49 protein-coding genes, 1 tRNA gene and 2 pseudogenes (2 of these 52 running past the window's edge) are annotated in these 56,616 nt (G+C 72.3%); 33 read left to right on the top strand and 19 right to left on the bottom strand.

Going from position 1 to position 56,616, the window contains the following annotated elements; all coding sequences use genetic code 11:
• On the top strand, positions 1–1,665 hold the 3' portion of the coding sequence (locus tag IE260_RS15360; RefSeq protein ID WP_189872024.1) for a penicillin acylase family protein. Its footprint begins 1,197 nt before the window's first position; the window shows 1,665 of its 2,862 coding nt (coding positions 1,198–2,862); the start codon falls outside the window, past its left edge; it ends in the stop codon at positions 1,663–1,665.
• A gap of 68 nt (positions 1,666–1,733) precedes the next feature.
• Here the strand turns inward: IE260_RS15360 and IE260_RS15365 are convergent, their stop codons facing one another.
• The gene (locus IE260_RS15365) at positions 1,734–2,309 is read right to left on the bottom strand and encodes a 5-formyltetrahydrofolate cyclo-ligase (protein ID WP_189872151.1); all 576 of its coding nucleotides are present in this window, start codon (positions 2,307–2,309) and stop codon (positions 1,734–1,736) included.
• A gap of 132 nt (positions 2,310–2,441) precedes the next feature.
• On the opposite strand from IE260_RS15365, the gene galU reads away from it, so the two are divergent.
• The 8 genes from galU (at position 2,442) to IE260_RS15405 (ending at position 8,494) form a co-directional block, all read left to right on the top strand.
• Positions 2,442–3,344: a UTP--glucose-1-phosphate uridylyltransferase GalU gene (gene galU / locus IE260_RS15370; protein ID WP_189872026.1), complete on the top strand. Its 903-nt coding sequence runs from the start codon at positions 2,442–2,444 to the stop codon at positions 3,342–3,344.
• 5 nt (positions 3,345–3,349) lie between these two features.
• Positions 3,350–4,687 carry a molybdotransferase-like divisome protein Glp gene (gene glp, locus IE260_RS15375; RefSeq protein ID WP_189872028.1) on the top strand — a complete coding sequence of 446 codons (1,338 nt, stop codon included), beginning with the start codon at positions 3,350–3,352 and terminating at the stop codon, positions 4,685–4,687.
• An 86-nt stretch (positions 4,688–4,773) separates the two neighbouring features.
• Entirely contained in the window at positions 4,774–5,277 is a 504-nt protein-coding gene (gene moaC / locus IE260_RS15380; RefSeq protein WP_188181535.1) for a cyclic pyranopterin monophosphate synthase MoaC, read from the top strand.
• Positions 5,274–5,813 (top strand): MogA/MoaB family molybdenum cofactor biosynthesis protein, encoded by a 540-nt coding sequence (locus IE260_RS15385; protein WP_189872030.1) that lies wholly within the window; start codon positions 5,274–5,276, stop codon positions 5,811–5,813. The genes moaC and IE260_RS15385 overlap by 4 nt, the downstream gene beginning before the upstream one ends.
• 26 nt (positions 5,814–5,839) lie before the next feature.
• Positions 5,840–6,478: a GNAT family N-acetyltransferase gene (locus IE260_RS15390; protein ID WP_189872153.1), complete on the top strand. Its 639-nt coding sequence runs from the start codon at positions 5,840–5,842 to the stop codon at positions 6,476–6,478.
• Between the two features lie 169 nt (positions 6,479–6,647).
• Complete coding sequence (gene sepX, locus IE260_RS15395; protein WP_189872032.1) at positions 6,648–7,820, top strand: divisome protein SepX/GlpR; 1,173 nt, start codon at positions 6,648–6,650, stop codon at positions 7,818–7,820.
• Between the two features lie 74 nt (positions 7,821–7,894).
• Positions 7,895–7,968 (top strand) — tRNA-Ala (locus IE260_RS15400).
• Between the two features lie 163 nt (positions 7,969–8,131).
• Positions 8,132–8,494, top strand: a complete 363-nt coding sequence (locus IE260_RS15405; protein ID WP_189872034.1) for a hypothetical protein — start codon at positions 8,132–8,134, stop codon at positions 8,492–8,494.
• Between the two features lie 118 nt (positions 8,495–8,612).
• On the opposite strand, the gene IE260_RS15410 is transcribed toward IE260_RS15405, so the two are convergent.
• On the bottom strand, positions 8,613–11,033 hold the full coding sequence (locus IE260_RS15410) for an FtsX-like permease family protein (RefSeq protein WP_189872036.1): 2,421 nt from the start codon (positions 11,031–11,033) through the stop codon (positions 8,613–8,615).
• Positions 11,027–11,779 carry an ABC transporter ATP-binding protein gene (locus IE260_RS15415; protein ID WP_189872038.1) on the bottom strand — a complete coding sequence of 251 codons (753 nt, stop codon included), beginning with the start codon at positions 11,777–11,779 and terminating at the stop codon, positions 11,027–11,029. The genes IE260_RS15410 and IE260_RS15415 overlap by 7 nt, the downstream gene beginning before the upstream one ends.
• A gap of 167 nt (positions 11,780–11,946) precedes the next feature.
• Between IE260_RS15415 and IE260_RS15420 the strand changes: the two genes are divergently transcribed.
• Together IE260_RS15420 and IE260_RS15425 are read left to right on the top strand one after the other, a co-directional pair.
• The gene (locus IE260_RS15420) at positions 11,947–13,221 is read left to right on the top strand and encodes a sensor histidine kinase (protein WP_189872040.1); all 1,275 of its coding nucleotides are present in this window, start codon (positions 11,947–11,949) and stop codon (positions 13,219–13,221) included.
• Positions 13,185–13,853 (top strand): response regulator, encoded by a 669-nt coding sequence (locus tag IE260_RS15425; protein ID WP_189872042.1) that lies wholly within the window; start codon positions 13,185–13,187, stop codon positions 13,851–13,853. Before IE260_RS15420 ends, IE260_RS15425 begins: the two co-directional genes overlap by 37 nt.
• Position 13,854: 1 nt before the next feature.
• Here IE260_RS15425 and IE260_RS15430 read toward each other — a convergent pair whose 3' ends face one another.
• Positions 13,855–14,331, bottom strand: coding sequence for a GNAT family N-acetyltransferase (locus tag IE260_RS15430; protein ID WP_189872044.1), 477 nt, complete (start codon positions 14,329–14,331; stop codon positions 13,855–13,857).
• Between the two features lie 66 nt (positions 14,332–14,397).
• Between IE260_RS15430 and IE260_RS15435 the strand changes: the two genes are divergently transcribed.
• Positions 14,398–15,201, top strand: a complete 804-nt coding sequence (locus IE260_RS15435; protein ID WP_189872046.1) for an exodeoxyribonuclease III — start codon at positions 14,398–14,400, stop codon at positions 15,199–15,201.
• On the opposite strand, the gene IE260_RS15440 is transcribed toward IE260_RS15435, so the two are convergent.
• Positions 15,198–15,839, bottom strand: coding sequence for a MerR family transcriptional regulator (locus IE260_RS15440; protein WP_189872155.1), 642 nt, complete (start codon positions 15,837–15,839; stop codon positions 15,198–15,200). The genes IE260_RS15435 and IE260_RS15440 overlap by 4 nt on opposite strands.
• A gap of 188 nt (positions 15,840–16,027) precedes the next feature.
• Here IE260_RS15440 and IE260_RS15445 point away from each other — a divergent pair, with 188 nt between their 5' ends.
• From IE260_RS15445 to IE260_RS15460, 4 genes are all read left to right on the top strand, one after another.
• Positions 16,028–17,569 carry a flavin-containing monooxygenase gene (locus tag IE260_RS15445; protein WP_189872048.1) on the top strand — a complete coding sequence of 514 codons (1,542 nt, stop codon included), beginning with the start codon at positions 16,028–16,030 and terminating at the stop codon, positions 17,567–17,569.
• The gene (locus tag IE260_RS15450) at positions 17,566–18,492 is read left to right on the top strand and encodes an alpha/beta fold hydrolase (protein WP_189872050.1); all 927 of its coding nucleotides are present in this window, start codon (positions 17,566–17,568) and stop codon (positions 18,490–18,492) included. The genes IE260_RS15445 and IE260_RS15450 overlap by 4 nt, the downstream gene beginning before the upstream one ends.
• Positions 18,489–19,373 carry an SDR family oxidoreductase gene (locus IE260_RS15455; protein WP_189872052.1) on the top strand — a complete coding sequence of 295 codons (885 nt, stop codon included), beginning with the start codon at positions 18,489–18,491 and terminating at the stop codon, positions 19,371–19,373. Before IE260_RS15450 ends, IE260_RS15455 begins: the two co-directional genes overlap by 4 nt.
• Before the next feature lie 96 nt (positions 19,374–19,469).
• Positions 19,470–19,646, top strand: coding sequence for a hypothetical protein (locus IE260_RS15460; protein WP_189872054.1), 177 nt, complete (start codon positions 19,470–19,472; stop codon positions 19,644–19,646).
• Between the two features lie 294 nt (positions 19,647–19,940).
• Here the strand turns inward: IE260_RS15460 and IE260_RS15465 are convergent, their stop codons facing one another.
• Complete coding sequence (locus tag IE260_RS15465; RefSeq protein ID WP_189872056.1) at positions 19,941–23,309, bottom strand: S41 family peptidase; 3,369 nt, start codon at positions 23,307–23,309, stop codon at positions 19,941–19,943.
• Between the two features lie 149 nt (positions 23,310–23,458).
• Between IE260_RS15465 and IE260_RS15470 the strand changes: the two genes are divergently transcribed.
• From IE260_RS15470 to IE260_RS15490, 5 genes are all read left to right on the top strand, one after another.
• Entirely contained in the window at positions 23,459–24,058 is a 600-nt protein-coding gene (locus tag IE260_RS15470; RefSeq protein ID WP_189872058.1) for a TetR/AcrR family transcriptional regulator, read from the top strand.
• Between the two features lie 99 nt (positions 24,059–24,157).
• On the top strand, positions 24,158–26,374 hold the full coding sequence (locus IE260_RS15475) for an MMPL family transporter (protein ID WP_189872060.1): 2,217 nt from the start codon (positions 24,158–24,160) through the stop codon (positions 26,372–26,374).
• A 141-nt stretch (positions 26,375–26,515) separates the two neighbouring features.
• Positions 26,516–27,019 (top strand): YbaK/EbsC family protein, encoded by a 504-nt coding sequence (locus tag IE260_RS15480; protein WP_189872062.1) that lies wholly within the window; start codon positions 26,516–26,518, stop codon positions 27,017–27,019.
• Positions 27,016–27,861, top strand: coding sequence for an EamA family transporter (locus tag IE260_RS15485; RefSeq protein WP_189872064.1), 846 nt, complete (start codon positions 27,016–27,018; stop codon positions 27,859–27,861). Before IE260_RS15480 ends, IE260_RS15485 begins: the two co-directional genes overlap by 4 nt.
• A gap of 70 nt (positions 27,862–27,931) precedes the next feature.
• Positions 27,932–28,207 (top strand): DUF1876 domain-containing protein, encoded by a 276-nt coding sequence (locus tag IE260_RS15490; RefSeq protein WP_189872065.1) that lies wholly within the window; start codon positions 27,932–27,934, stop codon positions 28,205–28,207.
• A gap of 237 nt (positions 28,208–28,444) precedes the next feature.
• On the opposite strand, the gene IE260_RS15495 is transcribed toward IE260_RS15490, so the two are convergent.
• The 6 genes from IE260_RS15495 to IE260_RS15520 form a co-directional block, all read right to left on the bottom strand.
• Positions 28,445–29,611, bottom strand: coding sequence for a serine hydrolase domain-containing protein (locus IE260_RS15495; protein WP_189872157.1), 1,167 nt, complete (start codon positions 29,609–29,611; stop codon positions 28,445–28,447).
• Positions 29,612–29,691: 80 nt separating this feature from the next.
• Positions 29,692–30,138 carry an organic hydroperoxide resistance protein gene (locus IE260_RS15500; RefSeq protein WP_189872067.1) on the bottom strand — a complete coding sequence of 149 codons (447 nt, stop codon included), beginning with the start codon at positions 30,136–30,138 and terminating at the stop codon, positions 29,692–29,694.
• Between the two features lie 125 nt (positions 30,139–30,263).
• A complete protein-coding gene (locus tag IE260_RS15505) occupies positions 30,264–30,743 on the bottom strand; it encodes a MarR family winged helix-turn-helix transcriptional regulator (RefSeq protein ID WP_189872069.1) in 480 nt (159 codons plus the stop codon).
• Positions 30,740–31,498, bottom strand: coding sequence for an energy-coupling factor ABC transporter ATP-binding protein (locus IE260_RS15510; protein WP_189872071.1), 759 nt, complete (start codon positions 31,496–31,498; stop codon positions 30,740–30,742). Before IE260_RS15510 ends, IE260_RS15505 begins: the two co-directional genes overlap by 4 nt.
• A complete protein-coding gene (cbiQ, locus tag IE260_RS15515) occupies positions 31,486–32,247 on the bottom strand; it encodes a cobalt ECF transporter T component CbiQ (RefSeq protein ID WP_189872073.1) in 762 nt (253 codons plus the stop codon). Before cbiQ ends, IE260_RS15510 begins: the two co-directional genes overlap by 13 nt.
• 1 nt (position 32,248) lies before the next feature.
• Positions 32,249–33,298 (bottom strand): energy-coupling factor ABC transporter permease, encoded by a 1,050-nt coding sequence (locus tag IE260_RS15520; protein WP_189872084.1) that lies wholly within the window; start codon positions 33,296–33,298, stop codon positions 32,249–32,251.
• 169 nt (positions 33,299–33,467) lie between these two features.
• Between IE260_RS15520 and IE260_RS15525 the strand changes: the two genes are divergently transcribed.
• Complete coding sequence (locus IE260_RS15525; RefSeq protein WP_189872086.1) at positions 33,468–33,836, top strand: SsgA family sporulation/cell division regulator; 369 nt, start codon at positions 33,468–33,470, stop codon at positions 33,834–33,836.
• Between the two features lie 54 nt (positions 33,837–33,890).
• Here IE260_RS15525 and IE260_RS15530 read toward each other — a convergent pair whose 3' ends face one another.
• The 3 genes from IE260_RS15530 to IE260_RS15540 all read right to left on the bottom strand — a co-directional run bounded on the left by IE260_RS15530 (position 33,891) and on the right by IE260_RS15540 (position 38,056).
• Complete coding sequence (locus IE260_RS15530; protein WP_189872088.1) at positions 33,891–35,561, bottom strand: penicillin-binding transpeptidase domain-containing protein; 1,671 nt, start codon at positions 35,559–35,561, stop codon at positions 33,891–33,893.
• A gap of 107 nt (positions 35,562–35,668) precedes the next feature.
• A complete protein-coding gene (locus tag IE260_RS15535; protein WP_189872090.1) occupies positions 35,669–37,303 on the bottom strand; it encodes a penicillin-binding transpeptidase domain-containing protein in 1,635 nt (544 codons plus the stop codon).
• A gap of 231 nt (positions 37,304–37,534) precedes the next feature.
• Positions 37,535–38,056 carry an AfsR/SARP family transcriptional regulator gene (locus IE260_RS15540; RefSeq protein ID WP_229880773.1) on the bottom strand — a complete coding sequence of 174 codons (522 nt, stop codon included), beginning with the start codon at positions 38,054–38,056 and terminating at the stop codon, positions 37,535–37,537.
• Positions 38,057–38,765: 709 nt separating this feature from the next.
• Between IE260_RS15540 and IE260_RS15545 the strand changes: the two genes are divergently transcribed.
• Entirely contained in the window at positions 38,766–39,143 is a 378-nt protein-coding gene (locus IE260_RS15545) for a hypothetical protein (protein WP_189872094.1), read from the top strand.
• A gap of 350 nt (positions 39,144–39,493) precedes the next feature.
• On the opposite strand, the gene IE260_RS15550 is transcribed toward IE260_RS15545, so the two are convergent.
• Together IE260_RS15550 and IE260_RS15555 are read right to left on the bottom strand one after the other, a co-directional pair.
• A complete protein-coding gene (locus IE260_RS15550; protein ID WP_189872096.1) occupies positions 39,494–40,483 on the bottom strand; it encodes a hypothetical protein in 990 nt (329 codons plus the stop codon).
• Positions 40,484–40,599: 116 nt separating this feature from the next.
• A complete protein-coding gene (locus IE260_RS15555) occupies positions 40,600–42,342 on the bottom strand; it encodes a dolichyl-phosphate-mannose--protein mannosyltransferase (protein ID WP_189872098.1) in 1,743 nt (580 codons plus the stop codon).
• Between the two features lie 96 nt (positions 42,343–42,438).
• Here IE260_RS15555 and rsmI point away from each other — a divergent pair, with 96 nt between their 5' ends.
• The 6 genes from rsmI (at position 42,439) to IE260_RS15585 (ending at position 47,965) form a co-directional block, all read left to right on the top strand.
• Entirely contained in the window at positions 42,439–43,287 is an 849-nt protein-coding gene (gene rsmI / locus IE260_RS15560) for a 16S rRNA (cytidine(1402)-2'-O)-methyltransferase (RefSeq protein ID WP_189872100.1), read from the top strand.
• 167 nt (positions 43,288–43,454) lie between these two features.
• Positions 43,455–43,817 (top strand): hypothetical protein, encoded by a 363-nt coding sequence (locus tag IE260_RS15565; RefSeq protein ID WP_189872102.1) that lies wholly within the window; start codon positions 43,455–43,457, stop codon positions 43,815–43,817.
• Between the two features lie 29 nt (positions 43,818–43,846).
• Positions 43,847–44,728: a TatD family hydrolase gene (locus tag IE260_RS15570; protein ID WP_189872104.1), complete on the top strand. Its 882-nt coding sequence runs from the start codon at positions 43,847–43,849 to the stop codon at positions 44,726–44,728.
• Between the two features lie 111 nt (positions 44,729–44,839).
• Positions 44,840–46,180 carry a resuscitation-promoting factor gene (locus tag IE260_RS15575; protein ID WP_308434667.1) on the top strand — a complete coding sequence of 447 codons (1,341 nt, stop codon included), beginning with the start codon at positions 44,840–44,842 and terminating at the stop codon, positions 46,178–46,180.
• Between the two features lie 20 nt (positions 46,181–46,200).
• Positions 46,201–47,061, top strand: coding sequence for a 16S rRNA (adenine(1518)-N(6)/adenine(1519)-N(6))-dimethyltransferase RsmA (rsmA, locus tag IE260_RS15580; RefSeq protein WP_189872105.1), 861 nt, complete (start codon positions 46,201–46,203; stop codon positions 47,059–47,061).
• A gap of 7 nt (positions 47,062–47,068) precedes the next feature.
• The gene (locus IE260_RS15585) at positions 47,069–47,965 is read left to right on the top strand and encodes a 4-(cytidine 5'-diphospho)-2-C-methyl-D-erythritol kinase (RefSeq protein ID WP_189872107.1); all 897 of its coding nucleotides are present in this window, start codon (positions 47,069–47,071) and stop codon (positions 47,963–47,965) included.
• Between the two features lie 9 nt (positions 47,966–47,974).
• On the opposite strand, the pseudogene IE260_RS15590 reads toward IE260_RS15585, so the two are convergent.
• Positions 47,975–48,609, bottom strand: a pseudogene (locus tag IE260_RS15590) (Uma2 family endonuclease).
• 46 nt (positions 48,610–48,655) lie between these two features.
• Positions 48,656–49,857: pseudogene (locus IE260_RS15595) on the bottom strand (RNA-guided endonuclease InsQ/TnpB family protein).
• Positions 49,858–50,023: 166 nt separating this feature from the next.
• Here IE260_RS15595 and IE260_RS15600 point away from each other — a divergent pair.
• The 4 genes from IE260_RS15600 to IE260_RS15615 all read left to right on the top strand — a co-directional run.
• Complete coding sequence (locus IE260_RS15600; protein WP_189872109.1) at positions 50,024–51,835, top strand: ABC-F family ATP-binding cassette domain-containing protein; 1,812 nt, start codon at positions 50,024–50,026, stop codon at positions 51,833–51,835.
• 236 nt (positions 51,836–52,071) lie between these two features.
• Positions 52,072–53,838 carry an outer membrane protein assembly factor BamB family protein gene (locus tag IE260_RS15605; protein ID WP_189872111.1) on the top strand — a complete coding sequence of 589 codons (1,767 nt, stop codon included), beginning with the start codon at positions 52,072–52,074 and terminating at the stop codon, positions 53,836–53,838.
• A 61-nt stretch (positions 53,839–53,899) separates the two neighbouring features.
• Entirely contained in the window at positions 53,900–55,795 is a 1,896-nt protein-coding gene (locus IE260_RS15610; protein ID WP_189872113.1) for an outer membrane protein assembly factor BamB family protein, read from the top strand.
• Between the two features lie 221 nt (positions 55,796–56,016).
• Positions 56,017–56,616, top strand: partial view of a helix-turn-helix transcriptional regulator gene (locus IE260_RS15615; RefSeq protein ID WP_189872115.1) — the 5' portion only. The gene runs 75 nt beyond the window's last position; 600 of the gene's 675 nt are visible here — the first part of the coding sequence; the start codon lies at positions 56,017–56,019; the stop codon falls past the right edge of the window.

Consider the following 56,616-nt stretch of genomic DNA (forward strand, 5'->3'; position numbering starts at 1 on the left):
GGCTACACCTTCGCGGGCATGCCCGGCGTGATAATCGGCCACAACCAGGACATCGCCTGGGGCCTGACCAACTCCGGCGTCGACGTCACCGACCTGTACCTGGAGAAGATCACCGGCGAGGGCTACCAGTACGACGGCAAGGTGGTCCCCTTCCAGACGCGCGAGGAGACCATCAAGGTCGCCGGCGGCGAGTCCAAGAAGATCGTCGTCCGCGAGACCAACAACGGCCCCCTGCTCTCCGACCGCGACGACGAACTCGTGAAGGTCGGCCGGAAGGCCACCGTCGACACCGCGGCCCCCGACCGCGGCGACGGCTACGGCGTCGCCCTGCGCTGGACCGCGCTGGAGGCGGGCACCACGATGGACGCCGTCTTCGCGATCGACCGGGCGAAGGACTGGGAGGACTTCCGCGAGGCCGCCGCGCTGTTCGACGTGCCCTCGCAGAACCTGGTCTACGCCGACACCGACGGCAACATCGGCTACACGCTGCCCGGCAAGATCCCGGTGCGCGCCGAGAAGCACGACGGCTCCATCCCGGCGCCGGGCTGGGACTCCGAGTACCGCTGGACCGGCAAGTACATCGACCCGGACGAGCTGCCCTACGAGTTCGACCCGGACCGCGGCTACATCGTGACCGCCAACCAGGCCGTGGTCGACGAGGAGAAGTACCCGTACACGCTGACCACGGACTGGGGGTACGGCACGCGCAGCCAGCGGATCACCGCCCTGATCGAGCAGAAGATCGAGGACGGCGGCAAGATCTCCACCGACGACATGCGCCAGATGCAGCTGGACAACAGCAGTGAGATCGCCAAGCTGCTCGTGCCCCAGCTGCTGAAGATCGACGTCGAGGACAAGGACGTCCGCGAGGCGCAGAAGCTGCTGGAGGGCTGGGACTACACGCAGGACGCCGACTCGGCGGCGGCCGCCTACTTCAACGCGGTCTGGCGCAACATCCTCAAGCTCGCCTTCGGCAACAAGCTGCCGAAGGAGCTGCGGGTCGAGGGCCAGTGCCTGTGGGTCGACCCGGTCGACACCACCGGGCCCGCGGACGAGACCGACAAGGTCCGCGAGTGCGGTCAGCGGGACGCCGACCAGGCGCAGCCGGACGGCGGCGACCGCTGGTTCGAGGTGGTGCGCACCCTGATGGACGACCCGAAGAGCGACTGGTGGACGACGCCCAAGTCCGGCACCCGTAAGGGCGCCGACAACCGCGACGACCTGTTCAAGCGCGCCATGGTCGACGCCCGCTGGGAGCTGACCGCCAAGCTCGGCAAGGACATCGACACCTGGAACTGGGGCCGGCTGCACCGCCTGTTCCTGAACAACCAGACCCTCGGCACCGAGGGCCCGGGCTTCCTGAAGTACGCCCTCAACCGGGGTCCGTGGAAGCTCAGCGGCGGCGAGGCTGCGGTCAACGCCACCGGCTGGAACGCGGCCGGCGGCTACGAGGTGGTGTGGGTGCCGTCCATGCGGATGGTGGTCAACCTCGGCGAGCTCGACAAGTCGCGGTGGATCAACCTGTCCGGCGCCTCCGGGCACGCCTACAGCGCCCACTACACCGACCAGACGGACAAGTGGGCCGAGGGCGAGCTGCTGCCGTGGTCGTTCTCGAAGAAGGCGGTCGACGACAGCACGACCGACACCTTGGTGCTCAAGCCCTGAGCCCGCGTCCCCGACGCGAACGGCCCCCACGCACGCGTGGGGGCCGTTCCCGTGTCCGGCCGTCCGGGTCAGCGGAACCGCCGCACCCCCGACGGCGTCACCACCGCGTCCACCGGCCGGTCGTGCGGCTCCTCGGGGACGTGCGCGACGACCTCGGAGTCGTACAGCAGCACCAGCAGCGCCGGACGCGCCCCCGCCCGCTCCAGACGGGCCAGGACCCGGTCGTACGAACCGCCGCCCCGCCCCAGCCGCATGCCCCGTTCGTCGACCGCCAGGCCCGGCAGCAGCACGACGTCGGCCTCGGTCACCGCGTCCGGACCCAGGCGCTCGCCGGCCGGCTCGAACAGGGCCATCCGCCCGCCGTGTTGCACGCGCGCGAGGGAGCTTTCCCCGGTGTAGAGGCCCCAGTCCAGGTCGTTGTCGGGCAGCAGCGCGGGCAGCAGGACCCGCACGCCCCGCGCGCGCAGCGCGTCGAGCAGCGCGAGCGTGCCCGGCTCGGCGCCCACGGAGACGTATGCCGCCACCGTGCGCGCCCCTGCCACCTCGGGCAGCCCGAGTGCCCGCTCGGCCAGCGCACCCGCCGCCGCCCGCACGTCATCGGCTGGCAAACTGTTCCTCACCTTGAGGAACTCCCGGCGCAACATCCGCTTGCCAGGCTCGGCCGCACGTCCGATGTGACTCAAAGGTCGCTCCCGTACCGCTCTTATGCGCTCATATGAGCGTCAATCATCCGGAGCCACAGATTCTCCCTAAAGGCACCGGATATGGTGTCGGGCATGACTCAGTCGCACCCCAGGATCAGCAAGGCTGTCATCCCCGCAGCAGGTCTCGGCACCCGGTTCCTGCCGGCCACCAAGGCCACTCCCAAGGAGATGCTGCCGGTCGTGGACAAGCCGGCGATCCAGTACGTGGTCGAGGAGGCCGTGTCCGCGGGTCTCGACGACGTCCTCATGGTGACGGGCCGCAACAAGCGCCCCCTCGAGGACCACTTCGACCGCAACTACGAGCTGGAGTCCGCCCTGGAGAAGAAGGGCGACGCGGAGCGGCTGGCCAAGGTCCAGGAGTCCAGCGACCTCGCGATGATCCACTACGTCCGCCAGGGCGACCCCAAGGGCCTCGGCCACGCCGTCCTGTGCGCCGCTCCGCACGTCGGCGACGAGCCCTTCGCGGTCCTGCTCGGCGACGACCTGATCGACCCGCGCGACCCGCTGCTGCAGCGCATGATCGAGGTGCAGGGGCAGTACGGCGGCAGTGTCATCGCCCTCATGGAGGTCGCGCCGGAGCAGATCCACCTCTACGGATGCGCCGCCGTCGACACCACCGAGGACGGCGACGTCGTCAAGGTCAGCGGCCTGGTGGAGAAGCCCGACCCGGCGGACGCGCCGTCCAACTACGCCGTCATCGGCCGTTACGTCCTCGACCCGCACGTCTTCGACATACTGCGCGACACCCGGCCCGGGCGCGGCGGTGAGATCCAGCTCACCGACGCCCTCCAGCAGCTCGCGTCGGACGAGAAGGTCGGCGGCCCGGTGCACGGCGTCGTCTTCAAGGGCCGCCGCTACGACACCGGTGACCGCAGCGACTATCTGCGTGCCATTGTCAGACTGGCGTGCGAACGTGAAGACCTGGGCCCGGACTTCCGGACCTGGCTTCGCAGTTACGTAGCCGAGGAGATGTAACGACGTTGAGCAGCGCCGCGACCCGCGCCACCGGCCACGACCACTCCGGCCAGGACCACCTGTGGTCGGTGCAGGAGCATCTGGAGGACATCCTCGACACCGTCCGCCCCCTCGAACCCATCGAGCTGAACCTGCTCGACGCCCAGGGCTGTGTCCTGGTCGACGACATCACGGTGCCGGTCTCCCTGCCGCCGTTCGACAACAGCTCCATGGACGGGTACGCGGTGCGGGTCGCCGATGTCGCGGGCGCGAGCGAGGAGTTCCCCGCCGTCCTGGAGGTCGTCGGGGACGTCGCCGCCGGTCAGGCCGACCCGCCCGCCGTGGGCCCCGGCGAGGCCGCCCGCATCATGACCGGCGCCCCGCTGCCGCCCGGCGCCGAGACCGTCGTACCCGTCGAGTGGACCGACGGCGGCCTCGGCGAAGGTCCGGTCGCCGGAATGCGGGCCCGCAGCCTGGCCCCCGAGGGCGCCGAGGGCCAGGTGCACGTGTACCGGCCGGCCGAGGCACGCGCGCACGTGCGCGCGCAGGGCAGCGACGTCAAGGCCGGCGACCCCGCCCTGAAGGCCGGCACGGTCCTCGGCCCGCCGCAGATCGCCCTGCTGGCCGCGATCGGACGCGGCCGGGTCCGCGTGCGCCCGCGCCCGCGCGTGGTCGTGCTGTCCACCGGCAGCGAACTCGTCCAGCCCGACGAGCAGCTGGGTCACGGTCAGATCTACGACTCCAACAGCTTCGCCCTGACCGCGGCCGCCCGCGACGCCGGTGCCATCGCCTACCGCGTGGGCGCCGTCGCCGACGACGCCGAGACCCTGCGGTCCACCATCGAGGACCAGCTCGTCCGCGCCGACCTCATGGTCACCACCGGCGGGGTGAGCGTCGGGGCGTACGACGTGGTCAAGGAGGCGCTGGCGCACGTCGCCGACGAGGACGAGCCCGGCAGCGGTGTGGAGTTCCGCAAGCTGGCCATGCAGCCCGGCAAGCCCCAGGGCTTCGGCTCCGTCGGCCCCGACCACACGCCGCTGCTGGCCCTGCCCGGCAACCCGGTGTCGTCGTACGTCTCCTTCGAGCTGTTCGTCCGTCCCGCGATCCGCACCCTCATGGGCCTGAAGGACGTCCACCGGCCCACGGCCACCGCCACGCTGGCCGCGGACGAGGCGCTGACCTCGCCGAAGGGACGCCGCCAGTTCCTGCGCGGCACCTACGCCGACGGCACGGTCACCCCGGTCGGCGGTGCCGGATCCCACCTGGTGGCGGCCCTGGCGCACGCCGACGCGCTGATCGTCGTCCCCGAGGACGTCGAGTCCGTCGAGCCCGGCACCGAGGTCGAGGTGGTCCTGCTCGGCTGACCCCGCCCGGTTGGCGGTACCGTGTCGCGCACAGCAGGCCCGCGCGCCGCACCGCGCCGGGCCCGGACCGGGAGCGCCACACGAGCATGAGCACGCAGGACCGACCCACCGAGGACACGCAGGACCGACTGACGCACATCGACGAGGCGGGCGCCGCCCGCATGGTCGACGTGTCCGGCAAGGACGTGACCGCGCGCACCGCGCGCGCGAGCGGTCGCGTCCTCGTCGCGCCCCGCGTGATCGAGCTGCTGCGCGGCGAGGGCGTCCCCAAGGGAGACGCCCTGGCCACCGCGCGGATCGCGGGCATCATGGGCGCCAAACGCACCCCCGACCTGATCCCGCTGTGCCACCCGTTGTCGGTCTCCGGTGTGAAACTGGAACTGTCGGTCGCGGACGACGCCGTGGAGATCACCGCCACGGTGAAGACGACGGATCGTACGGGCGTCGAGATGGAGGCCCTCACGGCGGTCTCCGTCGCCGCGCTCACCGTGGTCGACATGGTGAAGGCGGTCGACAAGGGAGCGGTCATCACGGACGTGCGAGTGGAGGAGAAGACGGGCGGCAAGTCGGGCGACTGGAGCCGGGCATGACAGGGGACACGTCGCTCGGGGGCGCCCTCACCGCGCCGTACGCCGCTCTCGTGATCACCGCCTCCAACCGGGCCGCCGCAGGGATCTACGAGGACAAGGGCGGCCCGCTGATCGCCGAGGGCCTGCGCCGCTTCGGCTTCGCCGTCGACGGCCCCCAGGTCGTCCCCGACGGCGAACCCGTCCAGGCCGCCCTCCGCGCCGGCGTGGAGGCCGGGTACGACGTGATCGTCACCACCGGAGGCACCGGCATCTCGCCCACCGACCGCACCCCCGAGGCGACCCGGGCGGTGATCGACCAGGAGGTCCCGGGCATCGCGGAGGCCATCCGGGCGTACGGCCGGGACAAGGTGCCGACCGCGGTGCTCTCCCGGGGCCTGGCCGGAGTGGCGAAGGGCACGCTGATCGTCAACCTGCCGGGTTCCACCGGCGGGGTCAAGGACGGGCTGGCCGTGCTGGAGCCCCTGCTCGTCCACGCCGTCGACCAGACCCGCGGCGGTGACCATCCCAGACCGGGCAGTACTGGGGGTGCGAGCTGAACAGCCCATCCTGGCCCGTCGTGCTGATGGACGACGACATCGTCCTGAGGCCGATAAAGCTGCGCGACCAGCGGGCCTGGCGCGAGGTCAACCGGCGCAACCGCGACTGGCTGCGCCCGTGGGAGGCGACGATTCCACCGCCCGCGCCCGGCGGGCCGCTCGCGCACCGGCCGACCTACCGCCAGATGGTCCGGCACCTCCGGTCCGAGGCGAACGCGGGCCGGATGCTGCCGTTCGTCATCGAGTACCAGGGGCGCCTGGTCGGGCAGTTGACGGTCGCCGGGATCACCTGGGGCTCCATGTGCTCCGGGCACGTCGGCTACTGGGTGGACGAGGCGGTGGCCGGCCGCGGTGTGATGCCGACGGCCGTGGCACTCGTCGTCGACCACTGTTTCCGCACCGTCGGACTGCACCGCGTCGAGGTCTGCATTCGCCCCGAGAACGGGCCGAGCCGGCGGGTCGTGGAGAAACTCGGATTCCGCGAGGAGGGGCTCAGGCCGCGTTATCTTCACATCGACGGAGCCTGGCGCGACCATCTGGTGTTCGCCCTCACCGCCGAAGAGGCCCCCGAGGGGCTGCTGCGGCGCTGGCACCGGTCACGCGCTCGCGGCGCATCGCACGGCACCTCGGAGAATCCGGCCCGCCCCAGCACCGGAATTGAATAAACGTTCGAAATTGATCGGATGATGACCGTCCGAAGGTGGGAAAATTGGTGGCACTGACGGTCGGCTGATCGCATCCGTCGCAAAAAAAGTTCGAAATATCAGCCAGATCGTGCGACACACCGGCCCAATTGGCGGATGGCCTCACGCAAACCCCTCTACCGTGTGAGGCGTGAGCAGCAGCGGCCTCATCTACGCAGTCATCGTCGGGGCCTGGGCCGCCTACTTGGTGCCGATGTGGCTCCGTAGGCAGGACGAGCTGAACGAAGCCCGTCCGACGGAACGCTTCAGCACCGCCATCCGGCTGCTGTCCGGACGGGCGGGGATGGAGCGCCGGTACGCCAAGGACCTGCGGTCGCGCCCCGCCGACGAGGCGGAGCACGACGAGGACGACCCGGATGCCGCCACCGAATCGGTGGACGTCCGGGCCTTCGCCGTGTCCAGAACCCGCCGGCACACCCAGCCCGTCGTGCCCCCGCCCGGCGTGGAGCAGCCCGGTGACGCACCGGCCGGCCGCCGGGTACCGGCAGCGCGCCAGGCACCCGCGTCCCCGGCATCCCCCGCATCACCGGCCGCCGCGGCCCGTGCCCGGCGCACGAAGGTGCTCGCACGGCGCCGCAGGACCACCGTCGTGCTCTTCCTCGCCTTCACCCTCGGCTCGGTCGTCGCGGCCGTCGGGGGGCTGGCGTTCCTGTGGGCCCCCGGCGTGCCCGCGGTGCTGCTCAGCGCGTACATCGCCTATCTGCGTTCCCAGGAGCGCCGCCGGTTCGCCTTCCAGATGGACCGGCGCCGGGCCGAGGTCGCGGCGCAGCGGCTGCGCGAGCGCGACCGCCAGCCGCGTCGGCGTGTGTCCGCCGAGGCGGTCGGCGACCCCGACGCCGAGGAGCCGGAGGAGGGGCCCGAGACCGAGGCCGACCCCGGCCTGTCCGCGCTCGCCGCGGACCGGCGGGCCCTGGTGGAGCAGACCGATCACGCCGAGTGGGTCGACCAGCAGCGCGAACGGCAGCAACGCCCCGGGCAGGGCGAGAGCTGGGACCCCGTCCCGGTGCCCCTGCCCACCTACGTGACCGCGCCCGTCGCGCCCCGCGCCACCGCCGACGTGGACCTCGCGGCACCGGACGCGTGGAGCTCGGCCCGGTCCGGCCCGGTCGTGCCGGACCGGCAGGACGCGGCGGCCGTCGCCGAGCCGGACCGCCCGGCCCCCCGCGCCGAGGACCGGCCGGAGAGCCCCGGCCGCAGCGACGCCCGCCGCGCCGCGTCCGCCCGCCGGGCACGGGAGCGGGGCCGCACGCCGCTGTTCGACCAGTACGAGGACGGCGACCGTCCCCGCGCGGCCAACGAGTAGGCCGCCCCGCGGCCGGGCCCCGGAAGGGATTTTTGAGCAGGCCGATCGGGATGCTAAAGTTTCACTCGTTGCAAGGGCCTGTGGCGCAGTCCGGTAGCGCACCTCGTTCGCATCGAGGGGGCCAGGGGTTCAAATCCCCTCAGGTCCACGCAGCTCAAAGCCCCGGTAGGGAACTCCCGACCGGGGCTTTGACGTGTTGTACGGCAGCGAGGTTCATGCCCTGCAGCATTGGCGTCGGTCAGCGGGTGCCGTATGTTCCGGACCCTGCTGGGATCCCTCGGCGGAACGTTCCTCGCTGGAGAAGTCAGAGTATGGACACGGCCGCGCCGCGTGGCCCCGGCGGATGCTCGTTCCTTGCTGGCGCGGTGGCCGCGGCCGTCCTCACCACCGTGTGGTGGGGGCTCACCGCGTTGCTCTCCGAGAACTTCGGGAACGACTGTCTCTTCTACTTCGGCGTCCACGGATCGCGGGCTGAGCACTGTTACCTGGTCAACGACCGGGCCGAGGCATGGCTCCCCCGGCTGGTGTCCGTGGCGTGGGTCAGTGCGGTGCTGGTTGTCTGCCTGCCGCGCAGGTTTCTACCGGGGCGGCGCGTGGCCGCCGGCGTCACCGTCGCCTGCCTGATCGTCGCCGTGGTGCTCGGAGGCCACGCCCTGGCCGTCTCCAGCCCATGAGAGGCCCGTCAGATCCCGTCCAGTCCAAGCGGCATGGAGCCCTGCCAGGGAAGGCCGGCAGGGGCTCGGGCTTCGCGGCCGCCCAACCGGCGTGGCCCAGAGCCCCCGTGCGGCCCGCTCAGGTGCGCTGCCGCAGCGCCGCCCCGGCCGGGACGGCCGCCGCGACGACGGCGACGACCGCGCACGCACCGGCCGCGGCCCCCATGGCCGGCCACGGCAGGACCAGCCGGGCCGGAGCCGACAGCAGGGACAGGGCGCCCCGCATCCCGAGCAGGTTCACCGCCGCCACCGCGACCCCGAGCAGCGCGCCCACCGCGACCACGGTCAGCGCCTCCGCCGCCACCAGCCGCAGCACCTGGCCACGGGTGGCGCCCGCCAGACGCAGCGCCGCCAACTCCCGGCGCCGGCCGGACGTCGCCATGACCAGGGTTCCCGCGAGGGCGATGCCCGCGTAGAGCAGCGCGATGCCCACGACCACCAGGAAGCCGGCCCGTGTCGTGCCGTCGGCGCGGGGTGCCGTGGCGCTCAGCCACGCCTCCCGGGTGAGCACCCGCCCGCCCGAGGACTCCACCGCCTCCCGCAGCCCCGCCGCCACGGCGCGCCGGTCCGCGCCCTCGGCGACCGTGACCTCCACCCGGTCGACCTTGGCGCCGGGTGCGTTGGCGAACGTGACGTAGGCGCCGTTGTCGCCGGTGCCCACCGGCATCACCGCGGCGATCCGCAGCGACCGGCGGGTGCCGTCGCCGAGCCGGACGGTGACGCGCTGCCCGACCGTGCGCCGCTCCCACTCCTCGTCGACGACGATCGAGCCGTCGTCGAGGTCGGTGATCCGGCCGGCCGTCAACGGCACCCGTGCCGTGGCCGCGAGGGCCCGGGGGTCGACCGCGCGGGCCTCGGACCTGATCAGGGCCACGCCCTCCTCCAGGACGTACACGGCGCTCGGCGCGGTGGGCGAGACCACGGCCTGGGGGACCGCCCGCAGTCGTTCCACCGCCGCCCGGTCCAGGCCGCCGGCCGCGGTCACCACGAAGTCGGCCGCCGTCCGCTGCCGGTCCTCGGCCGCGCGCGCCTCGTCCAGCGTCGCCGTCGCCCCGAGCAGTGAACCGGTCAGCGCCACCGTCACCAGCACCGGCGCCGCCACGGCCGCCGTGCGGCGGACGGACGCGGCCGCGTTCTCCCGCACCAGCATCCCGCCCGCGCCGGGCAGCCGGGACGGCAGCCAGGCCACCAGCCGGGTCAGCGGGCGCACCACGAGCGGGGACAGCAGCGCCACCGCCGTGATCAGCAGCATCGGGCGGCTGACGTACGTCTTGCGGTGCAGCAGGTCCGACGGGTCGGTCAGCAGGGCCACGGCCAGGGTCGCCGCGGCCGTGACCAGCAGCGCCGCCCCGCACAGCAGGCGGCCCCGGGTCAGGGTGCCGGCGTCCACCGACGCCTCGCGCAGCGCCTGTGCGGGGCCGGTCCGTCCGGCCCGCCAGGACGCCGCGACCACCCCGCACAGGGCGATCAGCAGACCCGTCCAGAAGGCCAGGTGGTACGGCCAGACCTGGTCGCCGATCGTGAACCAGTGCGGCGCCAGCCCCTCGCCGACCACCCACGCGGCCAGGTGCGGGGCGGCGTACCCGCCCAGCGCGCAGCCCGCCGCCGAGGCGAGCACGCCGACCAGCAGCGCCTCGGCGCACACCAGCCGGCGGACCTGGCCCGGCGTCGCGCCCGCCGTGCGCAGCAGCCCGAACTCCCGGCGCCGCTGGGCCACCGTGAAGGCGAACGTCGACGCCACCACGAACACCGACACGAACCCGGCCACCCCGCCCGCCGTGCCGAACAGGGCGGTCAGCGCCGTCACCGCCTCCTCGTCCCGGTCCGGGCGGGCGTCCGCGAGCCGCCGTGCCGTACCCGTCAGCACCTGGGCGCGCTCGCCCACCGTCCGCCGTACCTCGGCCGGATCGGCGTCCACCACCAGCTGCCTGCTGACCGGCGCGAGGCGTGCGGCGCGGGCGTCGGTGTAGAAGACGGCGTCCTCGAAGCCCCGGTCGTCCACCGCCCCGACCACGCGGACCGTGCCGTGACCGGTGCGCAGCCGCTCGCCGACGGCCGCCCAGCCGCCGGTGGTCACCACCTCGTCGGCGGCCCTCGGCGCACGGCCCGCGCTCAGCTCGTACGGGGCGAAGGCCGCCGTCGACCACGGGTGGCCCACCAGTCCGCCGGGTCCGCCCTCGGCACGTACCGGGAAGGAGCGGTCCTCGGTGACCGGGCCGAGGGTGCGCAGGGCTGCCACCGTCCGCTCCGGCACCGGGCGGGGATGCGCCAGCTTCTCCGTCTTCACGCCGATCGCGGTGGGCACGCGCAGGGTGTCCTGCCCCCGCACCACCACCGGCGCCGCCGCGAACCGTTCCGGCGCGCGTTCGGGGGCGTTCTGCGCGGAGGCCAGGGCCAGGCCCATCACGGCGAGCAGCCCGGTGCCGAGCGCGAGGGCGACGAAGCTGCCCGCGAAGGTGATCCAGCGGGCGCGCAGGGTGCGCAGCGCGATGCTCAGCACGGCACGGCCTCCGCCCCGCTCGTCTCCAGGCCGGCCGTCCGGGCCGCGATCTCCCCCGCCGAGGCACCCGCCAGTTCCCCGTGCACCCGGCCGTCGACCAGGAACACGACGCGGTCGGCGTACGAGGCGGCCACCGGGTCGTGGGTCACCATGACGACCGTGCGGCCCTCGGCGTCGACCATGCCCCGCAGCAGCGCCAGCACCTCGCGGCCGGTCACCGAGTCGAGGGCGCCGGTCGGCTCGTCGCCGAACAGCACCTCGGGCCGGGTGATCAGGGCCCGGGCCAGCGCGACCCGTTGCTGCTGGCCGCCGGACAGCTCCGAGGGCCGGTGCCCGGCCCGCTCCGCGAGCCCCACCCGCCGCAGCGCCTCCCGCACCTCGGCCCGGCGCGGGCGCCGGCCGGCCAGGCGCAGCGGCAGTGCGACGTTCTGAGCGGCCGTCAGGGACGGCAGCAGGTTGAACGCCTGGAACACGAACCCGATCCTCTTCCGGCGCAGCAGCGTCAGCCGCCGTTCGCTCAGCGCCGTCAGCTCCGTCTCCCCGAGCCGCACCGACCCCGACGTGGGGCGGTCCAGGCCCGCCGCGCACTGCAGCAGCGTGGACTTGCCCGAGCCGGACGGGCCCATGACGGCCGTGAACGTCCCGGCGCCGAAGGCGAGCGAGACCCCCTCCAGCGCGCTCACCGAGCCATCGGCCGTCCCGTACCGCCTGCTCACGGAACGCAGTTCGATCGCGTCGGGTCTCATGTCTGCCTCTGCCTCCACTCGTCCGGTGCCGATGGCTCAACGAAACCCCGGGAGGGCGGTCCGGATCAGTGCGGCAGGGGCGAGAGTCGGGGTAGGGCCAGGCATACCCCCGAAGCTCCGTCTGCGCCGATGGTGACGGTCCGCAGGCCGCCCGTACGGTGATCCCCATGACGGTGTGGCGGGCGCTCGCGGGGCGCGGATACCTGGGATCGGCGTGGCCCTGGCGTGCGGTCGCGTACCTGGCGAGCGGGGCGCTCTTCGGGGCGGTCGTCCTGGTGGTGATCGTCAGCGGGGCCGTGGCCGGGGGCGTCCTCGCCGTCGTCCTCGTCGGGCTGCCGCTGCTGGTGCTGACCGCGCTGGCCGGGATACCGGTGGCCGCCGTGGAGCGCCGCCGGCTGCGGCTGGCGGGGGCCGGCCCGATGCCGCCCGGGCAGCACCGGGTGCCCGACCGGCCGGGCCTCGCGGCGTGGCTGGTGGTGCGCCTCGGGGAGGCGGCCACCTGGCGGGAGTTGGCGTACGCGGTGCTGCTCGGCGTGGTGCTGTGGCCGCTCGACGCGGCGGCCGTCGCCGGCGGCGCGGTCCTTCCGCTGTCCATGGTCGCCGCGCCCGCGCTGGTCGCCGTCGACGGTGAGGCGAAGGTGGCCAAGCTGTGGCTCGTGGACAGTTGGCCGGGCGCCTTCGCGGTCGCCGGGCTCGGGCTGGTGCTGCTGGCCGCCGGGGCCTACGCCCTCGGCGCGGTCGCCGGGGCGCGGGCGGAGCTGGCGCGGGCGCTGCTGGCCGGGAAGGACAGCGACCGGGTCACCGAACTCGTCCGTTCCCGGGTGCGGTTGGTGGACGCCTTCGAGGCGGAGCGGCGGCGCATCGAGCGGGACCTGCACGACGGGGCCCAGCAGCGTGTCGTCGCCCTCACCATGACGCTCGGCCTGGCCCGCCTGGACGCCCCGCCCGGGCGGCTCGCCGACCAGCTCGCCACGGCCCACCGGGAGGCCGAGCGGGCCCTCGCGGAGCTGCGCGAACTCATCCACGGCATCCATCCCAAGGTCCTGACCGACTACGGCCTCGAAGCGGCCGTCGCGGACGCCGCCGACCGCAGCCCCGTTCCGGTGGACGTGGACCTGGAGCTGCCCGAACGGCTGCCGCGGCCCGTGGAGAGCGCCGCGTACTTCGTGGTCTGCGAGGCCCTCGCCAACGTGGCCAGGCACAGCGGGGCGGGCCGCGCCGAGGTGAGCGGCGGGTACGGGGACGGGCGGCTGGTGCTGCGCGTCCGCGACGACGGGCGCGGTGGCGCCGACGCGCGGGGCGGCACCGGTCTGACCGGACTCGCGGACCGGGTGTCGGTGCTCGATGGCAGACTCTCCCTGTCCAGCCCGCCGGGCGGACCGACCCTGCTGCGTGTGGAGATCCCTTGCCGGCCCTCGCCCATGGAAGACCCCTGCGGATAGTCCTCGCCGAGGACAGCGTGCTGCTGCGCGAGGGCCTGATCGGACTGCTCACCCGCTTCGGGCACGAGGTCGTCGCGGCCGTCGGTGACGCCGACGCCCTGCTCGCCGCGGTCGCCGAGCACGGTCCCGACGCCGTGGTCACCGACGTACGGATGCCGCCGGCGCTGCAGGACGAGGGGCTGCGTGCGGCCGTGCGGCTGCGGGCGGAGCGGCCCGGGCTGCCGGTGCTGGTGCTCAGCCAGTACGTGCAGCGGGCCTACGCCGCCGAGCTGCTCGACTCCGGTGACGGCACCGGCGTCGGCTACCTGCTCAAGGACCGCGTCGGCCAGGTCGAGGAGTTCGTCTCCGCGCTCGCCGAGGTCGCGGCCGGAGGCACGGTCGTCGATCCCGAGGTGGTGCGGCAACTGCTGCGCCGGCGCCGGGACCCGCTGGCCCGGCTCACCCCGCGCGAACGGGAGGTGCTGGCGCTGGTGGCGGAGGGGAAGTCGAACGGCGCCATCGCCCGGACCCTGGTGGTGACGGAGGCGGCCGTCGGCAAGCACATCGGCTCTATCCTCACCAAGCTGGACCTGCCCCCGGCCGACGACACCCACCGCCGGGTCCTGGCGGTCCTGGCGTTCCTGCGGGCGTGACCTACAGCGCCTTCGCGTAGCAGAGGCTGTCGTCGTGGAAGCGGTAGTAGCCGAACTTCTCGCACGGCTTGTAGCCGCTGGAGACGTACAGGGCCACGGCCTCCGGCTGCTTGGTGCCGGTCTCCAGGACCATGCGCAGGCGGCCCGCGGCGCGGGCGTCCTCCTCCAGGGCGGCCAGGATGCGACGGGCCAGCCCCCGGCCGCGCATCTGCTCGATGACGAACATCCGCTTCAGCTCGGCGTCCCCGTCCCGGTAGTTCTCGTCGTTCGCCTCCTGGGTCCGCCAGCCGCCCGAGGCGACCGGGACGCCGGCCTCGTCGTAGGCGAGCAGGTAGAGCCCCATCGGCGGCGCGAAGTGCGACGGTTCCAGGTGCGTGGCGTCGCCGCCGTCGCCGTAGCGGACGTGGTACTCGGCCTGCACCTCGTCGTTCAGCTTCACGGCGTCGGGGTGGTCGAAGCGGACCCGGCGAATTTTCATGCTGCCTACCGTATATCAATGCATTCCAACACGAGACATGGTCCAGTGTGCCGGTATCGTGCCCTGATGCTCACCGTGACCTCCGTCAACGTAAACGGCCTGCGCGCCGCCACGAAGAAGGGCTTCGTGGAATGGCTCGCGGGCACCTCCGCCGACGTGCTGTGCCTGCAGGAGGTGCGCGCCGAGCCGCAGCAACTGCCCGAGCACGTCCGCACGCCCGACGGGTGGCACGTGACGCACGCCCCCGCCGTCGCCAAGGGCCGCGCCGGCGTCTCCCTCTACACCCGCCGCGAGCCCGACCGTGTGCGTATCGGCTTCGGTTCGTCCGAGTTCGACACCAGTGGGCGCTACGTCGAGGCCGACCTGCCGGGTGTGACGGTCGCCTCCCTCTACCTCCCCTCCGGCGAGGTCGGCACCGAGCGCCAGGACGAGAAGGTCCGCTTCATGGGCGAGTTCCTGGCCCACCTCAAGGATCTGCGCGAGCGCGCCGCCGCCGAGGGGCGCGAGGTGGTCGTCTGCGGCGACTGGAACATCGCCCACCAGAAGGCCGACCTGAAGAACTGGCGCGGCAACACCAGGAGTTCCGGCTTCCTGCCGGAGGAGCGGGAGTGGCTGAGCCGCGTCTTCGACCCGGCGGAGGGCGGGTACGTCGACGTGGTGCGGGCCCTGCACCCGGACGTGGAGGGGCCGTACTCGTGGTGGTCGTACCGGGGGCGGGCCTTCGACAACGATTCGGGGTGGAGGATCGACCTCCAGGCCGCGACCCCGGGCCTCGCGGCCAGGGCCGTCAAGGGGTTCGTGGAGCGTGCCGCCACGCACGCGGAGCGCTGGTCGGACCATGCGCCGGTGACGGTCGTCTACGACCGTTAGGAAGGGTGCCGGTCCCGCCCGGCGTCCTTGCGGGACCGGCGGTCCATGGCCAGGGACAGTTCCGCCTCGACCACGCTGCGGGCCAGCGGGCGCAGGCGTTGCAGGTCCTGTTCCCGGCCGTGGCGCAGGATCAGGTCGGCGAAGAGTTCGGCGAGCGCGTCGGCGTGTTCGCGGACGCGGGCGCCGGCCCGGAGGACCTCGCCGAGGGGGATGCCTTCGCGGACCAGGGCGGAGGAGACCTCCAGCAGGCGGTGGCTGATGTGCACGATCTCGTCGCCGTCGGTGCCGAGGTAGCCGAGGTCCATCGCGGCGGCGAGGTTCTCGGGGGTGACCTCGCCCTCGAAGCGGGCGGCGAGCTCCTCGGGGGTGAGACGGACCGGGATCTCCTCGGTGGGCTCGCCGAGGCCCAGCAGGTCGCCGACGTCGCGGCCGTGGTCGAAGGCGTCCGCGAGTTCCGCGATGCCGTTCAGGGTGTGGCCGCGTTCCAGCAGCGCCGAGATGGTGCGCAGGCGGGCCAGGTGGTGGTCGTCGTACCAGGCGATGCGGCCCTCGCGGCGGGGCGGGGGGATCAGTTTGCGTTCGCGGTAGAAGCGCAGGGTGCGCACGGTGATGCCGGCCAGCCGGGCCAGTTCCTCCATGCGGTACTCGCGGGGGCCGTCGTCACGTCCAGCGTCCGAAGCGTCTTCTGCCACTCCGGAAGCCTATGTCGTACCGTCGGTAACTTTCCTGGCGCCAACCCCTACCCATCAGTACGGAGCTGCTCTACTCTCCCCATTGCGCCAGTGTTCACTGGCGGAGTTCTAGGCGATGCGTGGAGGCTTCTTCGATGGCCGAGCACGAGCAGGTTCGAGAACACGTGCGGGTGGCGGTGGTCGGGTCCGGGTTCGGCGGGCTGGGAGCCGCCGTGCGGCTGCGCCGCGAGGGGATCACCGACTTCGTCGTCCTGGAACGGGCCGACAGCGTCGGCGGCACCTGGCGGGACAACAGCTACCCCGGCTGCGCCTGCGACGTGCCGTCCCACCTGTACTCGTTCTCCTTCGCGCCCAACCCCGACTGGCCGCGCACCTTCTCCGGGCAGCGGCACATCCGCGCCTACCTGGAGCACGTCGCCGACACCTTCGGGCTGCGCCCCCACATCCGCTTCGACTCGGAGGTGAAGCGGATGGCCTGGGACGCCGAGCGGCTGTGCTGGGACATCGAGACCGCGAGCGGAAACCTTTCCGCCGACGTCGTCGTCTCCGCCACCGGACCGCTGTCCGACCCGAAGGTCCCGGACATCCCGGGCCTCGACAGCTTCCCCGGCAAGGTCTTCCACTCCGCCCGCTGGGACCACGACTACGACCTCGCCGGCAAGCGGGTCGCCATGATCGGCACGGGCGCCTCCGCCATCCAGATCGTGCCGTCCATCCAGCCCCAGGTCTCGCGACTGACGTTGTTCCAGCGCACCCCGGCCTGGGTGATGCCCCGCATGGACCGCGCGATCAGCGGCGTGGAGCGCGCCCTGCACCGGGCCCTGCCGGTCACCACCCAGCTGCGCCGCGGACTGCTCTGGGGCATCCGGGAGCTGCAGGTCCAGGCCTTCACCAAGCACCCCGAGGAACTGGGCTTCGTCGAGCGGATCGCCAAGCGCAACATGGCCCGCGCCATCAAGGACCCGGCCCTGCGCGCCAAGCTGACCCCCGACTACCGCATCGGCTGCAAGCGGATCCTGCTGTCGAGCGAGTACTACCCGGCGCTCGCCCGGCCCAACGTCGACGTCGTCGCGAGCGGGCTCGGCGAGGTGCGCGGCTCGACCCTCGTCGCCGCCGACGGCAGCGAGGCCGAGGTCGACGCGATCATCTTCGGCACGGGCTTCCACGTCACCGACATGCCCATCGCCGAGCGGGTCGTCGGCGCGGACGGCCGCACCCTCGCCGAGAGCTGGAAGGGCGGCATGGAGGCCCTGCGCGGCGCCTCCGCGGCCGGCTTCCCCAACTGGATGACCATCATCGGGCCCAACACCGGCCTCGGGAACTCGTCCATGATCCTCATGATCGAGTCCCAGCTGAACTACATGGCCGACTACCTCCGCCAGCTGAACGTCCTCGGCGGCCGGGTCGCCCTCGACGCCCGCCCCGCCGCCGTCCAGGGCTGGAACCACCGGGTGCAGGAGCGCATGAAGCGCACGGTGTGGAACACCGGCGGCTGCACCAGCTGGTACCTGGACGCCAGCGGCCGCAACACCACCATCTGGCCCGGTACGACGGCGGAGTTCCGGCGCGCCACGCGGAACGTGAACCTGGCCGAGTACGAGGTGCTGCGGGCACCGGCCGACCGGAAGACCGTCGCCGGGGGCGCCGCCGGAGAGAACGCGGAGGCGGTCGCGTGAGCCGCCTCACGTCCGTCGCCTCCGGGCCGTACGCCCCGCCCGTGCCCGCCCGCGAACTCACCGCCGTCTCCGCCGACGGAGCCCGGCTGCACGTCGAGGTGCACGGCCCCGAGAACGCGCCCGCGGTCGTCCTCGCGCACGGCTGGGCCTGCTCGACCGCCTTCTGGGCGGCGCAGATCCGCGCGCTGGCCGCCGACCACCGGGTCATCGCCTACGACCAGCGCGGCCACGGCCGCAGTCCGGCGAGCCCGGCATGCAGCACCGAGGCCCTCGCCGACGACCTCGAAGCCGTACTGGAGGCCACTCTCGCCCCCGGTGAACAGGCCGTGATCGCCGGGCACTCCATGGGCGGCATGACGGTGATGGCCGCCGCCTCCCGGCCCGCGCTGCGCGCACACGCGGCGGCCGTCCTGCTGTGCAGCACGGGCAGTTCGCGGCTGGTGGCGTCCGCGACCGTGGTGCCGATCGGGGAGGGCCGGGCGCGGACCTGGCTGACCCGGCGGATCCTCGGCTCCCGTGCGCCGCTCGGGCCGGTCACACCCCTCGCGCTCAGGATCCTCAAGTACGGGACCATGGGCGCCGGTTCGGCCCCGCACATGGTCGAGGCGTGCGCCCGCATCGTGCACGCCTGCCCGCGCAGGGTGCGCCACGCCTGGTCGCAGGTGCTGGACCTGCTCGACCTGGACCACGGGGTACGGGAGTTGACGATGCCGGTGGAGGTGGTCGTCGGCACGGCCGACCGGCTGACCCCGCCCGTGCACGCCCGGACGCTGGCCGGCGCGCTGCCGCACTGCGTGGGCCTGACGGAGCTGCCCGGCCTCGGCCACATGACGCCGGTGGAGGCGCCGGAGACGGTCACCGGGAAGATACGCACACTCGCGAGCACCTACATACCCGCCGTACACGCCGAGGAGAGCGCATGAGCAGGGTGAGCCTGGAGGGACGGGTCGCCGTCGTCACCGGAGCGGCGCGCGGCGTCGGGGAGTTGCTGGCCCGCAAGCTCTCCGCACGAGGCGTGAAGGTGGCGCTGGTCGGCCTGGAGCCGGACGCGCTCAAGCAGGTCTCCGCACGGCTGCACAGCGAGAGCGAGCACTGGCACGCCGACGTCACCGACCACGAGGCCATGGCCCGGGTCGCGCAGGAGGTCGAGGAGCGGTTCGGCAAGATCGACATCGTCGTCGCCAACGCGGGCGTCGCCACCGGCGGGCCCTTCGTCGACTCCGACCCGGAGTCCTGGCGCCGGGTCATCGAGGTCAACCTCGTCGGGTCGGCGGTGACGGCCCGCGCCTTCCTGCCGGCGCTGATGCAGAGCCGCGGCTACCTGCTGCAGATCGCGTCGCTGGCCGCGATCACGCCGGCACCGATGATGACCGCCTACTGCGCCTCCAAGTCCGGCGTGGAGGCGTACGCGCACAGTCTGCGCGCCGAGGTCGGCCACCGGGGCGTGAAGGTCGGCGTCGGCTACCTGTCGTGGACCGACACCGACATGGTGCGCGGCGCCGACCAGGACGACGTCATGCGGGAGCTCAGGCAGCGGCTGCCGTGGCCGTCGAACAAGACCTATCCGCTGGGCCCGGCGGTAGACCGGCTCGTGGAGGGCATCGAGCGGCGGGCGGGCCACGTGTACGGGCAGTGGTGGCTGCGCGGCATGCAGGGCGTGCGCGGGTATCTGCCGGCCGTCATCGGGACCGTCGGGCAGCGCGAGATGCGCCGGTTCGCGGACCGGCTGAACGGCATGCGTACCGGCCTGGTCGGGGCGGGCGGAGCGGCCGACGAACAGCACAGGACTACGCACCGTCACTGATCGACATGCGCCCGGTCACCACCCGTGTGAATCTGATCGAGCCGGGTCAACTCACCGACCAGGCACCGATCTCACCCACCACGGGAGTGAACCCACATGGGTATCAAGGACCAGTTCCAGGACAAGGCCGAGCGCATGCAGCAGCAGGGCAAGCAGCGGGCGGAGCAGGCCAAGGACCAGATCCAGAACCGCAACCGCCGCCGCGACGACGACGAGATGGACCCCGCGCGTCGTGAGCGGGAGGACCGCATGAGCGAGGACTACGACGCCTGACGCGGCCGCTGCTGATCGGAAGGGGCGCCCCCGGAGACGAGGGCGCCCCTTTCGCGTGCCCGCGTGCGGGGGCCGGCCTTCGCGGGGAATCGCCTTCGTGGGGATGCACCTTCGTGGGCACGTGCCTTCGTGGGGACGTGTTTTCGTGGGGAAAAGGCGCGTCCTCGTGGGAAGCGTGCCCTCGCCGGGAGGCGCCCTAGCGGGACACGTGACGAGCCGGCCGTGCGGGTGCGCCCAAGTCGGCAGGTCCGCAAGGCTCGTTCAGGGACCGGGCGGCAGTGCGGCGACGGCTCGTCAGGGCCTGGGCGGCAGTGCGGGCCGTGAACGGTCCGGTACGTACCGGTAGTCGGGCGGCGTGGCCGGCGGGTTGGACTCCAGCAGCTCCACCGCGAGCCGTACCGCCTCGGTCAGCACCGGGTAACGGCCCTCCGCCCAGTCCAGCGGGGTGCGCAGCACGTCCACGTCGGGGCTCACCCCATGGTTCTCGACCGACCAGCCGTAGGCGTCGAACCAGGCCGCGTTCATCGGGACCGTGATCACCGTGCCGTCGCCGAGGCGGTGCCGGCCGGTCATGCCGACCACTCCGCCCCAGGTGCGCTGCCCGACCACCGGGCCCAGCTTCAGCAGTTTGAACGCCGCCGTGATCATGTCGCCGTCGGAGGACGTCGCCTCGTCCGCGACCGCCACCACCGGCCCGCGCGGGGCGTTGGAGGTGTACGACACCGGCTGCGCGTCGCGCGTCAGGTCCCAGCCCAGGATGGTGCGCGTCAGCTTCTCGATGACCAGTTCGCTGATGTGCCCGCCCGCGTTGCCGCGCACGTCCACGATCAGCGAGGGCCGGGACACCTCCATGCGCAGGTCGCGGTTGAACTGCGCCCAGCCGGAGCCGCCCATGTCGGGGATGTGCAGATAGCCGCAGCGTCCGCCGCTCAACTCCCGCACCACTTCGCGGCGTTTGGTCACCCAGTCCTGGTAGCGCAACGGCCGTTCGTCGACGAGCGGGACGACGGCGACCCGCCGCGCCCGCCCGCCGCCCTCGGCCGGTGCGAAGGTCAGCTCCACCGTCGTACCGCCCGCGCCCGCGAGCAGCGGGTACGGTCCGCTCACCGGGTCCACCGGGCGGCCCTCGACGTGCGTGAGGACCGCGCCCTCGCGGATGCCCATACCGGCCAGCGGGGAACGGGCCTTGGAGTCGGAGGAGTCGCCGGGCAGGATCCTCCGGACCGTCCACCGGCCTTCCCGGCACGTGAAGTTGGCGCCCAGCAGTCCCTGCCAGCGCTGGTAGGGCACGGGGCCCTCGTTGCGGCGGGCGGCGGCGACGTAGGCGTGCGAGGTGCCCAGTTCGCCGAGGACCTCCCGGAGCAGGTCGGCGAACTCGTCCGGGGAGGCGACCTGGTCGACCAGCGGGCGGTACTGCGCCAGCACCGCGTCCCAGTCGATGCCGCTCATGCCCGGGTCCCAGAAGTAGGCGCGGATCAGCCGGCCGGCCTCCTCGTACGCCTGGCGCCACTCGGCGGGCGGGTCGACCTGGTGCAGGATCCGGCGCAGGTCGATCCAGGTGGTCGAGTCGGCGTCGCCGGGCTCCGTGGAGGGCACCGCGCGCAGATCGCCCTCATCGAGGACGACCAACCGGGTGCCGTCGCCGCTGACCCGGAACCAGTCGATGTGGCCGGCCAGTTCGGACTTCCTGGCCTTGGCCAGGTTGAAGTGCTCCAGGGTGGGCCGCTCGCTCGGGTCGTCCGGGTTGGCGAAGGTCTCGCCCAGCGCGCCCGAGATCGGCCAGCGCAGCCAGACCAGGCCGCCGCCCGCGACCGGGTGCAGCGCCGAGTACTTGGAGGCGGTGACCGGGAACGGGGTCACGCGGTTCTCCAGGCCCTCGATCTCGACGGTGACCGCCCCGCCTTCGCCGGTCTCGTCCTCGACCGGGTCCAGCCCGCCGGCGGCCGGCCGGCCCTCCGGGTTCAGCGCGAAGGGGGAGGGGGTCGCCGACGACAGCGGCACGAGGTGGGGCCGGCAGCCCAGCGGGAAGGACAGGTCGCCGGTGTGCACGTCGTACACCGGGTCGAAGCCGCGCCAGGACAGGAAGGCGAGATAGCGGCCGTCGCGGGTGAACACCGGGTTCTCGTCCTCGAAGCGGCCGTTGGTGACGTCGACGACGAGCGAGCCCTCCTGCCCGTTGATCCGGGCCATCTTGATCTGCCGCAGCGACCGGCCGATCCCAGGGTGGGACCAGGTCAGCCAGGCACCGTCCGGGGAGAAGGCGAGGTCCCGCACGGGGCCGTTGACCGACCGGATCAGCTCGGTGACGCCGTCGCCGCCGTCGCCTTCGCCGGCCTCGGGCGCCGGGGCGGCACCCTCGCCGGCCTCCACGGCCGCGTCCGCATCCTCGGCCGTCTCCGCCGCCTCCAGCACCTCGGCGACCTCCGTCTCGTCCGAGATGTCGAGCAGCAGCAGCCGCCCGTCGTGCGAGGCGATGGCCAGCCGTTGGCCCTGGGGGTCCGACGCCAGTTCCAGCACCCGGCCCAGCTTCCCGGAGGCCAGCCGCCGGGGCGCGCGTCCGCCCGTCGCCCGGGGCAGGTGGGCGATCTCGACGGCGTCCTCGCCCTCGGCGTCCGTGACGTAGGCGACCCGCCCGCTCTCTCCGAGCATCTCCGGCAGCCGTACCCGCACACCGGCGGTGTCGCTGAGGGTGCGCGCCGGGCCGTCGCGGTGGGTGAGCCAGTAGAGGCTGCCGCGTACGACGACGGCACTGGCGCGGCCCGTCTCGTCGACGGAGAGGCCGCCCACGTTCTGCGCGGCCGGCACCTGGTAGGGGCGGCGCCCCGCGCGGGCGCCGCTCAGCCGGACGTCGAGCCGGCGCGGCACCGAGTCGGGCGACAGGTCGTCGACGATCCACAGCTCGCCCGCGCACTGGTAGACCACCCGGGTGCCGTCGCCGGCGGCGTTGCGGGCGTAGAAGGCGTCGTTGTCGGTGTGACGGCGCAGGTCGGAGCCGTCGTACGCGCACGAGTAGAGGTTGCCGACGCCCTCGTGGTCGGAGAGGAACGCGATCCGGCCGCCGACGAACATGGGGCAGTCCAGGTGGCCGTCGATGTCGGCGAGCAGCCGGTGCCCGTGCAGCCACAGCCGGCCCATGGCGCCGCCCCGGTAGCGCTTCCAGGAGGCCGGTTCGTGCGGCGGGGTGCCGGTGAGCAGCAGTGTCTTGCGCTCCCCGTCGAGGTCGGCGGCCTGGAGGTCGGCGACCGGTCCCCAGGGCAGCTTGCGGCCGGGCTCGCCGTCGGGGGCGATCTTGTAGGCCCAGGTCAGGTGGGAGAAGGGTTCGCCGTGCGAGGAGACGGCGAGGATGGCCGTGCTCCCGTCCGGGTCGGGCGGCGCCCAGCCGCAGACGCGTGCGTCGAGGCTGCCCCAGTAGGTGAGCTGCCGTCCGGGGCCGCCGTCCACCGGTACCAGGTGGACCTCCGGCACGAGACTGCGCCAGGTGGTGTACGCGATGTGCCGGCCGTCGGGCGAGAAACGCGGGTGGCCGGTCTTGGTGCGGTCGACGGTGAGCCGCCAGGCGCGGCCCGGGCCGTCGAGGTCCGTGAGCCAGAGGTCGTCCTCGGCCACGAAGCACAACTGGTCGCCATGGAGATGCGGGAAGCGCAGATAGCTCACCTCTCCCATGCTTTTCCCGGGGCCGGGCACCGGCAACTTATGGGGAGCTGACAACCGTGACCCACGACACGAACGAAACAGTTTCGTTTCGCTAGGCGCCTGCGCTACATTGGGCCTGTACGAAACGGTGTCGTTCTGAACGGAGAGGTGAGAGGGAGATGGCCGAGGTCGCGACGGCGCGCCGGAGTCGGATCACTCCCGAGCGCGAGGCCGAGCTGTACGGGGCCGTGCTCGACCTGCTCCGGGAAGTCGGCTACGACGCCCTGACCATGGACGCCGTGGCCGCCCGCACCCGGTCCAGCAAGGCGACGCTCTACCGCCAGTGGGGCGGCAAGGCCGAGCTGGTCGTCAAGGCCATCCGGCACAACAAGCCCGGTGAGATCGGCGAGATCGACACCGGGTCGCTCCGCGGTGACCTGCACGCCCTGATGCGCCGCGAGGACGACTGCACCATGGAACAGAACTCCGCGCTGATGCGGGGTGTGGCCATGGCGCTCCACCAGAACCCGGATCTGCTCCAGGCGTTCCGGGAACAGCTCATCGAACCGGAGATGGCGGAGTTCCGGCGGCTGCTGCAACGCGCCGTCGACCGCGGTGAGATCAGGCCGGACTGTCCGGCACTGGACTTCCTCGTGCACATGCTGGTCGGCGGCTTCGCCACCCGCACGCTGCTCGACGACCAGCCGCCGACCCGGGAGTTCCTCATCTCGTACATCGACGCCGTGGTCCTCCCCGCCCTCGGCGTCTCCCCTTCCTGACAGTCCCCAGTCAAGCCCCCACCTGACGTCACCGCTCACGTCGTCGGGCTGATCGCCCCTGCCCTGAAGACCCCACGACCTGACCGGGAGTACGCCCCCGTGGCCACGTTCCTCTACAAACTCGGCCGGCTCGCCTTCCGGCGACGGCATTTCGTCGCCCTGATCTGGGTCGCGCTGCTGACCCTCGCCGGCGTCGGCGCTGCCAGTGCCCCGCCCGCCGGCTCCACCTCGTTCTCCATCCCCGGCACCGAGGCCCAGAAAGCCTTCGACCTGCTGGAAGAGCGCTTCCCGGGCCAGAGCGCCGACGGGGCGACCGCACGTGTCGTCTTCAAGGCGCCGGACGGCGAGAAGATGACGGACGCCGCCCACAGGGCGACCGTCGAGAAGACCGTCGGCGAACTGGCCGACGGCTCCGAGGTCGCCTCCGTCGCCGACCCGTACAAGGCCGACGCCGTCAGCAGGGACGGCACGATCGCGTACGCGTCGGTGAGGTACGACGTCTCCGGCATGGAGCTGGAGGAGTCCACCAAGGACGCCCTGGAGGACGCCGCGCAGCAGGCGCGCGACGCCGGGCTGACCGTCGAGGTCGGCGGTGACGCGCTCCAGGCCGTCCCGCACACCGGCGCCACGGAGATCATCGGCATCGCCGTCGCGGCCGTCGTCCTCGTCATCACCTTCGGCTCCCTGGTCGCGGCCGGGCTGCCGCTGCTCACCGCCCTGATCGGCGTCGGCATCGGCGTCTCCACGATCGCGGCGCTCGCGAGCGCGCTGGAGCTGGGCTCCACCACCTCGATCCTGGCGATGATGATCGGCCTCGCGGTCGGCATCGACTACGCCCTGTTCATCGTCTCCCGCTACCGCGCCGAGCTCGCCGAGGGCCGCGAGCGCGAGGAGGCCGCCGGCCGGGCCGTCGGCACCGCCGGCTCCGCCGTGGTCTTCGCCGGCCTGACCGTGGTCATCGCCCTGGTGGGTCTCGCGGTCGTCAACATCCCGATGCTGACCAAGATGGGCGTCGCGGCGGCCGGCACGGTCGCCATCGCGGTCCTGATCGCCCTGACGATGATCCCCGCGCTGCTCGGTTACGCCGGCCGCAAGGTCAAGCCGGCCGGCGAGAAGGGCAAGCTGCTGGGCGGCGCCCGCGCCGCCGGGAAGAACGGGGGGAAGCCGGCCAAGGCCAACCTCGGCACCCGCTGGGCGAGCTTCGTCGTACGCCGCCCGGTCGCCGTCCTCCTCCTCGGCGTCGTCGGTCTCGGCGCGGCGGCGGTTCCCGCGACCTCCCTGGAACTGGGTCTGCCCGACGACGGCTCGCAGCCGACGTCCACGACGCAGCGCCGGGCCTACGACCTCCTCTCCGAGGGCTTCGGCCCCGGTTTCAACGGCCCGCTGATGGTCGTCACCGACGCCAAGGGCAGCGACGACCCGCAGGCCGCCTTCACCGAGGTCACCGACGAGATCAAGGGCCTGAAGGGTGTCGTGGCGGTGACGCCGCCGGCGCCCAACAAGGCCGGCGACACGGCGACGATCACCGTCGTCCCGGACTCCAAGCCCTCGTCCGTCCAGACCGAGGACCTGGTGCACGCCATCCGCGACGCGGGCGCCGACGTGAAGTCGGACACCGGCGCGGAGGTCCTGGTCACCGGCTCCACGGCCATGAACATCGACGTCAGCCAGAAGCTCAACGACGCGCTGGTCCCCTACCTGGTCCTGGTGGTCGGCCTGGCGTTCCTGCTCCTGATCGTGGTCTTCCGCTCGATCCTGGTCCCGCTGAAGGCGGCCCTCGGTTTCCTGCTGAGCGTGCTGGCGGCCCTGGGTGCCGTGGTCGCGGTCTTCCAGTGGGGCTGGCTGTCCGGCCTGATGGGCGTCGAGGAGACCGGCCCGGTCATGTCCATGATGCCGATCTTCATGGTGGGCGTCGTCTTCGGCCTGGCGATGGACTACGAGGTCTTCCTGGTCACCCGGATGCGGGAGGCGTACGTCCACGGCGAGTCGCCGAGCCAGGCCGTGGTGACCGGCTTCAAGCACGGCGCCAGGGTCGTCACCGCCGCCGCGGTGATCATGATGGCGGTCTTCGCGGGCTTCATCGGCTCCAGCGAGTCGATGGTCAAGATGATCGGCTTCGGCCTGGCGGTCGCCGTCCTCTTCGACGCGTTCGTCGTCCGCATGGCCATCGTCCCGGCCGTCCTCGCCCTGCTCGGCAAGAAGGCGTGGTGGCTGCCGGGGTGGCTGGACCGCGCCCTGCCCAACGTGGACGTCGAGGGCGAGGGCCTGCGGGCCCAGGGCGACCCCGACGAGAAGCGGGAGCTGGTGCGCACCTGACGCGCCGCTCCTGACCGCAGGCCGGCCGGTGAGGGCTCCGTGGGGACGGGGCGGCCCTCACCGGCTTCCTGCGTCCAGGACACCCGGAACACGGGCAAACCCGGTCGCGTGTACGCCACACCCACCGCTACCGTGCCGCTCATGACGACGACCAACGGCACCTCCGACGCCCACCCCCGTTTCGCCGAAGCCCTCCGTGAGCTGGGCCTCGGGGACCTGAACGCCCGCATCCGGCGCTTCCCCGAGGCCACCCGCACCGCCGCCGAGGCCGCCGCCGCGATCGGGTGCGAGCTGAGCCAGATCTGCAAGTCGCTGATCTTCGCGGCGGACGGCGTCCCGGTGCTGGTCCTGATGGACGGGGCCTCACGGGTCGACGTGGAGCGGGTCCGTGAGGAACTCGGCGCCGAGAAGGTCACGCGGGCCAAGGCCGACGTCGTACGGGAGACGACCGGGTACGCCATCGGGGGCGTGCCGCCCTTCGGGCACCGCAACAGCACCCGTGTGCTCGCCGACCGCTCGCTGCTCGCGCACGACGTCGTCTGGGCCGCCGCGGGCAACCCGCACGCCGTCTTCCCGATGGAGCCCAAGGAACTCGTCGCCACCGCCGGCGCCACCCTCGTGGACGTGCGCGAGCGCTCCGCGTGACCCCTCTGGTCACCGGCGCCGTCCTGCTCGCCGCGGTCACGCACGCCGCCTGGAACGCCATCGCCCACCGGATCACGGACAAGCTGACCGGGTTCGCGCTGATCTCGGGCGGCGGACTGCTGATCGGGCTGGCGCTGGTGCCGTTCACCGCGTTCCCGGCGGCGGAGGCATGGCCGTACCTCCTGGGGTCCGCCGCCGTGCACATCGCCTACTACGCGCTGCTGATGCGGTCCTTCCGGCTGGGCGACTTCGGGCAGGCGTATCCGATCGCGCGCGGCAGCGCACCCCTGCTGGTGTCCGTCCTTGCCGCCGTCTTCGCGCACGAGGTGCCGGACGGCTGGGCGGCCGCGGGCATCCTGCTGTCCTGCGCGGGACTGACCGGCGTCGCCCTGTGGGGGCTGCGCGGGCGCAGGCCCGACTGGGCGGCGATCGGCGCGGCGCTGGCGACCGGGGTGACCATCGCGGCGTACACCGTCCTCGACGGACTGGGCGTACGGGCCTCCGGGTCCTCCCTCGGGTACATCGCCTGGCTGATGGCCGTCCAGGGCACGGTCCTGCCCGCGTACTTCCTGTGGCGGCGGCGCGGCGAGGCGTGGGCGTGCCTGCGCCCGCACGCCGGGGTCGGTCTGCTCGGCGCGGCCCTGTCCGTCGCCGCCTACGCGCTGGTCCTGTGGGCGCAGACCCGGGCGGAGCTCGCGCCGATCGCCGCGCTGCGCGAGTCCTCGATCCTCGTCGGCGCCGCGATCGGCGCCCTGTTCTTCAAGGAGCCGTTCGGGGCGCCCCGGATCGCGGCGGCCGGGCTCCTGGTCGTCGGGATCGGTTTGATGCTGCACACGGGATGACGGGCCGCAGTGGGTGCGTACGGCGCCGTCCAGGAGCACCCTGGAAGCAGGTGTTCCGGAGGTGATCGTCATGATGCACACCACAGTGGGATGGCATGTCGAGCTGGAGTTCATGGAGGACGACCAGCACACCAAAGCGGCTGCGTTGGTCCGCCTGCCCGACGGCACTGAGGTACGGGCGCACGGGCACGCCAGCCGCCACCACTCCGACGTCCAGCAGCCGCGGGTCGGCGAGGAGGTCGCCGGGGCCCGGGCGCTGAACGAACTCGCGATGCGCCTGCTCGACAAGGCGCACGGCGAGATCGACGAGGCGTCGGGGCGGATCTCCCACCCGATCCACGTCTGAAGCCGCGGGGCGGCACCCCGCGACCCTCGACGACAGGGCCTGCCCACCGGGCAGGCCCTGCGGCCTGCCCGGCGGAGTCCCCCTGCCCCGCCGCGTCCGGCACGCACTCCGCGACTGCCTCGACGGCATGGCGGACCCCGTCAAAGGCGCCCCGGCGTCTTGCGATCGCACGCACCGGACGGCCGCGGGACCCGCCCACCGGGCGGACGACGGGAACGCGCCGGGCAGGCGCAGGCCCTACCCGAGGGCCGCCCGCACCGCCCGTACCAGCGCCTGCGCCCGCGGGTCGGCCGTGACCGTCTTGCGGAAGCCGTTGGTGACGTAGCCGAAGGCGATGCCCGTGTCCGGGTCGGCGAAGCCGAGGGCGCCGCCGCGGCCCGGGTGGCCGAAGGAGCCGGCGGACAGGAACGGGGACGCGCTGCCGTGCAGCATGTAGCCGAGGCCGAAGCGGGTGTTCACGACGAGGACCCGGTCCGGGCCCGCCGACTCCTCGGCGCGGGCCCGTTCCACCGTGGCCCGGTCGAAAAGCCGTACCCCGTCGACCTCGCCGATCAGCGACGCGTAGAAGCGGGCGAGCCCGTCGGCGGTCGCGATGCCGTTGGTCGCGGGGAGGGCCGCCGCCCGGTAGGCCGGGTCGTTCTGGTCGGGGAACGGGGTGATCGCGGCGAAGGCGCGGCGGGTGAGGGAGTCCGAGTCCTGGTACGCCTCGGTGACCGAGCGCTTCGGACGCAGCCGCAGGCCGCCGGACGGCTCGGGGTCGTCGACGCGGCCCACGCGGCCCGTGCGGCCGGCCGCCTCCTCGGCGGGCGGCAGGCCCAGCCACAGGTCCAGGCCCAGCGGCCGGGCGATCTCCGACGCGATCCACTCGCCCGTGCTCCGGCCGCCCGTGACCCGGCGCACCAGCTCGTCGACCAGCCAGCCGTACGTCAGCGCGTGGTAGCCGTGGTCGGTGCCGGGCTCCCACACGGGCGCCTGGGCGGCGACGGCCTCCGGGCCCCGCAGCGGGTCCAGGGCATCCTCCGGCGTGAGCGGACGGTCGAGCACCGGAAGCCCTGCCCGGTGGTTCAGCACGTGCCGGACGAGGACCCGCTCCTTGCCGCTCGCCTTGAACTCGGGCCAGTACTCGCCCACCGGCGCGTCGAGGTCCAGTTCCCCGCGCTGGTGCAGCAGCAGCGGTACGGCGGCGGCGACGCCCTTGGTGGCCGAGCGCACGACCTGGGCGGTACCGCGGGCCCACGGCTCGGTGCCGTCGATGTCCTTCGTACCGCCCCACAGGTCGACGACCTTGTTCCCGTCCCGGTAGACGGCGACCGCCGCGCCCCGGTCCCCGAGCGCCGCGAAGTTCCGCACGAACGCGTCCCTGACCGGCTCGAAGCCCTCGGCCACTGTGCCGTGCACGTCCACGTCCACGTCCGTACTCTCCTCCGACTCGCCTGCGACAGTGGCTGCAACAGTCGCCCCGCGCCTGCGATTCCTGCCTCCCGTCAGCCGAGCACGATCGTTACGTCGATGTTGCCGCGGGTGGCGTTCGAGTACGGGCAGACCTCGTGGGCCGCCTTCACCAGCCGGTCCGCCAGCTCGGGGTCCACGACCGGGAGGGAGACGCTCAGGGCGACCGCGAGGCCGTAGCCGCGGTGCCGGTTGGGGCCGATGCCGACCTTCGCGGCGACCGTGGAGCCGGTCAGGTCGTAGCCCGCGCGGTTGCCGACCAGGATCAGGGCGTTGTGGAAGCAGGAGCTGAAACCGGCTGCGAAGAGCTGCTCCGGGTTGGTCCCGGCGCCGTCGCCGCCCAGCGCCGAGGGCATGGCGACCTTGAGGTCCAACTGGCCGTCCTGGCTGGTGACGTAGCCGTCCCGGCCGCCGTGCGCGGTGGCTTCGGCGACGTACATGATCTTCGTGGGGCGGGTGTCGACGGCGGTGCTGTCGGTCATGGCCGGCCTCTCCCGGGAACAGGTGCACGCAACATCATCGTGCACAAGGTACTGGCCGGTAAGTTCGGTTCCACCGCCAGGGGGTGGCGACCGCGGGTAACCTCCGTCCGCGCCAGGGCGGGAGGTCAGCGGGCGCGGTCCGCCGCGGCCCCCGCCCGCTGCGCGAGCCGCCACAGCTCCTCGCGCAACCGGGCGACCTCCCCCTCGTCCAGGCCCGTCGCCGAGAGCAGGGCGCCCGGCACCCGGGCCGCGCGTTCGCGCAGTTCCTCCCCGCGCCCGGTGACCGCGACGAGCACCGACCGCTCGTCCCGCACCGACCGCTCACGGCGCAGCAGCCCGGCCGCCTCCAGCCGCTTCAGCAGCGGGGAGACGGTGCCGTAGTCGAGCCGCAGCGCGGCGGCCAGGTCCTTGACCGTCGTCTCGCCGCGCTCCCACAGCACCAGCAGCACCAGGTACTGGGGATAGGTGAGACCCAGGTCGTCGAGGAGCGGCCGGTAGGCGGCCGTCACGGCGCGCTGCGCCGCGTACAGCGCGAAGCACAGCTGGTCGTCGAGCAGCAGCGTGCCCTCGGCCCCGGTGATCTCGGCGCTCTCCTCGTTCGTCACGCGCCCATTCTCACGGAGCGCGGGTCGAAGCCGAAGGGCAGCTCCAGGCGGTGGGCGCGCATCAGCTCCTCGTCGCCGAGCAGGTCGGCGGTCCGGCCGTCGGCCGCGATCACGCCCTCGCTGAGGACCAGGGAGCGGGGGCACAGCTCCAGGGCGTAGGGCAGGTCGTGGGTGACCATCAGGACCGTGACGTCCAGCGAGCGCAGGATGTCGGCGAGCTCGCGGCGCGAGGCCGGGTCGAGGTTGGAGGAGGGCTCGTCCAGGACCAGGATCTCCGGCTCCATGGCGAGCACGGTCGCCACCGCAACCCGGCGCCGCTGGCCGAAGGAGAGATGGTGCGGGGGCCGGTCCTTGAACTCACGCATGCCGACCAGGGCGAGCGCCCGGTCCACGCGCTCCTCCAGCTCCGCGCCCTTCAGCCCGGCGGCCGCCGGTCCGAAGGCGACGTCCTCCCGCACGGTCGGCATGAAGAGCTGGTCGTCGGGGTCCTGGAAGACGATGCCGACCCGGCGCCGGATCTCCGCCATGTGCTGCTTGCCGACCGGCAGCCCGGCCACCGTCACGGTGCCGGTGCCTCCGGTCAGGATGCCGTTGAGGTGCAGGACGAGGGTGGTCTTGCCGGCGCCGTTCGGACCGAGCAGGGCGACCCGCTCGCCGCGCGCGATCGAGAAGTCGACGCCGAACAGGGCCTGGTGCCCGTCGGGGTAGGCGAAGGCGAGGCCCGAGACCTCCAGAGAAGCAGTCACAGGCTCCATCCCAGCAGACAGACGACGAGGGCGGCGGCGGGGAGGGCCAGCGCGTACGACCACTGCGCCCGGGATGCGGTCACCTCGTCGATCACCGGCATCGAGCCGGCGTAGCCGCGGCTGACCATGGCCAGGTGGACGCGCTCGCCGCGCTCGTAGGAGCGGATGAACAGGGCGCCCGCGGACTTGGCGAGCACTCCCCAGTGCCGTATGCCCTTCGCCTCGAAGCCGCGCGACTCCCGCGCGATCCGCATCCGCCGCATCTCGTCCGTGATCACGTCCCCGTAGCGGATCATGAACGAGGCGATCTGCACCAGCAGCGGCGGGAGCCGCAGCCGCTGGAGGCCGAGCAGCAGTTCGCGCAGTTCGGTGGTGGAGGCCAGCAGGACGGAGGCGGCGACGCCCAGCGTGCCCTTGGCCAGCACGTTCCACGCGCCCCACAGGCCGCCGACGCTCAGCGACATGCCGAGCACCTCGACCCGCTCGCCCTCCGCCACGAACGGCATCAGCACCGCGAAGGCGACGAACGGGACCTCGATCAGCAGGCGTTTGAGCAGGAAGCCGGCCGGGACGCGGGCCGCGTACGCCACCGCGGCGAGCAGCAGAGCGTACAGGCCGAAGGCCCACATCGCCTCGCGCGGGGTCGACACCACGACGATCACGAAGGCGAACGTGGCGGCGATCTTGGTGTGCGGCGGCAGACCGTGCACGGGGGAGTGCCCGTGCCGGTAGAGCCGGTGCGCGTGGCCGGCGCCCATGTCAGACGGCCGTGTCCGTGTGGGCCGGCGACGTGTCCTCGCTGCGCCGCCTGCGCACCGCCCAGAACACCGCGCTGCCCGCGACGACCGTGACACCGACGCCGATCACGCCGGCGAGGCCGCCGGACAGGCGCGCGTCGGTGACGTCCTCGACGCCGTAGTCGGCGAGCGGCGAGTCCGCGCTCGCGTGCTCCTCGGTCTTCTTGTCGATGCCCTTGTCGGCGGCGACCTTCTCCAGGCCGTCGGGGTCCGCGGAGGCGTAGAAGCTGACGAAGCCGGCGAGGACCAGGGAGGTGACCAGGCCGGTGATCCACAGCGCCCGGTGCGAGCGGGCGGCGGCGGGCGCGGGCTCCTCGTCGGGCGCGTCGACCAGCTCGCCGCCCACGCGCAGCTTGAGCTTCTGGGTCAGGCCGCGGGCGCCGTACACCAGGTCCGGGCGTACGGCGATGACGGCGCCGACGGTCAGCGCGGTGATCGCGGCCTCGCCGATGCCGATCAGGACGTGCACGCCGACCATGGCGGTGGCGACCTTGCCGATCGCGACGTCGGTGGTGCCGCCGATCCAGTACAGGAGCGTGAAGGCGAGGGCGGCGGCCGGGACGGAGACGAGCGCGGCGACGAAGGAGGCGACGGTGACCGACCGGCGCGTGCGCGGCAGGAGCTTCACCAGGCCGCGGAAGAGGGCGTAGGCGACGACGGTCGTGACGATCGCCATGTCGGTGATGTTGACGCCGAGCGCGGTCAGGCCGCCGTCAGCGAACAGGATGCCCTGCATGAGCAGGACGACGGAGACGCACAGGACCCCCGTGAAGGGGCCCACGAGTATCGCGGCGAGCGCGCCGCCGAGCAGGTGGCCGCTGGTCCCCGCCGCGACGGGGAAGTTCAGCATCTGCACCGCGAAGATGAACGCCGCGACCAGGCCCGCCAGGGGCGCGGTCCGCTCGTCGAGCTCCCGGCGCGCGCCGCGCAGGCTGACCGCGATGGCGCCCGCGGCGACGACTCCGGTCACGGCGGAGGTCGGGGCGTCGATGAATCCGTCAGGTACGTGCACCGTTCGATGATAGTGGTCTGTTGCGAACGGCTTGCAAGAGCGAGGCGCTCGTTATCTCAGTTGTGAGATAACGGCCATCTGGAAATGTGTCATCTGGGAAATATGGGACATTGGAGTGGGGGTGGACGCACAGCATCCGCACAGGCGACGCAGTGTAAGGGGCCATCCGATGTCCGTAGTCGAACAGTACGCACGAGCCCACATCCTCACCGACACGGACGGCCCGGACGAGGACGGCGGAGCCGTACCGGTCGTGCTGCGGTACGACCCCGACGACAGTTCCCGGACGGTGAGCGTCAAGCTCCCCGGCCCGGGACCCGGCTCCCGGGAGTGGTCCTTCTCCCGGGCCCTGCTGGAGCAGGGCCTGCGGGCGCCCACCGGAACCGGCGACGTGCGGGTGTGGCCCTGCGGGCGGGTGCAGGCCGTGGTCGAGTTCCACTCCCCGCAGGGCTGCTCGGTCGTCCAGTTCGAGACCAAGACCCTGATGCGGTTCCTGCGGCTCACGTACGTGGCGGCGGCGGAGCCGGTCGCGCACTGAGCCGGGGCCTGCCGGGCCACCGCGCGACGGTGCCGGCCGACGGCCCCGGAGGTGTCAGCCGCCCGCCTTCAGCAGCGACGCCACGATCGGTCCGGCGGTGTCACCGCCGTGCCCGCCCGCCTGCACCACGCCCGCCGCGGCCAGGTCGCCCCGGTACGCGGTGAACCAGCCGTTGGGCTTCTTCTGGCCGTCGACCTCCGCGGATCCGGTCTTCGCCCCGACGTCCCCGCTCACCCCGGACATCGCCTCCGCCGCCGTGCCGTACGCCGCCGTGTAGGACATCAGCTCGCGCAGCTGCGTCAGCGTGGACGCGGACAGCGTGCGGGAGGCGGTGGCGAGCTTCCGCCCGTCCACCGAGGGGGCGACCAGGTACGGCTGGTGGAAGGTGCCCGTCCGGATCGTCGCCGACACGGACGCCATGTTGAGCGGGTTCATCCGCACCCCGCCCTGCCCGATGAGCGAGGCGGCCATCGGGGCCGCGCTCTGCACCGGCACCGCGCCGTCGAAGGACGGCACACCGATCGCCCAGTTGTTCATCGACAGCCCGAACACCTGCTGGGCCTGCTTGGTCAGGTCGTCGTTCTTCAGCTTCGGCGCCTGACTGATGAAGGCGGTGTTGCAGGAACGGGCGAAGCTCGCCTTGAACGTGCCGTCCTTGATCTCGAACTTGTCGTCGTTCTGGAACTTCCAGCCGCCGTAGGTGAAGTACTTGGGGCACGGGTGCTTCTTGTCGATCGACGCCAGGCCCTTCTCGATCAGCAGCGAGGAGGTGATGACCTTCATCGTGGAGCCGGGGGCGAGGGAGCCCTGGAAGGCGGTGTTGAAGCCGTGGCTGCCGTTGGCGGCCGCGAGGATCTCGCCCGTGGAGGCGCGCAGCAGGACGACCGACGCCCGCTCCTTGCCGGCCACCTGCTGCTCGGCGGCGGACTGCAGACGCGGGTCCAGGGTCGTCTTCACGGTGCCGGGCGTGCCCTCGCTCAGCTCCAGCAGCGTCTTGTCGGAGACCTTGGCCGCCTTGGACTCCTTGCCGCGCACCACCCGCAGCTCGATGCCCGCCGAGCCGCCGGCCTTCTCGCCGTACTTCTCCCGCAGTCCGTCCAGGACGGTACCGAGCGAGGGGTACTTCGCGGCCGTGATCTCCCCGCCGTCGCGGTCCAGCGCCTTCACCGGCGGCGTCCCCGACTCCCCGGTGACCAGTTTGTCGCCGTCCCGCAGCTCGGGGTGGACGACGGAAGGCTTCCAGTCCACGCGCGGTTCGCCGTCGCCGGCCCGGCGTACGACGGTCAGCGCGCCGTCGTACGCCAGCGGCTTGCTCGTGTCCTCGAAGGCCACCGTCGCCTTGACGGAGAACGGCACCTCGGCGCCGGACGGCGTGCCCGGGGTGAGGGTGACGTCCTTGATCCGCGCGTCCTCGGTGTAGCCGGTGAGCAGGGCCTCGGCGGCCTCGGCGTCGTCCGTCGCGGCGGCGGCCTCGGCGACCGCGCCGCGCTGCCAGGCCGTGAGGAACCGCTGTGCCGCACCGGTGACCTCGGCCGCCGAGAGCGGGCCGGTCTTCACCTTCTCCCCGGCCGCCGACGTCGTACGTGCCGTGTCCTCGCCGGCCGCCGTGCCGCCGTACAGCGCGTAGGCACCGAACCCGGCACCGCCGACGACCACGGCGACCACGCCGCCGATCACGGCTGGTCTCGTCCTGCGCCGCTCGGCGGCGGCCCTTCTCCTGCCCACTGCGTCCCGTTCCTCGTCGATCCCCAGGGCCTCGGCCCTCGATGCCGTCGTCGCCTCACGCTTCCAACGACGGCGACCACCCTAGGGTCCCGTCCCGCCGGCCGCGTTCAGCCGCCCGCCCTCAGGACGTCCGCCACGATCGGGCCGGCCGCGTCGCCGCCGTGGCCGCCCTCCTCGGTCATGGCCGCCGCCGCCACGTCGCCCCGGAAACCGGTGAACCAGCTGTTGGACGTGGTCTGCCCGTCGACCTCGGCCGACCCGGTCTTCGCGCCGATGTCGCCGCCGAGCCCCGCCATGGCCTCCTGGGCGGTGCCCTGCGTGGCGGTGAGCCGCATCATCTGCTTGAGCTGGGCGGCGGTGCTCTGTGGCAGGCCCTTGGCGGTGGCCAGCTGCCGGCCGTCCAGCTCCGGCGGGACCAGATAGGGCTGGCGGAAGGTGCCGGTGATGGCGGTCGCCGTCACCGAGGCCATGTTCAGCGGGTTCATCTGCACCTGGCCCTGGCCGATGGCGTTGGCCGCGCGGTCCGGGCCGCCCGAGGCGGGCACGCTGCCGTCAAAGGAGACGACGCCGGTCTTCCAGTCGTCCCGCCCCAGCCCGAACCGCTCCTGGGCCTCGGCCGTCAGCGAGGCGTCCGTGAGCGGCTCCTCGTCGACGAGCTTGATGAAGGCGGTGTTGCAGGACCGCAGGAAGCTGTTGGCCAGCGTGGCGCCCTCATCGGGCTCCATGCCCGTCAGGTTCTTGAAGGTCTGGCTCTGCCAGGTGGCGGTGTCCGGGCAGGGCGCCGGGCCGTTCATCGAGGTCACGCCGTTGTCGATGAGCATCGCCGCCGTGATGATCTTCATGGTGGAGCCGGGTGCGACCCGCCCCTGGAAGGCCGCGTTGAAGCCGTCCGCCCGGTTGTTCGCCACGGCCAGCACCTCGCCGGTGCTCGGCTTCACCGCGACCACGGAGGACTCGCCGTACCGCTCGACCGCCTTCTCGGCCGCCGCCTGAACGCCCGCGCTCAGCGTCGTCCGCAGCTTGCCGGGCTCGCCCTCGGCCAGGGTGAGCAACGGGGTGTCGGCGGCCTCCTGGGCCGCGTGCCGGATCACCAGCTCGACGCCGGGGGTGCCACCCGCCTTGTCGCCGTACTTCTGGCGCAGCGTGTCCAGGACCGGCCCGAGCGAGGGGTACTTCTCCTTCGTCAGCACGGTGCCGTTGCGGTCCACCGCCTCGATCGGCGGGCTCGCCGACTCCTCGGTGACCAGTGTGTCGTCCGGCTGCTTCAGCTCGGGGTGGACGACGGACGGCCGCCAGTCGACCAGCGCGCGTCCGGTGGTCTCGCCGCGCACCACGGTCAGCCGGCTCTTGTACGTCAGCGGCTCGGTCTTCCCCTCGAAGGACACCTTCGCGCTGACGGTGAACGGCACGGTGACGCCGCTCGCCGTGCCGGGCGTGATCTTCACGCCGGTGATGTGGGCGTCCTCGCCGTAGGCCGTGAGCAGGGTCTCGGCCGCCGCGTCGTTGTTCGTGTACGACGCGGCCGTCGCCGCCTGTCCCTTCTCCCAGGCCGAGAAGAACTTCTCCGTCGTCTGCGCGACCTCGTCGCCGCTGGGCGGCCCGCTCTTCGGCGCCGAACCGGCCGCCCCCGAGCCCCCGCCGCCGTCCAGCGCCGACACGACGTTGTAGGCGCCGTAGCCCGCTCCGCCCACCATCACGGCGAACACTCCGCCTATGACGGCGGCCTTCACCCCCTTGCCCATTGGGCCGTCCCCTCCCCGTGGGGGCCTCCCCGCACGTCTTCTGAACGTGTTCAGAAAGGCCGATCGTGGCGCTCACTCTAGGCGCACGGAACGACACACGGCACGGACGTTTCCGTTTATTGGCCGAACGGAGATCAGCCGGCTGACCCGGATCGCGGACAGACCGGGGCGTTCCCTGCCGGGCTTGGGGCGTTCCGTGAACCGAGCCCGTACCTGACGGGCCCGCGCCGCCTAGCGCCGCAGCGCCCGATTGCCCCTGCGCGTCCGCTGCACGTCGGCCACGAGCTGGTGCAGGCGCTTTGTCGGGTACAGGCCCAGTTCGTCGCGAAGGCGCCGGGCGTACCGTTCGAAGTGATGGACGGCCTCGGACGCATTGCCCTCGGCCAGGTAGGCCCGGATGAGAGAGGTCTGGCTGCTCTCCCGCAGAGGATCTGCCTGGACGGCCACCTGGGCGGCCGACACCGCTCCGGCGAACTCCTCGGCGTCGATGAACGTGTCCGCCAGGGCCTCGAGGGCGTGCAGACGCAACTGGCGCCAGTTCTCGGCCTCCACGAGGGCCCACTCGTCGTACCAGCCGGGCAACAGGTCCGCGGAGAGGTCGTCGACGGTCGCCGCCGTCACGTGGAGCGCCTCACCCGGGACCCGGCGGGCGACGAGCTGCTGGGCCAGTGACCGTGCGTGGTACAGGTCCACGGTGACGTCCCGCGCGAGCCTGACCTCGGTGGGGGTCACCTCCAGCGCCCTCCTGCCCATGCTGCGCATCCGTGACAACGCCGCCCGCAGATTCGTGTACGCACACTGCTCGGGGGCCTTGGGCCAGAGGTTGCCGGCGATCAGACTCCGGGGTACGGAAGTCCGGCAATTGAGTGCGACAAATGCCAGAAGTCGTTTCGAGCCCACTGGGACTGCCACCGGCACATCGTTGACCAGGAGGTCGAAGCCGCCGAGGAGAGCGATGTGCACGGAGGGCTTGTTCTTCACACCCAGGGCTGAGGAAGCGAGATCACGTGCCGTCATAGCTGCCTTAACGCTTAGGCGGGCCGGTCGGACCGCTCGCCGACCGGCTTCGCTGTCGTTGCCCAGAGGCTTACGATCTACTGTCCTACGGATCTATCTTGCTGTGCCCGTCCACGCTTGTCGAACCGTGCGCGCTTGTTGAAAGGCGGAGGTCGAGGCTGGGGCGGCCGCCCGACAGTCCGCCGCTCCCGGCCCCGGGTCAGGTCCGGAGCCCGGGTGATCGTCACCGCGCGAATTCCATCCCGGTTGCTATTAAGTGAGAATTCCGAAATAGCAGTTCATGACTTTCGGGTGGTGCCGCGCCGGGATGGCAAACGGGTGATTGGGGAACCGACACGGGTCTCCGGGTACGGCGTGAATCCCTTCCCTTTAATACCTTTGGGTCTATTCCATTGCGTCCGGGTAATCGAGCCCGTGCAAGGGGCAGGAACAGAGGCAGGGATCCATGCGTACGTTTCAGAGATTCGTGATCACCACGGCGGCCACGGGCCTGGTCGTCCTCGGCGCGGGCAGCGCCCATGCCATCGGCTTCGGGCACGCCGGCGCCGACGGGAGCCAGTACTCCGTCACCATCGGCCTGCCCGAGGACGCACCGCAGACGCGGCAGGCGGCCGAGGACGGCTCGGGCGGCATCCAGCAGGCCAACGAGCAGCAGGCGCAGGCCGCGCCGGGCGGCGTGCAGCAGGCGAACATCCAGCAGGCGCAGGCCGCGCCGGGCGGCGTGCAGCAGGCGAACATCCAGCAGGCGCAGGGGCTGCTGGGTGGCTTGGTGCAGATCAACATGCAGCAGGTGCAGCCCGCTTCGGCCCCTGCCGCTAGCTGAGCGCCCCGGAGCTCGCCGGTCTGCTCCGGCAACACGAACCCGCCACGAATCCGTGGCGGGTTCCGCCGTTTCCGGACGCGATTCACCACCTTCTGCCAGGGCTTCTGGGGGCCCGGTCACGTCGGCGTCACGCCGCGGTGATGCCGGGCATTCCAGGATGAGCTGGTCCAGGCAAGCGCAAACCGCTTTCACACATGAGGGAAAACACCATGGTGATGAGAAGCATCCGGCAACGAATACCTCGCCTGATAGGCGCGTCCTGCTTGGCGGCGGGGCTCGTCGGCGGGGCCGGCGTTGCGAGCGTCGCGGCAGCGCCTCAGGACGTGTCCAAGGCCTCAACCGCCGTACCCTCACAGTTCTGCGCGGTCAGAGACGTAACGGGCGTCCTCAGGTTCGTTGAATGCCCCGGCATTCAGCAGGGGAACCTGCAGCAGGCGCAGGGTGTGCCCGGTGGGATCCAGCAGGGCAATCTGCAGCAGGCGCAGGGTGTGCCTGGCGGCATTCAGCAGGGGAACCTGCAGCAGGCGCAGGGTGTGCCTGGTGGGATCCAGCAGGGCAATCTGCAGCAGGCGCAGGGTGTGCCTGGCGGCATTCAGCAGGGCAATCTGCAGCAGGCGCAGGGTCGCGGTGGGATCCAGCAGGGGAACCTGCAGCAGGCCCAGGGTGTGCCTGGCGGCATTCAGCAGGGCAATCTGCAGCAGGCTCAGGGTCGCGGTGGGATCCAGCAGGGGAACCTGCAGCAGGCCCAGGGTGTGCCTGGCGGCATTCAGCAGGGGAACCTGCAGCAGGCTCAGGGTCGCGGTGGGATCCAGCAGGGGAACCTGCAGCAGGCGCAGGGTGTGCCTGGTGGCATTCAGCAGGGGAACCTGCAGCAGGCGCAGGGTGTGCCTGGTGGGATCCAGCAGGGCAATCTGCAGCAGGCGCAGGGTCGCGGTGGGATCCAGCAGGGGAACCTGCAGCAGGCGCAGGGTGTGCCTGGTGGCATTCAGCAGGGCAATCTGCAGCAGGCTCAGGGTCGCGGTGGGATCCAGCAGGGGAACCTGCAGCAGGCGCAGGGTGTGCCCGGTGGGATCCAGCAGGGCAATCTGCAGCAGGCTCAGGGTGTGCCTGGTGGCATCCAGCAGGGGAACCTGCAGCAGGCCCAGGGTGCACCCGGTGGCATCCAGCAGGGCAATCTGCAGCAGGCGCAGGGTGCACCCGGTGGGATCCAGCAGGGGAACCTGCAGCAGGCGCAGGGTGCACCCGGTGGGATCCAGCAGGGCAATCTGCAGCAGGCCCAGGGAGCACCTGGTGGCATGCAGCAGGGGAACCTGCAGCAGGCCCAGTGAGCAACCGGTCATGACCGGGTCGCGTGCTGAACGCGCCCGACCCGGTCAGCCGGCCTCGACGACGCGAACCCGCCACGGTCCCGTGGCGGGTTCGCCGATCCGGACCGGAACAGGGCCGGAGCCGTCGGCTAGACCCAGGTGTCCAGCCACATCCGCGACCGCCAGTCGTCGATCGGGATCGCCGTGCCGGTGTACAGCGGCCAGAAGTAGATGAAGTTCCAGGCGATCAGCAGCACCAGCACACCCGCGCCGGTCGCCCCCGCCACCCGCCGGGCGTCACTGGAACCGGCCCGCCCCACGATCGCCCCCAGCAGCATCGCCACCGCCAGGCACAGGAACGGCAGGAAGACGACGGCGTAGAAGAGGAAGATCGTGCGCTCCTGGTACAGGAACCACGGCAGATAGCCGGCCGCCAGCCCGCACGCGATCGCGCCCGCCCGCCAGTCCCGGCGGAAGGCCCAGCGCCACAGGACGTACAGCAGGGCGAAGCAGCCCACCCACCACAGCATCGGCGTGCCGAGCGCCAGCACCTCGCGGGCGCACTTCTCGCCCGCGTCGACCGGGCAGCCGTCCGTGCCGGGCGCCGGGGACTCGTAGAAGTACGAGACCGGCCGGCCCAGGACGATCCAGCTCCACGGGTTGGACTGGTAGGTGTGCGGCGACGTGAGGTGGGTGTGGAAGTCGTACACCTGTGTCTCGTAGTGCCACAGGCTGCGCCACCAGTCCGGGAACAGCCAGGACCAGGAGCTGCCCTTGCCGTCCGTCGCCGCCCAGTCGCGGTAGTAGCCGCCGCTTCCGTCGGCGGGGGAGAGGATCCAGCCGATCCAGGACGCGACGTAGGTGAAGACGGCGACCGGGACCGTCGACAGGAACGCCCATCCCAGGTCGCGCCGGAGCACCGCGAGGTGCGGCCGGCGGGCGCCCGCGACCCGGCGGGAGCCCACGTCCCACAGCACCGCCATCACGCAGAAGGCCGCCGTGATGTACAGGCCGTTCCACTTGGTGCCGATGGCCAGGCCCAGCATCAGCCCCGCCGCGATCCGCCAGGGGCGCCACCCGATGCGGGTGGTCTCGGCGATGTGCGCGTCCGGGCGGACCCGGCCGTCGGCGTCCACGGGCAGCGCGGCGGCGAGTTTCGCGCGCGCCCGGTCCCGGTCCACGACCAGGCAGCCGAACGCGGCCAGCACGAAGAACATCAGCACGCTGTCCAGCAGCGCGGTGCGGCTCATCACGAAGTGCAGCCCGTCCACCGCCATCAGCGCGCCCGCCAGGCACCCCAGGAAGGTCGAGCGGAACAGGCGGCGACCGATACGGCACAGCAGCAGCACCGACAGCGTGCCGAGGAGCGCCGTCATGAACCGCCAGCCGAACGGGTCGAACCCGAACATCAGCTCGCCGAGCCCGATGACGAACTTGCCGACCGGCGGATGGACGACGTACGCCGCGTCCGTCGGGATCGGGACGTCACCGCCGGAGTTCAGGATCAGGTCGTTGGCGTTCTTGTCCCAGTTGACCTCGAACCCGCGGTGGATCAGCGCCCAGGCGTCCTTGGCGTAGTACGTCTCGTCGAATATCACCGCCTTCGGGCTGCCCAGGTTCCAGAACCGCAGCACCCCCGCCAGCAGCGTCACCAGCAGCGGGCCGCCCCAGCCCGACCAGCGCACGATGCGGTCGGCGACCGGCCCCCGCACGCCGAAGAAGGCCCACAGCCGCGGGCCCGGCCGCGTGTACGGCGGCACCAGCCGGTCGCGGACGTCGTCTGCGGGCCCCGCCGTGTAGCCGAAGCGGCGCAGCCGCAGCTGCCAGGTGGGCCGCTGGTCGGGCGGGGCCTGGTCCTTCCGGATGTCCGTGGAGGACGCGGTACTGGTCACCGCGCCATCGTAGGGAACCGTTCTGTGCGCGTCCCGCGCATGGCCCGGACCGGTCCGGATGCGTCCCCGTCCGTCCGCCCCTGGGAGGATGGGGACGTGACTGGAACCCTTGTACTGGCGGGCACCCCCATCGGCGACGTCCAGGACGCCCCGCCCCGGCTCGCCGAGGAGCTGGCCGGCGCCGACGTCGTCGCGGCCGAGGACACCCGGCGGCTGCGCCGGCTGACCCAGGCGCTCGGCGTGACGCCCAAGGGGCGCGTCGTGTCGTACTTCGAGGGCAACGAGTCCGCCCGCACGCCGGAACTGGTCGAGGAGCTGGTGGGCGGCGCGCGCGTGCTGCTGGTGACCGACGCGGGCATGCCGTCGGTGTCCGACCCCGGCTACCGGCTGGTCGCCGCCGCCGTCGAGCGGGACGTGCGGGTCACCGCCGTGCCCGGCCCGTCCGCCGTGCTCACCGCGCTCGCCGTGTCCGGGCTCCCGGTCGACCGGTTCTGCTTCGAGGGCTTCCTGCCGCGCAAGGCGGGCGAGCGGCTGGCCCGGCTGAAGGAGGTGGCCGAGGAGCGCCGGACCCTCGTCTACTTCGAGGCTCCGCACCGGCTCGACGACACCCTCGCCGCCATGGCCGAGGTGTTCGGCGACGGCCGGCGGGCCGCCGTGTGCCGGGAGCTGACCAAGACCTACGAGGAGGTCAGGCGCGGTCCGCTGGGCGAGCTGGCGGCATGGGCGGCCGAGGGCGTGCGCGGGGAGATCACCGTCGTCGTCGAGGGCGCCCCGGCCAGGGGGCCCGAGGAGATCGGGCCCGAGGAGCTGGTGCGCCGGGTGCGGGTGCGCGAGGAGGCGGGGGAGCGGCGCAAGGAGGCGATCGCCGCGGTGGCCGCCGAGGCGGGCGTGCCCAAGCGGGACGTGTTCGACGCGGTGGTGGCGGCGAAGCACGCGGGCGCATGACCGTTCCTTGACCCAGGGCCCCCGGACGGGCCCTCGGACCAAGGGCGGTCCAAATCGGCTCCAACTCCTCGGCAGGTCCGGTGCGCCCGGTCCCGCCGAGGAGTCCACTGGGGGGCAGGGGCACGAACCGTCCCCGTCCAGCGGAACAGCTGATGTCAGGAGCCGGCATGGGTGAGATCACCGGAGTCACCGCCGTCGTCCACGAGTCGTACTCCTTCGCCTGCATGCGCTGCGGGCACGGCTGGGAGCAGTCGTACGAGATAGAGCACCACCGGGACGCCGGTGGCCACGAGTTCGTGCGCTACGTGGCGGGCGGGCGGATCGTGCCCTCCCCGCTGAGCCGCCCCACGTGCGCCAACTGCGACAGCCACGTGGTACGGATCATGCGGCCCGGGCGGGTCGCCTCGGCCCGCGGCACGGCACCGGGGCACCACCGGACGCCCCCCGCGGAGATCCCCCGGCAGCGCTCCCGGCGGCACCACCTGTCCGACCTGCTGCACGCCCTCCACCTCCAGCGCAGGGCGAGCTGACCTTCCGGGAGCTTTCGTAGGATCGGGGCATGCCTTCGAACGCGTCCGACAAGAACGCCGCCCCGCCGCTCCCGGAGCCCCTCCGGGTACCGGTCGCCGACTCGCACACCCACCTCGACATGCAGGCGGGCACGGTGGAGGAGGGCCTCGCCAAGGCCGCGTCGGTCGGTGTCACGACGGTCGTCCAGGTCGGTTGCGACATCAAGGGCTCGCGGTGGGCGGCCGAGACGGCGGCGGCGTTCGACAACGTCCACGCCGCCGTCGCCCTGCACCCCAACGAGGCTCCGCGGATCGTGCACGGCGACCCCGACGGCTGGTCGCGGCAGAGCGCGCGCGAACCGGGCGGGGACGCCGGCCTGGACGAGGCCCTCGCCGAGATCGACCGGCTGGCCGCGCTGGAGCAGGTCAAGGGCGTCGGCGAGACGGGCCTGGACTACTTCCGCACCGGTCCGCAGGGCAAGGAGGCGCAGGAGCGGTCCTTCCGCGCCCACATCGAGATCGCCAAGCGGCACGGCAAGGCCCTGGTCATCCACGACCGCGACGCCCACGCCGACGTCCTGCGCATCCTCAAGGAGGAGGGCGCCCCCGAGCGCACCGTCTTCCACTGCTACTCCGGCGACGCGGACATGGCGGAGATCTGCGCCCGCGCCGGGTACTACATGTCCTTCGCCGGCAACGTCACCTTCAAGAACGCCCAGAACCTGCGCGACGCCCTCGCCGTGGCGCCGCTGGAACTGGTCCTGGTGGAGACCGACGCGCCGTTCCTCACGCCGGTGCCCTACCGGGGCCGGCCCAACGCCCCTTACCTGGTGCCGGTCACGGTGCGTGCGATGGCCGCCGTGCGGGGCATCGACGAGGACGCCCTGGCCACGGCCCTCGCGGCGAACACCGCCCGCGCCTTCGGTTACTGAGCGCGACTGCTGACCGCGACACGAAACTCTCCGTAGCGAAGTCGCTTGGGAGAGTGACGACCGCTCCGCTAGGTTCTGGGGGCCCGATCCGGACCCCTGGAGCGTGTCGGCGTGAGCAGAGCGCAGTTCGAGACGTACGAGACGCACGAGACCGACAAGACGCACGAGACATACGAGAGCTGTGAACCGTATGACGTGCACAGTGCGCCCACCCTGGCGTACGGCGACACCTACCGGCCCGCCTACGAGGTGACCGGCCGCGCCGCGCTGCCCCGGCAGGGCGCCCGGCCCGCGGCGCCGGTTCCCGCACCGGACGGGCGGGCCGCGCGCCGGCGCCGGGCGCGGTACACCGAGCGCGCGGACGCCTCGTTGCGCCGCCTGCTGCCGCGGGCGCTGGTCGTGGCGTTCCTCGCGGGCGGCACCACCGCCTTCGTCGCCGAGGACAAGGCCGTCGAGCTGACCGTCGACGGCACGCCGCGCACCCTGCACACCTTCGCCGACGACGTGACCGAACTGCTCGCCGAGGAGGGCGTCGAGGTGGGCGCCCACGACGTCGTCGTACCCGCCCCCGGCACGCCGCTCACCAGCGGCGACGACGTCACCGTCCGCTACGGCCGCCCCGTCCTGCTCACCCTCGACGGCCGTCGTCGCCAGGTGTGGACGACGGCCGAGACGGTGGAGGGAACGTTGCGGCAGCTCGGAGTCCGTACCGAGGGCGCGTACCTGTCCACCTCGCGCTCCCGGCGCATCGGCCGCGAGGGACTCGCGCTGGACGTCCGTACCGAACGCGTGGTGACGGTCATGGCGGACGGCCGGGCCCGCACCGTCCGCACCAACGCCGCGACCGTGCGCGAGGCCGTCGAGGAGGCCGGGATCACCCTGCGCGGCCAGGACACCACGTCGGTGCCGCCGGCCGGCTTCCCGCGCGACGGGCAGACCGTCACGGTGCTGCGGATCACCGGCTCGCACGAGGTCCACGAGGAACCGATCCCCTTCCGGGTGGAGAGAACGCAGGACCCGTCGCTGTACCGGGGCACCGAGGTCGTCCAGCAGGCGGGACAGCCCGGCCTGCGGCGGACCACGTACGCCGTGCGCACCGTCAACGGGGTCCGGGAAAAGCCGCGCCGTCTGCGCACCGAGGTGGTGCGCGAGCCCCGCCCTCAGGTGGTGCACGTCGGCACGAAACCGCGGCCGGCGTCCGTGGGGGGCACCGGTCACCTGGACTGGCAGGGGCTGGCTGCGTGCGAGTCGGGCGGCCGCCCGGACGCGGTGGACCCCTCGGGCACGTACGGGGGGCTGTACCAGTTCGACACCCGCACCTGGCAGGACCTCGGCGGCCGGGGCCGGCCCCAGGACGCCTCGGCGGCGGAGCAGACCTACCGGGCCAAGAAGCTCTACGTGCGCAGCGGGGCGAGCGCCTGGCCGCACTGCGGGGCACGGCTGCACGGATGACCCCCGGCTACCCTTGCGGGGTGAGCAGCCCCACCCCCGACGCCCTTCTGGGCCCCGCCGACGTCCGCGAACTCGCGGCAGCCCTCGGCGTGCGCCCCACCAAGCAGCGCGGCCAGAACTTCGTGATCGACGCGAACACGGTCCGCCGTATCGTCCGCACCGCCGAGGTCCGCCCCGACGACGTGGTGGTCGAGGTGGGACCGGGTCTCGGCTCGCTCACCCTGGCCCTGCTGGAGGTCGCCGACCGGGTGACCGCCGTCGAGATCGACGACGTCCTCGCCGCGGCCCTGCCCGCCACGGTGGCCGCCCGCATGCCGGGGCGCGCCGACCGCTTCGCGCTGGTCCACTCGGACGCGATGCACGTGACCGAGCTGCCGGGCCCCGCCCCGACCGCGCTGGTCGCCAACCTCCCCTACAACGTCGCCGTGCCCGTGCTCCTGCACATGCTCGACACCTTCCCGAGCATCGAGCGCACCCTCGTCATGGTCCAGTCGGAGGTCGCCGACCGCCTCGCCGCGGGGCCGGGCTCGAAGGTGTACGGCGTGCCCTCCGTGAAGGCCAACTGGTACGCCGAGGTGAAGCGGGCCGGCGCCATCGGCCGCAACGTCTTCTGGCCCGCCCCGAACGTCGACAGCGGACTGGTGTCGCTGGTCCGCCGCAGCGAGCCGCTGAAGACGACGGCCTCGAAGGCCGAGGTCTTCGCCGTCGTCGACGCCGCCTTCGCCCAGCGCCGCAAGACCCTGCGGGCCGCCCTCGCCGGCTGGGCCGGCTCCGCGGCCGCCGCCGAGGCCGCCCTCGTCGCCGCCGGGGTGTCGCCGCAGGCGCGTGGCGAGGCCCTGACCGTGGAAGAGTTCGCGCGTATCGCCGAACACAAGGAGTGACGAGCAAGTGAGCGTGACGGTACGCGTCCCCGCCAAGGTCAACGTCCAGCTCGCCGTGGGCGCCGCCCGCCCGGACGGCTTCCACGACCTGGCCAACGTCTTCCTCGCGGTCTCCCTCCACGACGAGATCACCGCGACCCCTGCACCGGAGGGCCTGCGCGTCACCTGCGAGGGCCCGGACGCCGGCCAGGTCCCCCTGGACCGCACGAACCTGGCGGCCCGCGCCGCCCTCGCCCTCGCCGAGCGCTACGGCCGCGAGCCCGACGTCCACCTGCACATCGCCAAGGACATCCCGGTGGCCGGCGGCATGGCGGGCGGCAGCGCGGACGGCGCGGGCGCGCTGGTGGCCTGCGACGCCCTGTGGGGAACCGGCGCCTCCCGGGACGAGCTGCTCGCGATCTGCGCCGACCTGGGCAGCGACGTGCCGTTCAGCCTGCTCGGCGGGGCGGCGCTCGGCACCGGGCGCGGGGAGAAGCTGACGGAGCTGGAGGTCGGCGGCGACTTCCACTGGGTGTTCGCGATGGCCGCGCGGGGCCTGTCCACCCCGGCCGTCTTCCGCGAGTTCGACCGCCTGACGGAGGGCCTGGACGTCCCCGAGCCGGTCGCCGACCAGGCGGTGCTGGACGCCCTCGCCAAGGGCGACCCCGCCGCGCTCGCCGTGGCCGTCTCCAACGACCTCCAGCCCGCGGCGCTCTCCCTCTTCCCCGAGCTGGCGGACACCCTCGCGGCGGGACGGGCGGCGGGGGCGCTGGCCGCGCTGGTCTCGGGTTCGGGGCCGACGACGGCGTTCCTCGCCTCGGACGCGAAGTCCGCGTCCGACATCGCCGGGGTGCTGCGGGCGTCGGGGACCTGCGCGACGGTGCGGACGGCTTCGGGGCCGGCGGCGGGGGCGACGGTGGTCTGAGGGGCCGGGTCAGAGTCCGTCGATGGCGGTCAGGTCGATGTCGACGGGGTAGGGCTTGGCGACCTTGATCCAGTCGCGGTGCATGCCCATGTGTACGTACGCGCGGGTGAGCAGGTCCAGCTCATAGCGTGAACAAGCGGACTGCGGCCGGTTCCGTCGCGCTCGACGCGCCAGAAGTTGGGGATGCCGGCGGCGGCGTACTTCTGCGGTTTGGTCGTACGGTCGCGGGACTCCGAGTCGGGGGACACGACTTCGACGGCCAACAGCACGTCCTGAGCCTGGTAGCACGTCTGGTCCGGGCCGCTGACCGCATCGGCCAGGACCACGCTCACGTCGGGCTCCGGGCCGTTGCGTCGGTCGAGGATGATGGTCATTTCCCGCTTCACCTTCACCCTGAACTCCTTCGGCACGCTTCGCCGGAGGCCGCTGACCAGCAGGTCGATGACGTCTGCGTGGAAATTGCGCTGCGGACTCACCAGGACGAGGCTCCCGTCGATCAGCTCGGTGTGCGGCGGGAGATCGGGCAGTGTGAACAGGTCGTCCACGGTGTAGCCGTCCACGGGCGGCACCGGCCAGTGAAGGTGGCCATGCTGTACGGGCTCTCGGCGGTCGTCGTCGCTGTCGTTCTTGCTTGTTCCGGTCATGGTTCCTCCCGTGACTCTTCCTCCGCGTGAACGCGGGGGCTTCTCGCTATGCCGACTGGGCTTCGCGACGGACCAGCCCGGCCCGCAGAACGTTCAGGGCTCCCACGGTGTCGGCGTGTGCCGTGTGGCCGCACGAGACGCAGTGGAATTTCTCCTGGGTGGGCCGGTTCTCCTTGGCGGTGTGCCCGCATGCGGGGCACCGCCGGGAGGTGTTGCGGGGGTCCACAGCGATCACTTGTCGTCCGGCACTTTTCAGCCTTGGCGTTCAGGATCGCGAGGAACACCCCCCATCCGGCGTCGGGCGATCGAACGGTTCAGCCCGGCCTTCGCTGCAGCCCCGTTGGGCAGGAACGCGCCTGGCGTCCCGGGGTCGGGCTTTGGTGCGGGGGCGGTGCTCATGCTGCAGATCTTCAGGTCTTCGTACGCGATGAAGTCGTGTGCGCGCACCAGGCCGAGCGCGGTCTTGTGCGCGTGGTCCAGGCGTTGGCGGCGGACCTTGCGGTGCAGGGTTGCGGCCTTCTGGGCGGCCTTGTGCCGGCGCTTGGATCCGCGCGTGCACCGGCTGAGTGCCTGCTGTGCGGCTTTCAATCTGGCGGCGGCCTTGTGGCCGTGGCGGGGATTGGCGATGTGCTCACCGTTGGAGGTGGTGAGGAACGAGGCTATGCCCATGTCGATGCCGACCACGCTGCCCGTCGCGGGCAGCGGCTCGGGCTCGCTCTGTTCGGCGGTCAGTACCACGTACCAGCGCTTGCCCTCGCGCTTGATGCTGACGGTCTTGACCCTGCCGGTCACCGGACGATGCTGGTGCACCTTGACGTGTCCGACACCTTGGAAGCGGACGCGGGTGATCGGATCGTGCGGGGTGGCGTCCCAGCGGCAGCCGTCACCGTCCCTGGGGAAGTCCACGGTGTCGAACCAGTTGACGCCCCGGAAACGGGGGCAGCCCGGCTTCTCCCCGGCCTTCACGCGCCGGAAGAACGCCGCGAACGCCTTGTCCAGGCGGCGCAAGGTTGCCTGCTGAGAGGAGAACGACCAACGCCCCTGCCGCTCTGGGTCGAAGGCGCGGATCTCCTTGAGCTGCGCGGACTGCTGCCCGTACTTGATACTCGTCTTCGACACATGCCGCCAGGCGTCGCGGCGTTCTTGCAATGCACCGTTGTAGAGGGAGCAGTGATCCCGCAGCATCTCGCCGAGCGCGATCTGCTGACGCACGGTGGGCCGCATGAGGAACTTGTACGAACGGATCATCCGGCCCTCCTTTGCTGTCCGGTTGGCACAAGAGTGCTATGCATCGCGCGACCGTATGCGCAGAGCGCTACTTGCCACCACAAAGAGTGACGACCCTCGTCCGCGTCGCCCAGCCCCCCGAAGGGCCTACGCTTGAAAGCTGATCGATCCCCCAGGCAGGAGAGAAATGGCCGTCAACCTGGTCAATGTCGAGAACGTCAGCAAGGTGTACGGCACCCGTGCACTCCTCGACGGCATCTCCCTCGGCGTCTCCGAAGGGGACCGCATCGGTGTCGTCGGGCGCAACGGCGACGGCAAGACCACCATGATCCGGGTGCTCGCCAAGCTGGAGGAGCCGGACACCGGCCGCGTCACCCACTCCGGCGGGCTGAGCCTCGGCGTGCTCACCCAGCACGACTCCCTCGACCCCGAGGCCACCGTCCGCCACGAGGTCATCGGCGACATGGCCGACCACGAGTGGGCGGGCAACGCCAAGATCCGGGACGTGCTGACCGGCCTGTTCGGCGGCCTCGACCTGCCCGGGTTCCCGCAAGGGCTCGACACCGTCATCGGGCCGCTCTCCGGTGGCGAGCGGCGCCGCATCGCGCTCGCCAAGCTGCTCATCGACGAGCAGGACCTGATCGTCCTGGACGAGCCCACCAACCACCTCGACGTCGAGGGCATCGCCTGGCTCGCCCGGCACCTGCGGGAGCGGCGCTCCGCACTCGTCTGCGTCACCCACGACCGCTGGTTCCTCGACCAGGTCTGCACCCGGATGTGGGACGTGCAGCGCGGTGACGTCCACGAGTACGAGGGCGGCTACTCCGACTACGTCTTCGCCCGCGCCGAACGCGAGCGCATCGCCGCGACCGAGGAGGCCAAGCGGCAGAACCTGATCCGCAAGGAGCTGGCCTGGCTGCGGCGCGGCGCCCCCGCCCGCACCTCCAAGCCGCGCTTCCGGGTCGAGGCCGCCAACGAGCTGATCGCGGACGTCCCGCCGCCCCGGGACAGCAGCGAGCTGATGAAGTTCGCCTCCTCCCGGCTCGGCAAGACCGTCTTCGACCTGGAGGACGTGACCGTCCAGGCCGGCCCCAAGGTGCTGCTCAAGCACGTCACCTGGCAGCTCGGTCCCGGCGACCGCATCGGCCTCGTCGGCGTCAACGGCGCGGGCAAGACCTCCCTGCTGCGCGCGCTCGCCGAAGCCGCGTACAGCGAGGGCGAGCGGCAGCCGGCGGGCGGGCAGGTACGCGTCGGCAAGACCGTCAAGCTGGCCTACCTGTCCCAGGAGGTCGCCGAACTGGACCCGGACTGGCGGGTGCTGGAGGCCGTGCAGCGGGTCCGGGAACGCGTCGACCTCGGCAAGGGCCGCGAGATGACCGCCGGACAGCTGTGCGAGACGTTCGGGTTCACCAAGGAGAAGCAGTGGACGCCGGTCGGCGACCTCTCCGGCGGTGAGCGGCGCCGGCTCCAGCTGCTGCGCCTGCTCATGGACGAGCCCAACGTCCTCTTCCTCGACGAGCCCACCAACGACCTCGACATCGAGACCCTGACCCAGCTGGAGGACCTGCTCGACGGCTGGCCCGGCTCGATGATCGTCATCTCCCACGACCGGTTCTTCGTCGAGCGCACCACCGACCGGGTCTTCGCCCTGCTCGGCGACGGCGCGCTGCGGATGCTGCCGCGCGGCATCGACGAGTACCTGGAGCGGCGCCGGAAGATGGAGGAGGCGGCGGCGGCCAACGCCCCGGCGGCGGTGAAGGCGGCGGCGGACGTGCCCGAGAAGAGCGCCGCCGACGTGCGCGCCGCCAAGAAGGAACTCCAGAAGATCGAGCGGCAGTTGGACAAGATCTCCGAGAAGGAGGCCAAGCTGCACGCCCGGATCGCGGAGAACGCCACGGACTTCGCGAAGGTGGCCGAACTGGACGCCGAGCTGCGCGACCTGACGGGGCAGCGCGAGGAGCTGGAACTGCGCTGGCTGGAACTGGCGGAGGACGCCTGACCGGCCGCGGTCACGGCGCGCGCGTCGCGTGAAGGGGGCGTGAAGGCGCGTAACAGAGGCATCACGGGCCGGTCCTCCCTTGGGAACAGGGGCGGATACGGCCCGGTGCCGTGTCCGCGCCAGGTGATAGAAAGGGCCGTCTGAGGACTGTCTGAGTGACTGCCTGAGTACGACTCTGAGATCCGCGCGTACCTCAGGGCGTGGCTAAAAATCAGTGAGTAAGGGGGAACGCGCTGATGACTCAGCCGCCCAACCAGCCGCCGCAGCCCGGTGGCTTCGGAGCACCGCAGGATCCGCCGCCGGGCGGTGGGTCCGGGGCCCCGCCGCCCCCGCAGGGCCCGCCGCAGACCCCGCCGCCTCCGCAGGGCCCGCCGTCCGGAGCGCCGCAGCCGGGGTACGGCTACCCGCAGCAGCAGCCGGGGCCTTACGCGCAGCCGGGCCCGTACACCTCCGGTCCGTACGCCCAGCCCCAGCAGCCGGGTCCGTACGGTCAGCAGCCCGGCTACGGCTACCCGCAGCCGCAGTTCCCCGGCGCCCCCGGCACCCCGCCGCCAGGCGGCTCCGGATCGCGCAACCCCTTCAAGGGCAAGCCCGCCCTCGCCATCGGCGCCGCGGTCGTCGCCCTGCTCGTCGTCGGCGGCAGCGTGTGGGCGGTCACCGGGGGCGACGACGGCAAGGACAAGAAGCCGGTCGCCGAGAAGAGCGACGACGCCAAGCCCTCCGTCTCCGGTGCCCCGCTCAACCCCGGCGACGGCAGCGGCGACGGCGGCGAGGAGACCGAGGACCTCAACGAGGGCCGCCAGGCGGGCGAGTCCAAGGTGCTCTGGTACAAGGAGGCGCCCGACGCGCCCGGTTCCGGCGCCGACGCCCCCGGCATGTGGATCACCGACAAGACCGCGGTGAAGGCGGCGTACAAGCAGCTCTTCGCCTTCGACGTCGGTGACGGCAAGCCCACCTGGGACCCGATCGCCTTCCCGCAGAAGATCTGTGCGGTCACCCCGGAGAAGACCGCCGACGACAAGATCGTCGTCGCCTACATGAGCGGCTCCAGCGACCGCGCCAAGTGCAACCAGCTCCAGGAGATCGACCTCGACACCGGCGAGAAGGGCTGGACCCAGAAGGTCGACGACGGCGAGCTGTTCGACTCCACGCTCTCCGTCGAACTGACCGTCGCCGGCACCACCCTGATGGTCGGCCGCTCCCAGTCCGGCACGGCCTACGACGTGACCAGCGGCAAGAAGCTCTACGACAAGAAGCGGTACGGCGACGACGCCTGCTTCCCCGCCGGGTTCGCCGGCGGCAAGGGCCTGCTCCAGGTCGCCTCCTGCGGCGCCGGCGGCAACAACGAGCACGACGAGGTCCAGGGCCTCGACCCCAAGACCGGCAAGGTCCTGTGGACCCAGAAGTTCGACAAGGGGTGGCGGGTCGCCCGGGCCTACTCCGTCGACCCGGTCGTGATCTACAGCACCAACGAGGACAAGAAGGCCTGGAACATCTCCACCTTCACCGCCGGCGGCAAGTTCCGCTCGCAGGTCGGCTTCGACGAGGACTTCGCCCCCGAGTGCGGCTGGGCCATCCTCGAACGCGATCTCCAGGGCTGCGCGGGCATCGCCGTCGCCGGCGACACCCTCTACCTGCCGACCGAGGCGACCACCGGCGCGAACGAGATCGTCGCGGTCAACCTCGCCAACGGCAAGGAGAAGTGGCGGGTGAAGTCCCCGGCCGACGAGACGATGATGCCGATGAAGGTCGAGGGCGACCAGCTCATCGCGTATGTGCGGCCGTCGTACGACGCCGGCGGGCAGGTCGTGTCGATCCCGACCGGTGGCAGCAGCCACAAGCCGGTCGAGCTGCTGCAGAACCCGCAGGGCACCGCGGACATCGAGAACAGCTTCTACTCCAAGGCGATCGACTGGGTCGACGGGCGCTTCTACATCTCCACCACCCGCCTGACCGGCAACGACGACACGAAGGAGAAGTTGATGCTCGCCTACGGCAAGTGATCTTCTCCGCCCGGTCGTTCCCGTCGCATTCGTCGTCTTCGCTCTTCGAGGTACTCACGTCATGACCCAGCCGCCGCCCCCGCCGCCCAACCAGCCGCCGCAGGGGGGAGGGTTCGGCCCACCGCAGGACCCGCCGCCGCAGCCCGCGCCCGGCGGAAGCGGGCCGAACCTGGGCAAGGCTCCGCAGCCCGGGTACGGCTATCCGCAGGCACCGCAGACGCCCCAGGCACCGCAGACGCCCCCGCAGGCGCCGCCGACCCCGCCGTCGGCTGCGCCGCAGCCCGGGTACGGGTACCCGCAGGCCCCGCCGACGCCCCAGCCCGGTTACGGCTACCCGGGTCAGCAGCCCGGTCCCTATGGACAGCCGCAGCAGCCGGGGCCCTACGGCCAGCCGCCGAACCCGTACGGCCAGCAGCCCGGTCAGCCCGGCTACGGCTACCCGCAGGCGACCGTGCCGCTGCAGCCCCAGGCGGGCGGCTCGGGCGGCGGGCGCAAGATCAACACGCAGGTGGCGATCATCGTCTCCGCCGTCGTCGCGATCGCCCTGATCATCGGCGGCGGCATCTGGTACGCCGGTTCCGGTGACGACGGCGGCAAGGACGACACCGCGAGCTCCAGCGGCGGCACCGGTGGCAAGGGCGGCAAGGACGACAAGGGCGGTACCGGCGGCACATCGTCCGGCGGCGAGGAGAAGGTGCCCGCCGACCCGTCCGCCAAGGTGCTCTTCCAGGTCCCGTCGCCGCCGGTGAGCAAGGACGACAGCAGCGTCGTCGTCTCCGGTTCCTGGCTCACCGACAAGGTGTACGCCAAGAGCGGGATCGCCGAGATCGTCGGCTACGACCCCGACAAGGGCAGCAAGCTGTGGACGATCAAGCTGGACGGTCCGGTGTGCACGGCCGGCAAGCACGTCACCGAGGACAACAAGGCGGTCGTCGTCTACCAGCCCGACATGCCGACCAAGGCCGAGCCCTCGCACGGCTGCAGCCAGGTCGCTCTGATCGACCTGGACGCGGGCAAGAAGGTGTGGACGAAGACCGGCAAGGCCGGTGACCAGCTGATCTCCTTCGACAACGTCACGATCAGCGGCGGCACCGTCGCCGCCGGCAGCACCAGCGGCGGCGTGGCCTTCGACGTCGCCACGGGCGACATCCTGTGGTCCCCGAAGACGACCGACTCCTGCTACGACGCGGGCTACGGCGGCGGCGCGAAGCTCGTCGCGGTGCGCAAGTGCGGTTCGTACGACGCCCGCCAGCTCAACATCCAGACCATCGACCCCAAGACCGGGAAGGTGATCTCGGAGTACAAGATGGCCAAGGGCATCGAGTACGCCGGGGTCGTCTCGACCGACCCGCTGGTCGTGGCCGCCGACGTCGGCGACTCCGCCGGTGACGGCAGCGGCATCTCGGACTTCTTCTCCATCGACAACAAGACCGGCGAACTGCGCACCCGCATCTCGGCGCCCGGCGAGCAGTTCGCGGCGCGCTGCGACACGATCACGAAGATCGAGCACTGCACGGGGCTCGCGGTCGGCGGAGACCGGCTGTACATCCCGACCGAGGAGCACGAGGGCGGCGGCGAGGGGTACAGCCGCACCAATGAGGTCGTCGCGTTCGACCTGGCCACCGGCAAGCAGACCGGGCAGCGCGCCGACGCCGGTGACGGCTACACGATCACCCCGCTGCGCATGGACGGCGGCAACGTGCTGGCCTACAAGCGCCCGCCGTACGACAAGGGCGGCCAGATCGTCAGCATCGACGGCGGTTCGTTCAAGCAGACCACGCTGCTGGAGAACCCGGCGACCGAGACGGTGCGGGACGTGGAGACCAGCATGCTGCCGGAGTACGCCGAGATCCTGTACTCGCAGGGCCACCTGTACATGTCGCAGGTGTACGCCAGTGAACTGACCAGTGCCGACGAGAAGGAGTACCTGGCGGTCGCGTTCGGTACGAGCGGCTGACCGGCTGCTGGAGTTCTGTGCGACGAACGGCCCCGTCCCTGCTCAGGGACGGGGCCGTATTGCGAGGAATTTCGGCGATCCGGGGCAGTTATCACCGGTAGGGGGAGCGCAACGTCGAACAAGCGTGTAACTTCCCGGGGCATGAAGGGCGGGGCGGGGGGCCGGGAGGGGGCTGCCGCTGTCCGTGCCGGGGGGTATCGGGGTGACTGGGGGGTTGCTCGATGGGAGTGCGGCTCATGGTGGTCGATGACCACCGATTGCTCGCCGAGGCGCTGGCCTCGGCGCTGAAGCTGCGGGGGCACCGGGTGCTGGCCGCGACGGCGCCTGCCGCGGGCGCGGCGGAGCTGGTGATCAGCCGGGCGCCGGAGGTGTGCCTGCTGGGCACGGCGACGCCGGCCGAACCGGGGATCTTCGATCCGGTGGTGCGGGTCAAGCGGGAGCGGCCGCAGGTGGCGGTGGTGGTGCTGGGGCCGGTGCCGAGTCCGCGCGGTATCGCGGCGGCCTTTGCGGCCGGGGCCTCGGGGTACGTGCGGCACGACGAGCGCATAGAGGGGGTCGAGCGGGCGATCATGAAGGCGCGGGCGGGGGAGGCGGCGGTGGCGCCGGCGCTGTTGCAGGGGGCCTTCGGTGAGCTGCTGAATCCGGCTGCGCAGCCCGACGACGAGGGGCAGCGGCTGCTGCAGATGCTCACGCCGAGGGAGGTCGAGGTCCTGGTCCGGGTGGCGGACGGGGAGGACACCCGCCTGATCGCGGCGGGGATGGGCATCGCTCCGTCCACCGCCCGGACGCACGTCCAGCGGGTGCTGATGAAACTGGGGGTC

The organism is Streptomyces viridiviolaceus (assembly GCF_014650995.1).
Taxonomy (GTDB): domain Bacteria; phylum Actinomycetota; class Actinomycetes; order Streptomycetales; family Streptomycetaceae; genus Streptomyces; species Streptomyces viridiviolaceus.

Excerpts from the sequence above, each read along its gene's own strand:
- IE260_RS15510 (WP_189872071.1), bottom strand. The coding sequence starts at position 31,498 with ATGGAGCCTGTGACTGCTTCTCTGGAGGTCTCGGGCCTCGCCTTCGCC.
- IE260_RS15610 (WP_189872113.1), top strand. The coding sequence starts at position 53,900 with ATGACCCAGCCGCCGCCCCCGCCGCCCAACCAGCCGCCGCAGGGGGGA.
- IE260_RS15535 (WP_189872090.1), bottom strand. The coding sequence starts at position 37,303 with ATGGGCAAGGGGGTGAAGGCCGCCGTCATAGGCGGAGTGTTCGCCGTG.
- IE260_RS15385 (WP_189872030.1), top strand. The coding sequence starts at position 5,274 with ATGACAGGGGACACGTCGCTCGGGGGCGCCCTCACCGCGCCGTACGCC.
- IE260_RS15470 (WP_189872058.1), top strand. The coding sequence starts at position 23,459 with ATGGCCGAGGTCGCGACGGCGCGCCGGAGTCGGATCACTCCCGAGCGC.
- IE260_RS15435 (WP_189872046.1), top strand. The coding sequence starts at position 14,398 with ATGCTCACCGTGACCTCCGTCAACGTAAACGGCCTGCGCGCCGCCACG.
- IE260_RS15480 (WP_189872062.1), top strand. The coding sequence starts at position 26,516 with ATGACGACGACCAACGGCACCTCCGACGCCCACCCCCGTTTCGCCGAA.
- IE260_RS15600 (WP_189872109.1), top strand. The coding sequence starts at position 50,024 with ATGGCCGTCAACCTGGTCAATGTCGAGAACGTCAGCAAGGTGTACGGC.
- IE260_RS15445 (WP_189872048.1), top strand. The coding sequence starts at position 16,028 with ATGGCCGAGCACGAGCAGGTTCGAGAACACGTGCGGGTGGCGGTGGTC.
- IE260_RS15440 (WP_189872155.1), bottom strand. The coding sequence starts at position 15,839 with ATGGAGGAACTGGCCCGGCTGGCCGGCATCACCGTGCGCACCCTGCGC.
- IE260_RS15430 (WP_189872044.1), bottom strand. The coding sequence starts at position 14,331 with ATGAAAATTCGCCGGGTCCGCTTCGACCACCCCGACGCCGTGAAGCTG.
- IE260_RS15570 (WP_189872104.1), top strand. The coding sequence starts at position 43,847 with ATGCCTTCGAACGCGTCCGACAAGAACGCCGCCCCGCCGCTCCCGGAG.
- IE260_RS15465 (WP_189872056.1), bottom strand. The coding sequence starts at position 23,309 with ATGGGAGAGGTGAGCTATCTGCGCTTCCCGCATCTCCATGGCGACCAG.
- IE260_RS15365 (WP_189872151.1), bottom strand. The coding sequence starts at position 2,309 with ATGTTGCGCCGGGAGTTCCTCAAGGTGAGGAACAGTTTGCCAGCCGAT.
- IE260_RS15420 (WP_189872040.1), top strand. The coding sequence starts at position 11,947 with ATGACGGTGTGGCGGGCGCTCGCGGGGCGCGGATACCTGGGATCGGCG.
- IE260_RS15490 (WP_189872065.1), top strand. The coding sequence starts at position 27,932 with ATGATGCACACCACAGTGGGATGGCATGTCGAGCTGGAGTTCATGGAG.
- galU (WP_189872026.1), top strand. The coding sequence starts at position 2,442 with ATGACTCAGTCGCACCCCAGGATCAGCAAGGCTGTCATCCCCGCAGCA.
- cbiQ (WP_189872073.1), bottom strand. The coding sequence starts at position 32,247 with ATGGGCGCCGGCCACGCGCACCGGCTCTACCGGCACGGGCACTCCCCC.
- IE260_RS15540 (WP_229880773.1), bottom strand. The coding sequence starts at position 38,056 with ATGGGCAGGAGGGCGCTGGAGGTGACCCCCACCGAGGTCAGGCTCGCG.
- IE260_RS15525 (WP_189872086.1), top strand. The coding sequence starts at position 33,468 with ATGTCCGTAGTCGAACAGTACGCACGAGCCCACATCCTCACCGACACG.
- IE260_RS15415 (WP_189872038.1), bottom strand. The coding sequence starts at position 11,779 with ATGAGACCCGACGCGATCGAACTGCGTTCCGTGAGCAGGCGGTACGGG.
- IE260_RS15545 (WP_189872094.1), top strand. The coding sequence starts at position 38,766 with ATGCGTACGTTTCAGAGATTCGTGATCACCACGGCGGCCACGGGCCTG.
- IE260_RS15460 (WP_189872054.1), top strand. The coding sequence starts at position 19,470 with ATGGGTATCAAGGACCAGTTCCAGGACAAGGCCGAGCGCATGCAGCAG.
- IE260_RS15500 (WP_189872067.1), bottom strand. The coding sequence starts at position 30,138 with ATGACCGACAGCACCGCCGTCGACACCCGCCCCACGAAGATCATGTAC.
- moaC (WP_188181535.1), top strand. The coding sequence starts at position 4,774 with ATGAGCACGCAGGACCGACCCACCGAGGACACGCAGGACCGACTGACG.
- IE260_RS15565 (WP_189872102.1), top strand. The coding sequence starts at position 43,455 with ATGGGTGAGATCACCGGAGTCACCGCCGTCGTCCACGAGTCGTACTCC.
- IE260_RS15550 (WP_189872096.1), bottom strand. The coding sequence starts at position 40,483 with ATGACCGGTTGCTCACTGGGCCTGCTGCAGGTTCCCCTGCTGCATGCC.
- IE260_RS15455 (WP_189872052.1), top strand. The coding sequence starts at position 18,489 with ATGAGCAGGGTGAGCCTGGAGGGACGGGTCGCCGTCGTCACCGGAGCG.
- IE260_RS15405 (WP_189872034.1), top strand. The coding sequence starts at position 8,132 with ATGGACACGGCCGCGCCGCGTGGCCCCGGCGGATGCTCGTTCCTTGCT.
- IE260_RS15605 (WP_189872111.1), top strand. The coding sequence starts at position 52,072 with ATGACTCAGCCGCCCAACCAGCCGCCGCAGCCCGGTGGCTTCGGAGCA.
- IE260_RS15390 (WP_189872153.1), top strand. The coding sequence starts at position 5,840 with ATGGACGACGACATCGTCCTGAGGCCGATAAAGCTGCGCGACCAGCGG.